We start from the raw sequence: 57,671 nt of genomic DNA, 5'->3' as shown, positions 1-57,671 counted from the left end.
TCGAATTGTTCATATCCCATTTTGTCGGCCGAATAGTTGAAAAGACTTCCTGTTTCAAAGCTGCTGATAGCCATGTCATTGAAATTACTCAAAACAGGGAAATGCTCATCGATCTTCTGATCAAGGTTTTGCAGCATGATATATTGATAAGAAAGTCCATAGCGGTCCAGAAGTTTTACTTTGGAGGCGTGGAATAACTTTAAAGGTTTTAGCCCAAAGATTCTGGTCTCGGGAAGCGTACCTAAAAGTTTTGTGTCGGCATAGAATTTTTTGAGGTACTGAATTTCCAGATAAGATTTTAAACCATTTTTAAACCAGTGATCTTTTTCTTTATCTGCAATAATACCTTCGTCAAGAATTTTTTTGGCAATGATTCCAAAGTAATCCATATCTGTTTTTTCCGTATCGGTAAACAGGCGGAATCTGAATTTCCAGAAAGTAATGTCATTATTCCCGAAAAAGTCTTCTTTAGCTCTGAATTTATCTGAGATAAAAATACTTTTCGGAAGATATCCGATGCGTTCTTTAATGAATTTTAATTGTAAAGGAAGATAAAACTCCAGATTTTGTTTTTCATCCGGTTTAAGGTTGTATCCAAATTTGATTTCGATTTCATCTCCGTCAACATTGGTTTTGATGGATTGAAATTCTGTTGGAGAAATCAAAAATTCAGGGTCTGAGTCAAGGTATCCCTTAAATGAGTTCATCTGAACCTGTGGGAGATTACCTTCAACAAAACTATTTACAGGAAGATCAAAATTGATGGTCCAGAAAGTATTAAAGCTTACCTGTTCCTCAATATCGTGGTAGTTTCTTTTGGAAATATTGTCCGGATCAAAATGATCCGGAACAATAAAGAAATATTTTAATACAGTATTCTGAGCGGATGTTCCGTATCCCGTAAAGTTTTTATCGGGTAGCTGCATCCTGTATTGCAACTGTAAAGTGACGCTTTCGCCAGGTTTCAATACATTTTTCAGAGGAATAAAAAGATTTTCATCTGAGAGTGTATTGACAGGAAGGACTTCATTGTAAGAATTTTTAATATTCAGTTCAAGAAGTTTTCCCAGTTGATCATTTTTTGCAAAATGCAAATCATTATTTCGGTCTTCCAGTTTTCTGTAGACTAAAGAAGTTCCCCGTTTATTGTACGCGGAAACCCAATTCAGGAGTTTTACAGTTTGAAGGTCTTTTCCGGAGTGATTGTAATAAACAATTTCCTGGCGGACCTCAAGGTTCTTCTTGTCTGGTGACAGTTTTGTTTCAATGTATATACTGTCTGTCTGTGCAGAAACCTGTACAACTCCACATAACAAAATAAGGCAAAGGCTGATCTTTTTCAAATATTCGTGATAAAGTCCAAATATAACTTATTTTGTATATATTTTATAGGATTTTAACCCTGAATTGCTTTTTTTTCCAAAGAATTAATATAAGCATTCCATCCCTCTGTTTTATAAGTGATTGCCGATGCTTCAGGATCATTGGATTTGTAGATTCCTCTTCCTACGATAATGAAATCTGTGTGAAGTGTTTTGAAAACATGCTCAGGGGTGTTGTACTGCTGTCCTTTACCATCTCCTGAATCTGCAAGATTTACTCCCGGAGTGAATAATAAAAGATCCTCAGGAATTTTATTCTGAGACACACCACCAATTACATTAGGATGAGATAAAGCTACTTTTAAAGCTTCTTCACGATAGCTGGCTGTTGTTAAAGCTCCTTTTGAAGACATTCCAACGATGGCTACCACTCCTACATTTTTGAAACAGTCTAATGATTCAAAACCTCCGATCACCTGAGAAGTTACGAAATCTGCCCAATCTGTAATTTTGAAAACTCCGCTTGTGAACTGAAGTTCCTGTGTATTTCCGATATCAGCAAATTTTCTGTCTTCCATTAGTAAGAACTGGTGTTTTGCCGCAATAGCTTTTAAAGGAGTGATTGTTTTTTCATAATCAAAATCAGAAATGATATCGATATGTGTTTTTAAAGCAATAACGTGTGGCCCTACTTTTTCAGCAAGTTCCAATAGCTCCTGTGTGGTTGTAACATCAGCAGAAGCAATAAGGTTTGATTTTTTTGCTAAAGCGGTTTCCAGTAATTTTTTCGAAACGGAATGCTGGGTTGACTGAAGTTTCTGCTCATAAGAAGATCTGATTTCTTCTTCAAACTGAATATGGTTCCCTTGAAGGAAATCATGGATTCTTTTTACTTCTTCATCTGACAACTCACCTGTTTCCTGAAGAATATTGCACACTTCCGAAATATTGAAAAGAGTGTGTACTCTATATCCCTTACCTTCCAGTAATTGTTTTCCTCCCTGTTCTCTGTCTAGTACCACCACAATATCAGAAACTTTAAGATCTTCCTGTTCTATTTCAGGAATGGTTTCCAGCAAAGATTTCCCTGAAGTGATCACATCTTCTACCAAAAGACAGTTCTGTCCTTTCTGATAAATTCCTTCAATCAGCTTCTTTGTACCATAGCTTTTCGCTTCTTTTCTTTTAATAATTAATGGAATATAGCTTTCCAGAGACATTGCAGTCGCCATAGGAAGAGCAGCATAAGGAACTCCACAGATTAAATCGAAATTATCTAACGGAAGCATTTCCAATAGATAATTAGCAAGATTTTTTAAAATTTTAGGATCTGAAGCCAAAGGTCTCAGGTCTACATAAAAAGGACTTTCAATACCACTTTTCAGGGTAAACCTTCCGAATTTAATGATTCCTAGTTTGTAGCACTCTAAGAAGAATTCTTTTTTACTTTCCATTATTTTTTATTAGATATTGCAAATTTAAGGAATTGAAATAAGGCTTAAAAATTTATCACCCATTTGTAAACAAAAAACCATCCCGGATGTACCAGGATGGTGTGAAAAATATAATAAACTATTATTTTACGATTTCAGCATCAATGACTTGAGCACCGCTATATTTTTGCTGGGCTTCCCACAATAAAAATTTGTCAACCTCTTTGATGAGCTTAGGGATGGTAAGTGACAATACTGCCAGGTCATCCATGACTCCCAGAACCGGTATGGCAAATTCAGGAAGGAGATCAATAGGAGAGAGTACATATAAAATTCCCAGTAAAGGAAGAATAATATCTATGGATTTCATTGGATAAATTCCTTTTCTCCACATTTTGACCATTCTGAAAATATCAGGAATCTTTTTGATAAAGCCCTTATGATTGATGGCTTCTTTTGCAAGATTTAATTTTGAATATTTCATTTTGTGTTTGGATTTAATAAATTTTTCAATGCTATAAATTTCGCAAATCCTGTACCAACAAATTATAAAATTTAGTTAAAATCTTATTTGATAATATTGTCAATGAACTGATGCACAGTCTCTGTGTTCCAGTCTTTTGTAGCATCCTCTTTAATAAGGATTCTTCCGTGCTTATCCAGTAGGAAAGTGGTAGGAAATACCTTTGGAAGAATTTTCTCAGAAATTGGACTTTGAGCAATATATACAGGAACGGTATAGTTATTTTCTTTCAAAAACTTTCTTACATCCTCTTCCTTATCATTCATAGCAATCAGCACAAAATCTACATGATCTTTTCTGGTATCATACAGTTTCTGAATAGAAGGCCATTCTTTTCTGCAGGGTGGGCACCATGTTCCCCAGAAGTTCAGGAAAACACCTTTGTCCTTAAAATTCTTAAGGTTGGTGCTTGGTGCATTAATTCCTTTAAGTTCTATATCATAATCCTCTTCACTGATGTGAACGGCATTTTCAATGGTGGCTACCGGAAAAAATGTATCCTTCAGGAAATTTCTTATTCCGGGTACAAAAGCAACAACGCCAATGATTGCTATGATTACAATATAAATGATATTTTTTTTCATATCTTTTTTTATAGAAGATCCAAAATTTCCTGAACAGCATCTTTGCCTCTGTTTTTGGCATAATATATCTGCAGATCATTATAAAAAGTATCTTTTGGGTAGGCTTCAGGATCAGCTTTATACTTCATCAGCAATTCATATCCATATTTGGGCCGTGGTCCCCAGGAATTTTTTACATTCAGGTCTTTGTCAAGAATAATTACTTTAGGAATAGATTCCGTACCATTGGTCAGAAACTGATTGATTAAGCTTTTATCACTATCTCTCAGGAAAACTCTTACTTCATTATGTCCTTCAAAAAATCTGAAAAGAGCAGGTACTGTTGCACTTGCATCTCCGCACCAAGCTTCGGAAATAATTAAAATCTTTCCGTCAAAATTTTTGGCAGCAAGTTCTTTCAGTTGATCTTCATCCGGAACGTATTTTTTTACCGTTCGGTCCATTCTTTGAAGCCCCAGCTCGTAATATTGTTTATAATCAAGTTCCTGTTGGTTGGCAGGATTCTCTAATCTTTCTTTTGCAATCTGAAGATATTCTTCAAACGAAATTCCTTTATCCCAGTAATTTTTCATTACTAAAAATATTTATGTTAAAAATTATTGATATTTCTTGTTTTGTTGATCAAAAACAGGTCTGCCAGTACAAATGCAGCCAGGCTTTCCACTACAGGAACTGCTCTTGGAACTACACAAGGGTCGTGACGCCCTTTTCCTTCTACAATGACAGGATTTCCGTCTTTATCAATACTATCCTGAGGTCTCAGAATAGTAGCTACAGGTTTAAAAGCCACACGGAAATAAATATCCATTCCGTTCGAAATTCCACCCTGGATTCCTCCGGAAAGGTTAGATTTTGTCGTGAAATCTGTATTGAAGGCATCATTGTGCTCTTTTCCTGTCATTTTAGCTCCGCAGAAACCGCTTCCATATTCAAAACCTTTGCAGGCATTGATATTCAGCATTGCTTTTGCCAGTTCAGCCTGAAGTTTTGAAAAGATAGGTTCGCCAATTCCCACAGGAACATTTTTAATCACACAGGTGATGGTTCCTCCGATGGTATTCCCTTCTTTTTTGATTTCTTTGATTCTCGCAATCATCTTTTCTGCTGTTTCAGCATCCGGACAACGCACATCATTACTTTCAGTTTGAGAGAAATCTAAAGCCTGGTAAGGTTTTTCACAGAAAATATCGCCTACGGAAGATACGTAAGCATTGATCTCAATATTGGGTAAAAGCTGCTTGGCAAGTGCCCCGGCAACTACCCAGTTCATGGTTTCTCTTGCAGAAGATTTTCCGCCACCACGGTGGTCTCTGAAACCAAATTTCTGGTCATAAGTAAAATCAGCATGACTTGGGCGATAAGCTCCTGCTATGTGATCATAATCTTTCGATTTCTGATTTTCGTTTTCAATAATAAAGCCAATAGGCGTACCTGTTGTTTTGCCATCAAAGATTCCTGAAAGAAACTTTACAGTGTCGCTTTCTTTTCTTTGTGTAACGATTGCTGACTGGCCGGGTTTTCTTCGGTTCAGTTCGTACTGAACTTTATCGAGATCTACCGCTAAACCTGCCGGAAAATTATTGATGATACCGCCATAAGCCACTCCGTGACTTTCTCCAAATGTTGTAAGACTAAGAAGATTACCTAATGTGTTGAACATAATACAAAATTACCTTTTTTTCTTCAGATAATAAAGTTTCTGGATTTGTTCTATTTATCAGTGTTTTTGATATTATTGATAACCTTTTGGGCTTCCTCATTTTCTTCTGAAGTCATTTTTTTCGGGATAAATCCTTTTTGAATATCATTTTTGTCTGCAAGCTGAGGGAAAATGCCTGCCTTCACATCATCAAAAAGATAAGCCGGAGTAATTGCCGGAAGTGGAGTATCAAAACTGTAGGGATAATGATGAGAAACATTAAACTTTAAATTCCCTACCTTAAAGGTATCAAACCGCTGATATTCATAGGTTGAAGGTTGATACATCTGTTCTTTCTCAAATCCGGTCATAAAACTTCCCACCCGGAAACTTGGAATGTATTTTTGAATAATTCCCGGAAAAGATAATATGGAAATAAAAAATAAGCTGAGCACTGAAAAAATTGCTATTGATCTTTTTTTATTTAAATATTCATGAAACAGCACAAAGACTATCACAAAAAATACATCTGTGAAAAATCTGTACTGAGCTGAAAAAGCAAGCACTACTATACTTTTTATCAACAATGAAATGAAGATCATGGTGATAATTTTTTTCTTTTTTATCCAGGTAAATAAGGAAAAAATGATCAGGCTAAGAATAAAAAGGATATTGATTTTGGATTTGATCCCTTCCAGAGAAAACCAGTTCTTGATATAATCTGCAGTCGAAAATTTTTGAATTTCCTCATAGGTATACTGCATATCATAGGTTTTCATGATGGCAAACTGTGAAGAAGTTTTTAAAACTTCGGGATTCGGTTTCCAGGATAATCCCAGGTCACCTATTGCTACCGGGAAAACTGGATATCCGAATGTCCAGATATTTTTAATGAAAAATAAAAATAGTATTGAACTCCCTAGAAGAAATTGCTTAAAGGTACTTTTAAAAATAAAAACAAAGTTTAAGAAAACCAATATAGGGAGCCATATCATCGTAGGTTTTATCGTAAAGACAAAAACTGAAAATGCAAAGAGGAGCGTGGCATTTCTGTTTCCGGCTATAATTTCATTTAAAATAATCAATGAAAAGATAATAACAGGAAGATCAGGGCTTGGGGACTGGGAAAACAGGAGTAATATGGGCAGAAAACAAAGATGGATCCAGTTTTTTCTTTCAATACTATATATGCTGTAGATGATAATCAGTAGCGTATTGATTCTGAGAAAAGGATCTGAGAAATTGGAAAATCCTGCCTGAAAAATATGCCAGACAGACATTTGTCCTAAGGTGAGGTCTACATTCGAGATGCCTTTTATAAGTCCATATTCTGTGAGCCATTTCAATGTAGGGATATAATATCCGAAATGATCCAATATATAAGGATAAAAAGAGCCTGCAAATAGGACAGTCAGAGAACTTACACTTAATAATATAAAATCTTTTTTTGAAAATTGATAGAATTCCTGGTAAAGTTTATTTTTAAAGAAAAAAAGCAGTCCCAATAGTATGGAAGGTATTTCCACATTTATATTTAAGGGAATGAAAAAAGAAATAACGGTCCATATCAGGCTTATCCCAAGAATACCTGATAAAATTTTTCCGGAGATTCCCTGAAATAAAAATCCTCCTATATTTTCCATGATTTTTCCCCAGCCCATCAGGACAGGGATGATGAAAATGCAGGAAAATAGAATCAATACCATAAAAAAAAGATTGCTTAAAAGTAAGCAATCTTTATATGTTATCATTAAAAATATTTATTAACGAGGTTGTACCCTTCCGTCTTTTCTATCCTGTGATCTACCAATAGTATATCCGGTGGCACCACCTACAACACCACCAATTACAGCTCCAAGGCCTCTGTTTTTCTTAGCAATAAGTGCTCCGGCAGCAGCCCCACCTACAGTACCAATGACGGTTCCTTTGGCAGCTTTACTCCATCCTTTTTTCTGGGTAGTTCCCTGTGAAGTACCACTTCCGTTATTAGCATAACTTCCGTTGCTGCTTCCTGATCCGGAATTCGAGCTTCTGTCTCTATATACTGTTCTGGTTTCTCTGATCACCTGTGGTTTTGAATTATTTTCAGCAGCAGCTCGCGCTTTTTTGCTTTCTGATACACTGTCTGCTTTTTTTTGAGCTTCATATACCATTTTTTCCTTTTCAATAGCCAGCTTTTGTTTTTCTATTTCAAGTTGTCTGGCCTGAAATTCAAGTTTCTGTGCTTCCAATGACTTTTCAGCGACGCTGTCATCTTTCTTGCAGGCCGTCATTAAAAAGACGGATAAAAAACCTGCTAATACTATCTTTCTCATAATTCAAATTTTAATACGATAAAGCCAAAAATGACTTTGATTTTAATTCTATTTTCAATTATGAAGCCAAATTTTAGTTAATAAGTGTTAAAAGTGATAATTAAAAAGTGAATTAATTGTATATAAAGACCAGTTTTATACTGTTAATGGTAGATTCCGAGGTCTAAGGAATAGTGATTGATTTTTTTTATTGTATGTTTTTCGCAGGAAAAAATAAAAATATAAACTTAATATTATCACTATGCTTCCAATTTTCTTTTTTTGCTTTTGAGAGTAGATGTAAATTTTATTTCATTGATAGTTTTTATTAAATTCATATAAGTTGAGTATTTTTGAATACCAAATTACTTTTTAATATGAAAAAATCAATTTTTACAGGAGCAGCATTGATCGGATTGCTGACTGTAGTAACCTCGTTTTCCACCAGGGAAATAGCAGAACCTCATAAAGGAAGTTCAGAAATAGCGGATAAAACACCCCAAACTCAGACCTATAGGATTCGTTATGGTCTTCTTTCAAAAAACGGAACAAAAATTCTTTCAGGAAATTATGATGTAGGAAGTTTTCTTGCTGAAAATATGACAACCGGAGAAGTATATGATACTTATTATGGGGGAGGATTTCAGTCTGTTCCACAATATTATGAAGGTCTTCCTGCGGGCACCTATACTTTCTCTGCAATGCAGGGACAGGGAGGCTGGGTAGGTTATGGAACAGTAGTTGCTACAGTTTCTGATGCACAGGTAGATTCCGATGGATTTATCACTGTATATATTCCCATTATTTGGGAAGAGTAAGCCTTGTGGGCAAACAAATATTTAGCTACATTTACCCATTCCAGAGATGAAGATGGTTTTCAATCATGACATAGTGGTATTGTGTTTTTAAATATGAACCTTTCGATCTATCTTCAGGATGCAGTGCAATTCTTATAGAAAATATTCATTCTTCTGTTCCGATACTGTATTATATTTTCTGCTTAGAAAATGTAAACTATATGGATAACGCTGAATGATTCTACAATATTCTGTTTGGATTTTTCTAAATAGATTTTTTTCATCATTTGTGTTTTTTAGGCCTCCTGACGGAGGCCGTTTCTTTTTGAAGTTTTTGTGCCTATAATAATTGTACCCTAACAGGTACTTTTATGATAAACATTTTCACTCCATATTTTTATAACAAATGCTGCTCAACCTGAGCAGCATTATTATTTTTATATATTGTGTAAAGTAACTTTTATTTTGCTAATAAGGCGGTGCATTCTTTGGGTCTGGTAATTCAGGAGATCAAAAATTTCATTTGAGCTGGTGAAAACCTCAGGAACAATTTTGCGATTAATTGTTTTTATTCCCCGTCTTTTCATACTGTCGTGGATTACTCTCGCAAAAGATTCTTTTGCACTTTGTTTGGCTTTATCCTGAGAAATTCCATTGGGATGAAGTCTATAAAGATATAGGGGCTCTTTGAGATATTTTACTTCGCCTTGTTCCAGTATTTTCAGATAAAGATCCTGATCGACCGCATTTTTAAGATTGGGATTTATTCCGGTAGTTCTTAAATAAGCCTCTCTTTTAAAAGTGAAAAAGTGGGCCAGCTGAATAGGATAGTTGAAGAAATAGCGATTGTTATAAATTTGTTTGGTACCGGTATAAATTTTTTCCTGAACAAGATTTTCATTACAAAGTTTCATTTGAGAATATACAGCGGCAAGACCTTCTCTGTTCATAAATTCCAGTGCTACCTTTTCCAGTGCCTCGGGATGAAGAGCATCATCAGGATCAAGATAGGCACATAAATCGCCCTGAGCATATTTCATGCATTTGGCTTTGGTAGATCCACAACCTTCGTTAATGGGATTATGATAAAGTTTAAAACGGGAATCATTTCTGATCAGAGATTTTATGATTTCTACCGAGTCGTCTGTAGAGGCATCATCAATAATAATCACTTCCCAGTTTTCGTAGGTTTGGTTAATTAATGAATGATAGCAATCCCTGAAATACTTTCCATTATTATAGTTTGCTATAAGTATAGAAAAATTTGTCACGTTTTTTAATTTATGAAGTAAAATTATCAAATAATATATGGGTGAAACATAATTTCAATCATTACATTTCTAGTATTTTTTTCTTATATTTTGCAAATTAGGGGTGTGCTATACTTTTTAATCATATATTATTTTACCAGATTTTTTATTATTGTCTTTTTTTGAGAAATAAAATAGATTAGCAGAAAATTCCGTATTTAAAAGAAATAAAAATTTTATGATTATACTCATAAAATAAAAAAAAAGACTGGTATATCTTTGGCCTAGAATTAATAGATAAAATAATTTTTATCTCTGATATAAAATTTTTTTTCATCATTTGTGTTTTTTGAGGCCTCCATTTCTGGGGGCTTTTTATGTAAAATACGTCTATGATATTTTATTTTGGTCTTCATGAAATTCTTTAAAATTTCATATGCCATTAATCATTGATGTTTTCCGGTGACTGATGATAAAGAGTGTGCCATTTTGTTTATTGAAAATTGCTTTTATGGCAAAACTGCTCTTTTTAATTTTTTTTATGTCATGAATGTAAATTTTATTTTATTAAAATGTAAATTGTATTTTTTTTAATACTTTTGCCGGAGCATTAGATTTATCTGAATTTATTAAAGATAATTATGAAGCGCTTTTTAAAGTATCGGTAAAATAGGTTTAAAATGCTGAATTGGTGAAAATGGTGCCGGATGAAGAAATTAACTTTTTTTCTCAAAATAGTTATTCTTGGCACGATTTTTCAATATAGAAATGTAACTCATGTTTAATTTGAGTTTTCATGGTTATTAGTTTTTATCCTCGGAATTTCCGGGGATTTTTTTTACCCTGATATGACGCTACTCATAAAAGTATGTGGGATCAATCCTTTATTTTTGATAGAGATAATTTTCTATCCATCATTACTTTTTACATTATTTATCAAGCTCTTCTTTGATCTGGAGGAGCTTTTTTTGTGAATAGTATATTACATTATAAATAAAAAGCCATAAAGATTGAATAGCCCGTGGAAAAGTGCTGTTAGAATAAAACTGTATTGATGGGCGTGCTTGTTGTAATAGATGTAAAGATTGTTTAAAATGATGCCTCCAAAAAATGTCATAACAATGTATAGGCCATTATAATAATGCATGGAGGCAAAAATAATGCTCATAATGATGATGCAGAGTATTCTATTCTTGATTCTCATCCATTTGCATAAAACGAGGTAAGGAATATATTGAAATAGAAAAGTCTCCAGAACAGGAGCGATAAATATCGCGATGAAGTTTAATTCTTCTTTTGAAATATTGTTGTGTCTATTTTGATTGATATCAAAATGAAAATAGGTATCATTAATGAAATTAAAAATATATCCATTCAAAAGAGCAAGAGAAAATGAAATGATGAAGAAGAGTAGTAATTTTTTCATGCGTAAATATTGATAATAAAAAAGAATGGAATATTAAAAAAGCTGTAAGTATAAATACAAAAAAACCTCTAAATTATTTAGAGGTTTTTTTTTGAGGTACCTAGCGGATTCGAACCGCTGTAGATGGTGTTGCAGACCACTGCCTAGCCGCTCGGCCAAAGTACCATTTTTACCATTTTTGAGGTGTGCAAATATAGTAAAATTTCTTTATGAACAAAAGTTTTTAAGCAATTTCTTTCCTTCCAAGATCTTCAATTTCTCTTTTTGCTTGAATTTCAGCCTGATAATTTTTGATGTTAATTACCCTTGTTTCGCTCCATTTGTCATGCCAGCCGTTTTCTCCGAAAAAGGAAAGCGTGTCAAAAGGAACAATTCTGGAAATATTGCGGATCAAATAATCATTGAAAGTAGGCTCGGTACCATCTGTACAAATAACTTTAGTTCCCGTTATATACTTGCCGATCGACCTTCCTTTGGTAAAATATTCTATCAGAAAAGTGTACAAGAAGTAGATAAGAGAGGTTATCAGTATATCAAGAAACCTATTCATTTCTGACATTTTATAAACAATCTTGATCAGAAAGTCAATATTGGCAAGGTTGTACAGTAAGGAGGCTGTAAAGCCCAAAGCAAGAAAAAAAACTGAGATTACAACTCTGTCAATAATAAAATTAGCAAATCTGGTCAGCTTTTCAGCTCTGTTTCGGTCTACAATTATTAAATATTTTCTCATGGTCGGTTATTAGTTTTTGGTTTAGTTTTTTAGTTTAAAATTTTAGAACCCATTGACAAGCAGTTTTAATGAAGCGTTCGTATCAATAACAGCCGTAATTCCTGTATTGCTGAGTAGAATTTTACTGGGTTTAAGATTGAAAACTTTCCCGTTCATTTTTAAACCTTTATAATATTCTTTATTAAAGGCTTCTTCAATACTTTTTCTTGAAGTTTCTTCCAGTTCCTGAGTAGGAATACCATATTCTTCTTCAATCATTTTTACGATTTTCCCCTGAAACAGGAGAGAAGCTGTTTTCTGTAGAATATTGGTAGTTTTCAGCTTGAATTTGGTTTCTGACAATACAATTTTTCTTTTTGTTTCGTCATACACCGGAATTCCTGAAATAATAGAAGTACCTTTTATATAGCCGTCAGTCTGAGCCTCAATAACGACTCTGTCATCAACACCGTATACTCTGATATCTGTTACTTTTACTTTGGAGTCGCGAATATCAAATTCCTTATTCAGGAAAGTTTTTCTCGCCATATTACTTGCTTCTGTAAAAGGAATATTGGCTGTAGTCTGAAGAATAAACTTGTCAGCAACGGTAGGTGTTGTATTAAAATTAGCAACACTGGTTACTGGTGAAGAAGCTGCAGGTTTATTCCCAGTAAAAGTTTCAGAAAAGATATCCACACCAAGGGTTGCATTGATCTGGTTTCCATAGAATTTCAAAGGAGTGATATTAACTCCCACAGGACTTACTTTCAGCCATGTATTATATTCCTCCGAAATATTGAAGGGCTGCAGGAAAGTATTCCAGGCCATTAAGGCATATTGCTGGAAATTCAACTGTGTAGCCATCTGCTGATCAATGGTTTTACAGAATTTTTCCTGTTGTTCTTTTAAACTTTTTTCAACAATGGAGGTAATAGGGATCTGTATTCTTCCATAGTCCAGAACAGGTTTTGTTACCCATCTGAAGCCATTGGGCCGGGTGTTTGTAGTAATGGTCCAGTTATTTTTAAAAGTAACGGTGGTATTGAAAGACATTACTGTTTCAAAGGTGGTATTCTGATAGGTATAAACTCCCAAAGTACCGATTCCTTTTTCTGCCCATATTTTTAAAGGAACTTCAATCAGTAGATTCTGGCTGGTTCCTCCTACAAGGCGGATGGGTCTTGTTTTCCATACTTTTACCTTAAACTGATCATTGTTATTGTCTGTATAAGAATCATCCTGATAAACAAGATCTTTCACGGAAGCATTGATCATATTGCTCAGCTCCGAAAGGGGAATGGTAACAGGCATTGTAATACTGGATCTGATCTTCGGAAAGTTATAAGCTGCCAACTGATTATCAACGCCGGCCTGGCCAAAAACGTTGATTCCTGCTACTAAAAATAATATTTTAACGAATTTCAATTTGTATGTTTTTTTAATGAAACGAAAATAAGGATTTTAATTTTCCGGTTTAAAGCTCTTTTCCAACTCAATACTTGCACCTTTCATTTCTCCCTGCATAGGTGGAGCTGTTTTGGTGATTTTTAATTTAATATAGTCGATCTGTGGAAAGCTGTCATGAATTTTTGTGATGATTCTTCCTGCTACATGTTCCAGTAATTTGGAATTTATTTTCATTTCACGGTGAAGGATATCATTGATGTCTGCATAACTTATCGTGTCATGCAAATCGTCGGATGTGGCTGCTTTCCACAGATCGGTATGAAGTTCTGCATTCAGAATATAATAGGTACCGATGATATTTTCTTCAGGAAGTACACCATGGTACGCGTATATTCTTACATCTTCAAGATATATTTTGCTCATTGCTTCAGATTTTATGAAGCAAAAATCGTCTTAATTCTTCAAAATCTGAATTTATTTCTACAGTTTTTTTCTCCTTTTTCATAAGCTCATTCAACGACCCCGGAATTTCAATATGGGTCTGAATCGCTTTTTCTACAGCATCAGGGAATTTTACCGGATGAGCAGTTCCCAGGATAAATCCTTTTTGATGGGGATTTTCTTTCAGATATTTTTCCATTGAAGCAAAGGCTACGGCACTGTGAGGTTCCAGAATATATCCGTATTTTTCATAAACTTCTGTGATGGTGCTCATGGTTTGGTCATCATCAATGGAATAAGCCGATATTTTATCTTTTACAGTTTCAAACTGATGCCCGAAAAGCTCCAGAACTCGTACAAAATTACTCGGATCTCCTACATCCATCGCATTGGATAGAGTTGCAATCGCTTTTTGCGGCTGGTAGTTCTGAGTTGTAAAATAATCCGGAATTACATGATTGGCATTACAGGCTGCAATAAAATGGCTGGCTGGCAACCCTCTGAAATGAGCCAGAAGTCCCGCACAGATATTTCCGAAATTACCACTGGGTACACAGATGGCAGGATGCTCCTTATATTGTTGAATCCATTGTTTCAAAGCTATTAAATAATAAATCTGCTGGGGAAGCCATCTTGCCACATTGATAGAATTGGCGGATGTCAGAAATAACTGACTGTTGATTTCTTCATCTGAAAAAGTCTGTTTGACAAGATTCTGACAATCATCAAAACTGCCATCTACTTCTAGTGCAGAAATATTTTCACCTAATGCCGTTAACTGTTTCTCCTGCACCGGACTGACTCTGTTTTTAGGATACAGAATGACTACATTAATTTGCGGAATTTTATAAAATCCATGGGCAACAGCTCCTCCGGTATCTCCGGAAGTGGCAACAAGAACAGTTACTTTTTTTTCCTCATCTTTTAGAAAATAAGACAGGCAGCGGCTCATAAATCTCGCACCAATATCTTTAAAAGCTAGAGTAGGACCATGAAACAGTTCTAATATGGATATCTGCTCATTAATTTTTACTAAAGGAATCTCAAAACTCACAGTTTCTGCTACAATTTCTTTGAGTATTTCCGAAGGAATTTCATCTCCCACAAAATCTTTCATACATTGGTAAGCAATGTCTTCATTGGAATACTGATGGAGATTTTGAATAAATTCTTTATTAAGCTGGGGAATGTTTTCAGGAAAGAATAACCCTTTTTCTTTTCCCTGACCTTTTATTGTTGCCTCTCTGAAATTGATTTTTTCCAGATGGTCTTTTAAATTATAATATTTCATTTCTGTTTTTTATGATTAAGCTTCTTTAATGATTTGAATACCAGCCGGATTTATTTTTGAAACGTATACAAAACTTTCTATTTCAATTTCATCATATACTGATTCCATCATCTGAGCGATTTTATCTGCAGTTTCTTTTTGCTCAGACAGCATAAAAATAGAAGGTCCGGAACCGGAAATTCCTCCTCCTAAAGCTCCTGATTGCAGACTTTTTTCTTTGATTTCGTTAAATTTTGGAATCAGAATACTGCGGACAGGTTCTATAATGACATCGGTTAGACTTCTGCCAATCAAGTCAAAGTCATTCTTCTGAATCCCGGCGACAAGTCCGGCTATATTTCCCCATTGTTCCACAGCGCTTTTTAAGGTGATATTTTTCTTTAAAACCTGTCTGGCATCTGAAGTTTTAACTTCCACCTGCGGATGTACAGCCGTTACAAATAAATCAGGACTGTTTAGAGGAATAATATCAATCGGGCTGGTAGATTTTACCAAGGTGATTCCACCATAGATGCATGGTGCGATATTGTCTGCATGTCGTACTCCTGAGGCAAGTTCTTCCCCAAACATGGCAAAATAAACCATTTCCTCTTTGGAAAGTTTGTTTCCTAATAATACACTGGCTCCGAAAGCGGCTCCGGCGGCACTTGCCGCACTGGAGCCGAGCCCGCTTCCGGGCTTTATATGTTTATGAATAATAACTTCAAAGCCGTTTTTCAGATTAAAGTGTTCCTGAATTTTTAAAAGAACAATCCCGGCAACATTGCTGGAAGGCTCTTCAGGAAGCCCAAAAGAATCTGTATGTTTTATAATAATTTCCGGGGTTTCCAATAATCTGAATTCCATCTCATCATAAGGATCATGGACTGCCATTCCTAAAATATCGAATCCGCAAACCAGATTGGCCACAGTGGCCGGGACTTTTAATTTTACTTTTTTCATAACTGTGTTTTTAAATAGAACGGATAATATCTGCAAAAACTCCGCTTGCCGTTACATCAGCTCCGGCACCGGCTCCTTTTACAACCAAAGGCTGCTCAGAATATCTCAGCGTTTTAAAAATAACAATATTGTCTTTTCCATATAAGTGAAACAGATCACTATCCGGAGCAATATGCTGTAAACCTACTTTGGCTTTTCCGTTTTCAAATTCTGCGACATATTTTAATACTTTGCCTTCAGTTTTAGCTTTATTTAATAAGTTTTTAAAGTGATCTTCATATACTGTAAGCTTTTCGTAAAAACTTTCAACGCTTCCCTGCATGCATTCTTCAGGCAGAAAACTTATGTTTTCAATTTCCTCAAACTGAAGCGGATATCCTGCCTCTCTTGCCAGAATTAAAATTTTTCTTGCTACATCTGTTCCGGACAGATCAAGTCTTGGATCCGGCTCTGTATATCCTTCCTTCTGAGCCTGAGCCACTACTTCAGAAAAAGTTCTGCTTCCGTCATATTCATTAAATACAAAATTCAATGTTCCACTCAGTACGGCCTGAATAGATTGAATCTGGTCTCCGCTTTTGATGAGGTCATTAATAGTTCCTATTACCGGAAGCCCTGCTCCAACGTTGGTTTCAAAGTAGAAATTACAGCTGTGGTTTCGTGCCGTATTTTTTAATGTTTTATACTTTTTGAAATCTGAAGAAGCTGCAATTTTATTACAGGCCACGATGTTTATACTCCTTTTTAATAAGCTTTCATACACTTCGGGAATGTCAGCGCTTGCCGTTACATCAATGAAGACAGAATTTCTAAGATTTCTGCGGATAATTTCATCAGCAAATTCTCTGGCAGAGACTTTTTCATTCTGCTGATTCCAGTTAAGGTAATCTTCCTGTGAAATTCCCTGGTCTGAAAATAGCATACAACGGCTGTTGGAAATTCCTGCAATTCTAAGGTTGATCAAAAAGTTTTCTTTTAGATAATCATTTTGGGTATAAATCTGCTGGATGAGTTTTGAACCTACATTTCCTGTTCCACAGATGTACAGATGGATTTGCTTTATTTCAGACTCAAAAAATTCTTCATGAAGTACATTGACGGCTTTTTTACTATCTTTTTCTGAAATAACGATACTTATATTTCTTTCCGAAGATCCCTGTGCAATTGCTCTTATATTGATCCCGTTATTTCCTAGACATCCAAACATTTTTGCACTCACACCGCTTCTGCTTTTCATACTTTCTCCTACTAAAGCGACAATAGAAAGCTCTGTTTCAATTTTTACGGCATACACTCTTTCCAGATTGATATCATCAGCAAAAGAAGAATTGATGGCGTTTTCAGCACGTAGAGCTTCTTTTTTCTCAATAGCAATGGTGATTGAATGTTCTGAAGATCCCTGTGTAATAAGAATGACATTTATTTTTTCATGACTTAAGCATTGAAATAGTTTTGCTGAAATTCCGGGTATTCCTACCATTCCACTGCCTTCAAGGGTAAGCAGGGCAATATTGTTCATGTTTGAAATTCCTACTGCAATCTGTTTTTCATCTTCTGAACATCTCAGTTGATGGGAGATTAAAGTTCCCCGTGCCTCCGGGTCAAAGGTGTTTTTGATGAGCAGGTTTATATTTTTTACCATCACAGGCTGAATGGAGGGCGGATAAAGGACTTTGGCTCCAAAATGAGACAGTTCCATCGCTTCATGATACGATATTTCTGAAATAGGTTTGGCATTGGAAACTAAACGTGGATCGGCAGTCATCATTCCGCTTACATCGGTCCAGATCTGAAGTTCTTCCGCATCAATAGAAGCCGCAACAATAGAAGCCGTATAATCTGATCCACCTCTTCCTAGTGTAGTGGCATTATTTTTTTTGTCCCTCGCAATAAAGCCTGGTCCTATGATAATACTGTTCTGATTTTCATTCAGAAAACAGGCGATATTATTTTCAGTAGAATCGAAATCTACTTTTGCGTTGGTAAAATTACTGTCTGTTCTGATAAGCTCTGCAGAATTCATCCATACGCAGTCTAGTCCTTCATGCTGTAATCTCGCCGCTATAATTTTTGACGACAGAAACTCTCCGTATGAGGCGATTTTATCTTTAATTCTATCTGTGAGTTCACCAAGTACGGCAATTCCATTGCAGAGGTCTTCGATATCATTAAAATGCTTTTTTACAAAACTTAACCATGAGCTTTGCTCTGCGATTGGGAAAAGTTCTTTCACCAGGCTGATATGTTTTTCTTCAAGATTCTGAACAATCCTGATATAACATTCATCCTTTACAGAGGCATATTCTGCTGCTTTGATCAGTTGATCCGTTACACCGTGAAGAGCGGATACAATAACAACAACTTTACTTTTTAAAGATTCACTTTTTATGATTTTTTCCACCAGTAATATATTCTGAGAATGGGCGACTGATGTTCCGCCGAATTTTAAAACTTTCATCAATTATTTTTTTGAAGTTGAATAAAAAGAAATGGATACTCTTTGAAAAAAGAGTACGGGTACCGGAAATAATATGTGAAAATTTACCCCGTTATGGGGTAGTTGTTGTAGTTGTGAATGTAGAAACAGAAGATACGCCTGAAATAGTAGCTTTCAGGGCAGAAATATCAGATATGCTTCTTAAAAAATTCATTGTAACAGAACAAATGTACAAATTATTTTGAAATGACCAAGTTTTTAACATAATAAAATATATTTCCATTTTAGGAGATATGTTTGGTGTAATTGATTAAAAATGTTACATTTATGATATTAACTAATAATAAAATAATCATGAAAAATTTAAAGAAATTAAACAGAGAAACTCTGAAATCAATCGGTGGAGGAGATGTGAATACCTGTTTTGAGAATTGTCCTGCCGGACCCTACGGACCTGGTGAACCAAGATCATGTGCCGATTATTATGCACTACCGGAGTGCTGTAAAGGAAGAGTATTAGTAAGCTTTGAATGCTTTGGTCCTTACTGATTTACATCATGAATTTATTGTTATTATAGAATACTAAAATTATTACAATATGAAAACAATCAAGAAATTATCAAGAGAAGATCAAAAAAATATCAAAGGTGGTTTCACTGATATTCAGATTGAAGCATGCGGAGGAGAGCAATTTGTCTGTTTCCGCGGAGGTGGAAAGTGGGGCTGCTGGCTGAAACCGGGAGGAACCTGTTATGCACCGATGCTATAGCATTGGATAAAGACTAGACCCGATTTGAAAAATAAAATACTATGAAAAATTCAAAAAAATTAAACAGAGAAAGCTTAAGAGCTATTATCGGAGGTATTGGAGACAGCTGTGCTGTAGATCTTGACTGCGGACCGAAAGGATGTGCGGTATGTACAGATTTTAAAGGACGTAAAGTTTGTCTTTACCTATTCCCTTATGATCCATCCATTCCAGGCAGCTGTATGGTTCTGGAAGGCTAGAAAAATATTGTTTAAAAACGATCAATTTATTATAAAAACAGACAATCAAAAATTAATTTAAAACTACTATGAAAAATCTAAAGAAATTAAACAGAAAAGAACTTCAAGCACTGCAAGGGGCAGGTTCAGCCACGTGTACAGGATGTCCTAAGAATACTACTTACGGAAATAATCCAGGCGATGCTCCATGTGAAGCTTTTCAAATGCTTCCTGACCGTTGTAAAATGTGTGTTATTGTGGATATGTCATGTATGAGCGGAGGAGTATCTTAAACATAATATCTGTCCTTAGAACAATAAAAAAGCACTGTGAAAACAGTGCTTTGATTTATTTTATACTTTTCGAAAGGTCCAGCATGGCTTCAATAGGTTTCAATGCTTTTAATCTTAATTCTTCGTCGATAAGAATTTCAGGAAGCTCATATTTCATACATAAATACAGCTTTTCCATGGTATTACGTTTCATATAGAAACATTCTGAACAGTTGCAGCTTTCATCAAAAACCAGTGCAGGAATCAGTTCCTTGTGAGGAGCACGTTTTCTCATTTCGTGAAGAATTCCTTCTTCTGTAGCGATGATGAATTTCTGACAGTCATCTTTTTCTACATAGTTCAACAGGGCAGAAGTGGAACCGATGAAGTGAGCCAGTTTTAATACTGCTTCTTCACTTTCAGGGTGTGCAATCAGTTTTGCATCCGGATTATCTGCCAATTGCTGGGCAATTCTTTCCATTGAAAATGCTTCGTGTACTACACAGCTTCCGTCCCAAAGGATCATATCACGACCTGTTTTCTTAGACAGATATCTTCCCAGGTTTTTATCCGGTGCGAAAATAATTGGTCTGTCTTTCGGAAGGGCTTCAATTACTGTTTCAGCATTGGAACTTGTTACGATGATGTCACTTTCTGCTTTGGTTTCTGCATTACAATTGATGTAAGTGGCAATTAAAGCATTCGGGTGCTGTTCGCGCATTTTTCTCAATCCTTCTCCGGAACAACCGTCTGCCAGTGAGCATCCGGCCATGGTATCAGGAAGAACTACTTTTTTAGTTGGATTCAGAATTTTAGCGGCTTCTGCCATGAAATGTACTCCACAGAATACAATCATGTCAGCATTGGTATCTTTAGCCTGTCTAGCCAGCTGTAAAGAATCTCCAAGGAAATCTGCGATATCCTGAATTTCTCCGGGCTGGTAGTAATGGGCAAGGATCACCGCATTTTTTTCTTCTTTCAGTTGAAGAATGGCTTTCACAAGCTCTTCTCCCTGAGGAATAGCAATATCTTTTATATCCAGAAATCCTCTGACAGGAATTGCAGATTTAGCTTTTTCTAATGTTTCGGTACTCATATCAACCTCAATTTTTTCTTTTATAGAAGTTAGAGATTAGAAACTAGAGGTTAGTATAAAATGAGGATAATTTTCCTGACACTAAAAAAACTAACTTCTAATTTCTAACTTCTAGTTTCTTTCTATAAAACTTTTTATTAAACTTTCTATTTCTATTTTAGCTGCATCAAGATCTTCATTAATCACGATCTTGTCAAACCCGCTGGCGTAGGTCATTTCTTCTTCTGCCTTTGCTACACGGGTTTTTATGGTTTCTGCATCATCTGTGTTTCTGGAGATCAATCTTCGTTCCAATTCTTCAATGGAAGGCGGTTCTATAAAAATAGACAACGCTTTATCACCGAAATATTTTTTTAACGAAATTCCTCCTTTTACATCTACATCAAAAATAACTACTTTTCCCTGATTCCAGATTTTCTCTACTTCAGACTTTAAAGTACCGTAATATTTGTCAGTATATACTTCTTCATATTCTACAAAAGCATCTTCAGAAATTTTCTGTCTGAACTCATCCGGTGTCAGAAAATGATAATCTACCGCATGAACTTCACTTCCTCTGGGCTGTCTCGTTGTACATGAGATTGAAAATTCCAGCTCAGGAAATGTTTCCAGTGAATGCTTTACCAATGTAGTTTTTCCGCTCCCTGATGGTGCTGAAAATATAATTACTTTATCCATTTTTTACAATTTCGGGTTACGAGGTCCGAGTTTTGGGTTTCTTTTTTAGAAATGACAACCACGCATCTCATACCTCGTACCTATCATTACAATACGTTTAACGTTTGTTCTTTAATTTTTTCAAGGTCATCTTTCATCATCACTACCAGTTTCTGGATTTCTGCGTGATTGGCTTTAGAACCCAGGGTATTGATTTCTCTTCCGATTTCCTGAGAAATAAAGCCCAGTTTTTTTCCATTGAAAGATTCATTGTCCATTACTTCTTTGTAATATTTCAGGTGCTGGGCAAGTCTTACCTTTTCTTCAGAAATATCAAGTTTTTCAGTGAAATAGGCCATTTCCTGGTAGAAACGGGTTTCATCAACGTTTTCGAATTCTTTCAAAGACTTCTGATAACGTTCTTTCACGCTTACAATTCTTTCTTCTTCAAAAGGAATCACTTCTCCAAGGTACTTGTCAATATTCTGGATATTTCTGTTGAGTTCCTCGTGTAAAATACCGCCTTCAGTTCTTCTGAATTCTTCGAATCTGTCTACGGCATTATTGACAATCTTAGCCAAAGCTTCCCATTCACCTTCTGTCAATTCGTCAGGTCTGGATGTGATGGCATCAGGAAGTCTTACTGCCATTTTAAGGTATTCGAAATTGGGACCGTCAGAAGCTATGTTTTTAAGTTCGTTGATATAAGAGTCAATTAAGTTTTTATTGATTTTTACATCATTGGACTCTTCAAGATTCTCAATATTAACGTAGCAGTCTACTTTTCCACGGATAATTCTATCGTTAAGAATTTTTCTGATTTCAAATTCTTTTTCTTTATAACGTAAAGGAATTTTAATATTTAAATCAAAGCTCTTGCTGTTCAGAGATTTAATATCTATAGTAATTTTTTTTCCTTCAAAAACATCTTCGGCTCTACCGAATCCGGTCATTGATAAAATCATAGTTTTTTATTGTTCTACAAAGATAAACATTTTAAGTCTATACTATAATACCATGAAACTTCGACATAAAATATATGATTATTCAATTTTTAAATTTATTTGAACCATTAAGAACATATAAGCTGTTAAGTTAATTAAGGAAAAAAATCAGGTAGATTTTTATAAGTGTCATGCTAAGAGCAAAGCTCATCTTAATATTCTCAACTTCTTCATTAAAACTTAATGGTTCAAAATAAACAGTAGCTTTATTTGTATTTAAAAATAAAAAATCAAATGAGTGCATTTTCGTAAATTAGCGCGGTGAAAAAGAAAAATTTAATTTCTGTAGTAGGACCCACCGGAATTGGAAAAACGAGATTGGCAATTGATTTGGCTCAGTATTTCAATACGGAAATTATTTCCTGTGATTCCCGCCAGTTTTTTAAAGAAATGAAAATAGGAACTGCAGCACCTTCGGAAGAAGAACTGGCCGGAGCACCTCATCATTTCATCGGAAATCTTTCAGTGAAAGACTATTATTCTATCGGGCAGTACGAAGAAGATGCCCTCCAAAAGCTTAATGAGCTTTTTACTATACATGACACTGTCATTCTTGTTGGCGGAAGCATGATGTATGAAAAAGCGGTGATAGAAGGTCTGCATGATCTTCCGGAAGCCAATGCTGAAAATCAGGAGAAGCTTCAAAATATCATGGAGCAGGAGGGAATTGAAAAACTTCAGGAGATTTTAAAAGAACTGGATCCTGAATATTTCAATGTAGTGGATATTCACAATCACCGCAGGCTGTTGAGAGCTATTGATATTATCTGGCAAACGGAAAAAAAATATTCTGAACATATTTCGGTTTCTCAAAATGGAAGGGATTTTAATGTAATCAGAATCGGAATTGAAGCGCCAAGAGAAGAATTATATGAAAGAATTAACCGCAGAGTGGATATCATGATGGAGAATGGACTGCTGGATGAGGTGAAAAGTCTTGAGAAATTCAAAGAACTGACGGCTTTGAATACGGTAGGTTACGCTGAGCTGTTCAGATATTTTGATGGAGAATGGGATCTGGATTTTGCGGTTTCAGAAATTAAAAAGAACAGCCGCAGGTATGCAAAACGCCAGCTGACGTGGTACAGAAAGGCGGATGATATTCATTATTTACAATTGGGGTATTCTGAAAAAGACTATGAAGATTTATTGAAATGGCTTGCGGAAGAGTTTGAAAAGTAATTGCTTCTAGCTTTTAAAATAGAGATTCCTATGGAATGACACAGTGTACATGAAAACTAAGCGCTTAGTTTGTCATTCTGAACGGAACAAAGTGGAGTGAAGAATCTCATTAACAACTAAAGAGATTCTTCCTTCGTCAGAATGACAAGCAGAATGTTTTTAACTTGGTTCTATGGAGTTTTATCTTCAAAATCTATTTGATTTTTCTTAAATTAAACTTAGCAACTTAAATGTTCTTAATGGTTCGATGATCATTCATTTCATCAATAAAGTCATAAAAAATGCGGCTCTTTTCAGAGCCGCATCTTAAAACAAATATAATTTAATTTACTACTTCCAACCGCCGCCTAAAGCTCTGTATAAATCTACAATGCTGCTTAATCTCTGTCTTTTAATGGAAGCCAGATTCAACTCTGCCTGTAGGGAGTTCCCTTGTGCTGTAATCACTTCCAGGTAATTGGCTGAACCTCCTTTGTAAAGAAGTTGTGCACTTTTAATTCCATCTTTTAACGTGGTAGATTGCTCTGTGGCTTTCTGTTCCTGAACTTTTAAGTTTTCATTGGAAACCAAAGCATCAGAAATTTCTCCCACAGCATTTAATACCGATTGACGGAATGCAAGAACATTTTTTTCTCTTTGAATTTTGGCTACTTCCAGATCTGTTTTTAATTGTCTTTTCTGGAAAATAGGCTGGGTAATTCCTCCTAAAACCGATCCGAATAACGAAGCCGGAATCTGGAACCAGTTGTCAAATTTGAATGAATTGACTCCTCCGTTAGCGGTAATCTTCAATGCCGGATACATATTCGCCTGAGCAATTCCTACCATCGCATTGGATTCTAATAAAACCAGTTCCTGCTGACGAACGTCTGGTCTTCTGCTTACCATCGCTGCCGGAAGTCCGGCTGTAATGTTTTGAGGTAGAGAGGTATCAGACATTTCAATGGTTCTGTTTACTTTATTAGGCAGTTCACCTGTCAGAATACTTAATGCATTTTCCTGAATAGCGATATTCTGCTCCAGCTGGGCAATCAGAAGTTCTGTTGCCTGTTTCTGTGCGGCTGCCTGCTGTACTCCTAAAGAAGTGTTATCACCACTTTCCCACATTTTTTGGGTCATTAACAGGGTATTGCTTGTGAGTTCCAGATTGGATTTTGCAATCGCTAATTGTCTGTCAAGCATCAACAAATTATAATACCCTTGGGCAATAGCTGCTACCACCTGAGTCTGAACAGCCTTTGAACCTTCATACGTCTGAAGATACTGCATTCTTGAAACTTCCTGCTGGTTTTTGATTTTTCCCCAGATATCCGCTTCCCATGAAAGGTTGAAGGCTGCATTATAGTCTTCAACATGGCTTGAACCTAAAAATAAATTTAAGCTTTGCCCGTTCATACTGTTTTTGGAAGGTCTTGAAATCTGTCCGCTTACTCCGAAACCAACGTCCGGATATTGCATATATTTTGCCTGTTTCAGTTTTTCCTGTGAAGCAGCTACCTGCTTCAGGGCAATCTGAAGGTCATAATTATTTTTAATTCCTTTTTCAATCAATTCCTGTAAAATAGGATCACTGAAAAACTGTTTCCACTCCAGATTGGCTATGCTGGCAGTGTCCGCAGTGGCGGTGTACTGGAACTTTTCCGGAAGAGGAAGCTCAGGCTCCGTGTATGCCAGTTTAGACACACACGAAACAGAGCCGATGGCCAGCACAAATGTTAGAATAATATTTTTAACTCTTTTCATAGTTTTTAAACTTTTAATTGAAAACAAAACTTAGAGAGGTTTCTGTTGAGGCAAAATTGTCTTTAGTAGGAGAAAATAGTTAGCTTTTGTAAACCATTAAGAACAGGCAGGTAAATAGGTAAACCTATGATCTTAAAATTTTCTCTAAGTTTTTGTCATTCATTTTTTATTAGTGACTAGCAGCTAAAAGCTCTTCCTCCATTTGTTTTTTCAGAAGTCTTTTCTTTTTTCTGCTTGGCATTTTTTCATGCAGGTACTGGAACACTACATACATTACCGGAATAATAAAGATCCCGAATATTACTCCTGTAAGCATTCCACCTACGGTACTGTAACCGATAGAGTGGTTTCCTTTTGAAGATGCACCTTGCGTCCATACCAGTGGAAGCATTCCGACGATGAAGGCAAAAGAGGTCATTAAGATCGGTCTTAAACGTAATCTTGATGCCTGAAGTGCAGATTCAATTAATGTCTTACCTGCTTTTCTTCTCTGTACAGCAAATTCTACAATCAGGATGGCATTTTTCGCCAATAGTCCCACAAGCATGATCAATCCTACCTGAACGTAAATATTGTTATCAATTCCAGCTAATCCTGTGAAAGCAAATACTCCGAAAATCCCTGTAGGAATGGTAAGAATAATAGCAAATGGAAGGATATAACTTTCATATTGAGCTGCCAGTAAGAAGTAAACGAATAGAATACTTAAGAAGAAAATAAAAGCAGTCTGTCCGCTAGTTTTAATTTCTTCACGGGTAATCCCTGTCCACTCATATCCATATCCTCTCGGAAGTGACTGTTGAGCAACTTCTTCTACCGCTTTGATGGCATCTCCGGTACTGTAACCAGGTTTCGGAGTTCCGTTAATCGTTACGGCGTTGAAAAGGTTGTTTCTTGTTACCGTTTCTGGGCCGAAAGATCTTTTTAACGTTACCAGAGTTTTGGCAGGAACCATTTCTCCTGATTTATTTTTTACATAAATTCCTTCCAGTGAATTAACATCCGTACGGTAAGGAATATCTGCCTGAGCCATTACTCTGTAATATTTCCCGAATCTGTTGAAATCCGATACAAAGCTACTTCCGAAGTAGATCTGCATGGTCTGCATCAATTCTGTTACGGAAACACCTAACTGATTGGCTTTATCCGTATCCACATCAATAGTATACTGAGGGTTTCCTGCCGCATAGGTTGTAAAGGCAAAAGCAATTTCAGGTCTTTTCATCAGCTCTCCAATGAATTGTTGAGTAGTTGTTCCCAACTGTTCAAAAGAACCGTTTGTTTTATCCTGAAGCATGAATTCAAATCCGGAAACGTTACCAAAACCTTGTACAGTAGGGAAGTTGAAGAAGAATGCGTTGGCATCTTTCACCTGGCTTACCTTACCTGTTAATGTTGCAGCGATCTGATCCGGGTCTTTCATCTCACCACGCTTGTCATAATCTTTAAGCTTGATGAAACCTGCAGAATAGGGAGAAGCGTTGGCATTACTGATGAAGTTCATCCCGTCTGCTACCCAAAGGTGATTAGTTGCTTTTTCACCGTTGATAATTTTATCAATTTGAGCCGTAGCTCTGTGTGTTCTTTCTAATGAACTTCCCGGAGGAGTATTCACTGCATACAATACGAATCCCTGGTCTTCCGTAGGAATAAATCCTGATGGAGCTTTTTTGATAAAAAATACACTTGCTGCTGTGATGACAACAAGACCTCCTATCGCAACCCATTTGTTTTTAATTAAAAACTTAAGGCTATAGATGTATTTTCTGGTCATGCTGTTGAAGCTCGCATTGAAAGCATTGAAGAATCTTGCTCCAAAACCTTTTTTATGACCGTGCTCTCCATGTTCTCCCTGAGGATCATTTAAGAACATTGCACATAATGCAGGACTCAATGTCAATGCATTCACTGCTGAGATTAAAATCGCAATCGCTAATGTGAAAGCAAACTGTCTGTAGAAAACCCCTGCAGGTCCCTGCATAAATCCAACCGGAATAAACACGGCACACATTACCAATGTAATGGAAATAATAGCTCCTGAAATTTCGCTCATCGAGTGCATCGTAGCATGTTCCACAGGCATTCCCGTTTGTTCCATTTTAGAATGGACGGCTTCTACCACCACAATGGCGTCATCCACTACAATACCAATGGCGAGTACCAATGCAAATAAGGTAAGCATGTTGATACTGAAACCAAATAACTGAAGGAAGAAGAAGGTTCCGATAATCGCTACCGGTACGGCAATAGCCGGAATTAAGGTAGATCTGAAATCCTGAAGGAAAATAAATACTACAATAAATACCAAGATGAAGGCGATAACAAGTGTTTCCACAACCTGATGGATAGAAGCATCCAGGAAGTCTTTGGAATTATACATGATAATAGGTTTCACTCCTTTTGGAAGAGTGGTTTCCATTACTTTTACCTGCTTTTCAATCTCGGTAAGGATTTCGTTGGCATTGGATCCGGCTGTCTGCAGAATAGCAAATCCGGCAACCGGTTTTCCGTCTACTCTGTTGGTTGCTGTATAAGTATAAGAACCAAATTCTACTCTTGCAACATCTTTTAATCTTAAGAAAGATCCATCACTGTTTGCTTTGATAGCGATATTTTCATAATCTTCATCCTTGTTCAGTTTTCCTTTATATTTAAGGATATACTCGTAAGTTTCCTTACTTCCCTGTCCAAGACGACCCGGAGCAGCTTCAAGGTTGTGATCTTTAATGGCTCCTAACACTTCCTGCGGAGAAAGATTATTAGCTGCCAGACGATCCGGTTTCAGCCAGATTCTCATGGAATAATCCCTTGTTCCGAATACCTGAGCCTGTGCTACACCCGGAATACGCTGTATCTGTGGAATAACATTAATTTTCAGATAGTTTTGAAGGAATAATTCATCATATTGTTTTTCATCTTCACTGGTTAATCCCATGAACATGATCATACTGTTCTGAACCTTCTGGGTTGAAATCCCGGCCTGTACTACTTCCTGAGGCAGCTGGCTCATCGCTTTCGATACACGGTTCTGTACGTTTACTGCTGCATTATCGGCATCAGCGCCCTGTTTGAAGAAAACACTCAGGGTCATAGTACCGTCGTTACTGGAGTTGGAAGTCATATAGGTCATATTCTCAACCCCGTTCACGGCTTCCTCAATAGGAGTGGCAACCGAACGTGCTACCACCTCAGCATTAGCTCCAGGATAGAATGCCGTTACCTGAACGCTCGGTGGAGCGATATCCGGGAAGAGGGCAATCGGTAAATTAAAGAGAGACAAAGCTCCCAATAATAAGAGTATTATGGAGATGACCGTTGAAAGGACCGGTCTTTCTATAAATTGTTTTAACATAAGAAGTTTATTTTTTTTAGTCTTCTGTATTCGGAAAGGACTATAATGGTTTCGCCTTTAATAAGCTGTCAGAAGAAATGTTTTTCGGCTTAACAGAAGCACCGTCTTTCAGGTTTCCAATTCCTGTGAATACAATTTTTTCTCCAGGCGCAAGCCCTTCAGAAATAAAATAATAGCTATCCGTTTTTCCTGATATTTTGATCGGTCTTCCGGTTACCTTCTGGTCTTTACCCATTACATAAACATAGGTTTTATCCTGAATCTCGAAGGTTGATTCCTGTGGAATAACCACTGCATTGGAGAGCAATTGAGGCATACGCACTCTTCCTGTATTTCCGGTTCTTAAAGTTCCGTTGGCATTAGGGAAAACGGCACGTACACTGATGGCTCCGGTAGTTTTATCAAACTGTCCGTCTACAATACTCAATCTTCCTTTTTCAGGGTAAGTACTGTTGTCGGCAATCACAAGATCTACCATCGGCATATTTTTAAGTTTTTCTTCAAGACTTGCTCCAGGATATTTGTTCTGGAAAGCAATGAAGTCAAGTTCACTTAAAGAAAAATAGGCGTAGATTTCACTGATATCAGATAATAAAGTCAATGGATTTACATCTGTTCTTGAAATCAGACTTCCTTTTTTATAAGGAATTCTTCCAATATAACCGCTTACAGGAGCTGTAATGGTTGTAAATCCTACGTTGATTCTTGCGCTTCCTACAGAGGCTCTCGCTTGTGCAGCTGCTGCTACAGCCGCTTCATAATTGGCTTTTGCAGTTTTAAGCTGTACATCAGAAACTACTTTGGCAGCAACCAGTGGCTGAAGTCTGTCTACTTCCACTCTTGCTTTTTGGATATTGGCATTGGCAGCCTGAAGATTAGCCTGAGCCATATTCATCTGTTCGCCATAACTTCTTGAATCTATTTTAAATAACGGTTGTCCTGCTCTTACATAAGCTCCTTCTTCTACATAGATTCTATCCAGGTAACCATCTACCTGAGATCTGATTTCTACGTTGTTTTTCCCTTCCAAAGCAGTTGGGAATTCCTGATATGTAGTAGCGGGTGAAGTGATAACGGTATAAACCGGAAGTTCTGGAGCTGGAGGTGCGGCATTGGTTCCTTCTGCGGCTTTTGTGCAGCTCTGTAAAAGAATTATACTTGCAATAAGTACAATAAACCTTGTTTTTCCAGGTAATTTCATTGTTGGTTTAATTTTTTTAATGAAGTGTTAGAGGTAAGTAAAGTGTTTTGATAAATGCTGTATTTTTTCCTAACAGTGTTAATAATTAGTTCAAAAAAAATTACAGAATTTTTAATGTCCGATAAAGTCGATTGTTTCCATAATTGAAAATTGTTTTTAAGGTATTGAAGTGTATAATGTTGGTGTAAGGTGTGTTAATTTTACTAACAGTGTTAATTTATAAGCAAAAAATGATTAATTTTAACAACTGAAAACGATGAATGGTTTCATAAAAGCTTGAGTTTTTAATCAGGAATAACAGAAACATTTATATTAATTCAGTGTTAAGTTTCCTAACGGTGTTAATTTTTAATTCAAAAAAAAATTACAAAGACTTAATAAAAGCCGAAACAGTTTCGTCCAATGTAGTCTTATTCATTGTTGAAGGGATATCAGCTGTACGCATCATCATAATAGAGATCATACCGTGTACGGCAGAAAACAGAGCGTGAGACATATGACAGGCATTGTCCGGATTGGATCCGTTTTTCTTTATTATCTCATAAGTACATTCATAGATAAGCTCCTGAAATGATGAGAATTCCTTTTTCATCTGACCTTTTCCGCAACACTGCATTCCAAGACCAAACATCAGCTGGTAATATTCCTTGTTTTTAAAAGCAAAGTTCCAGTACGCATCCACAATGGCAACAAGTTGCTCTTCCGGAGTATCGTGTTTCTGCTGAGCTTTTAAAAGTTCTATATGTAACTTGTGGAAGCCATCTAAAGAAATTTCAAATAGAATAGCTTCTTTATTTTCAAAATAATCATATACAACGGGAGCACTATACTCAATAGCATCTGCTATCTTACGCATAGAAAGCGAACCCCAGCCTTCAGTTTTCGCCAACGTAAAAGCAGCCTGCAAAATATTTGCACGGATGGATTCTTTTTCTCGTTGACGGCGTTCATGTAGACCCATGATATTTATTTACTAACAGCGTTAGCAAAACTACAAACTTTTTACTATAACTTCCAAAGGATATTATAAGTTTTATAAATCTGTCGACTATTTAAAGAAAAATAAACTAAAGGCTGGATGCTGGAAGAATGGGAGCTGGAAGTTATTTTTAAGGCTGAATAATGCAATAATAGAATTTGGCTATAACTATTTTTGAGGGCTGAAAATCTTCCCTCCTCCAGCTTCCAGCTTCCTTACTTTATTAAAAATGAAAATGTCTTCTTCCTAATTAACAAAAGAAATAATTATCTTTGCCGGTAAAGAAGTAAGGATATGAATACTCCCTCAAATATGTTGGCATTAGGAACAAAAGCTCCGTTTTTTGAACTTCCTAACCCGTCAAAAACGAATGAACTTCAGTCTTTGGAAGAACTGAAAGGAGAAAAAGGTACTTTGGTAATCTTTATGTGTAACCACTGTCCGTTTGTTCTTCATGTAATTGACAAGATCAATGAACTATACGAAGATTATAACGAGCGCGGAATTGAATTCATCGCCATCAATGCTAATGATATCGAAAAATATCCGGCAGATTCTCCGGAAAAAATGATCGAATTCCAGATTGAAAGAAGATTTGATTTCCCTTATCTGTTTGATGAAAGCCAGGCGGTAGCAAAAGCTTATGATGCAGCCTGTACACCGGATTTTTATTTCTTTGATGATAAGCTTGATCTTGTATACAGAGGTCAGATGGATGATTCAAGACCGGGAAATAATAAAGATGTAACTGGTGAAGACCTGATTATTGCTTTTGAAAATCTTTTGGCTGGAGAACCTCAGGAAGAAATTCAGAGACCTAGCATGGGATGCAATATTAAATGGAAATAATTGCTGGTTTATTTAGTTACTGGTTTTTTCTCAATAATACAGAGCTGCTCTTTTGGAGTGGCTTTTTTGTTTTTTGTTGATTCATAGATTGGGGCTTTCTCTCGCAGATGACGCAGATTTTTAATTCTTAGTAAATTTCTTCACTCACTTTGTCACTCCGTAGGAGTCTCAGCACAGCTTGTATTCTTTTATTGTAAACCTCTGAAAAGTAAGCCTAGATTCCTACGGAATGGACAATACAACGTTTAGCATAACCACACGAATTGTTGACAAGAATCGAGTAAATTATTAAAAACTTACTTTGGCTTTGACCTCTTTTTCAACCTTCAGATCCACATTCACTTTATTATGAGAGTAATTCCTGATAAATTCCGAAGGAGTTTTCCCCGTATATTTTTTAAACATCCTGTTAAAATACGTCACATTATTAAAACCACATTGATAACTGCATTCTGAAATAGACCTGTCCTGAGCCATCAGCAGACATGCTTTATTGATTCTATATCGGTTCACAAATTCTGTAAACGTAATCTGAGTTGCTTTTTTAAAGAAATTACAGAAAGCGGGTAGAGTGAGATTAGCTAGTTTTGCTACTTCTTCAATATCAATTTCCTTGTCGTAATTATGCTCTACATAGGTGAAGATATTCTCAAGACGGGTTTTATTTTTAGAAATAATGGTATAAGGCATGATTTCCTTATTTAAAAGATCATAATCCTCACATTTCGAAAGCTCAAAAAGAATTTCCAACAGCAATAAGTATCTTTTGTAGCCTTCTGATTCCAGGATCAGCTTCAGTTTGGGGAGCATTACTTTTTTTACTTTTTGATGAAAATGAATCCCATATTTGGAACGTTCCAACAGATTTTTGATGGATCTTGATTCTACTTCCTGCTCTGGAAACTGGAGGATTTCCTCTTTGAACTGAAGTACAATTTCTTCATGCGGATCTATAGAGTTGAGTCCAAATCCGGAGTGGGGAATATTAGATCCGATTAACACCAGATCACCATTCGTATAATTACTTTTATGGTATCCTACGTGGCGGGTTCCGCTCCCGGAAATCACACATACCAGCTCAATTTCGGGATGATAATGGTATTCCCATTTGAATTCTGAAATGGGAGAATTATTGTGTATGGTACGGAATGAACTCTTTTCATTAGGGATCACCCTTTCAAAAGTAACTTTCATTTAATTAATCATATTTAATTACTAAAAATACTAAATATATTAATATAGTTCAAATATTGATTTACTGTGTTAAATTATCGTTAACAGAAATGCTTCTATCTTAGCCGACAAGAAATCACCTGAATGAAAAATCTTAACATCAAGGCCGTTTTATTTTTAAACTATTTTGTCTTCGCCATTCTTCTAAATTCTGTAGGAACAGTCATTCTACAGGTACAGCAGAATTTTGGGATTTCAAAATCGTCGGCCAGTGTTTTGGAAGGCTTCAAAGATCTTCCGATTGCCATATGTTCTTTCATTCTGGCTTCATTTCTTCCGAAGATAGGAATCAAAAAATCAATGCTGATTGCTTTATTGCTGGTAAGCTGTATGTGTTTTGTAATGCCGTTTACCAATGCCTTCTGGGTATTCAAGTTATTATTTGCAACCGTAGGAGTTTCATTTGCGTTAATCAAAATATCGGTTTTTACTTCTATCGGGCTGGTAACGGAAACAGATAAAGAACACTCCAGCTTTATGGGATTTCTGGAAGGGTTTTTCATGATTGGAGTACTGGCGGGAAATGTTTTATTCAGCTTATATATAGATGATCATAATCCGAAATCTACAGAATGGCTGAATGTGTATTGGGTATTGGGAGGACTTTCAACGCTATCTTTTTTATTCTTATTCTTTTCAAAACTGAATGAGCAGGAAGCTAAAAGTGATAAAACAGATTTATTGGGAGATTTAAGAAACAGTGCAAGTTTGTTCAGTTATAAAAAAGTGTTGTGCTTCTTATTGTGTGCATTCCTTTTTGTATTGGTAGAGCAGAGTTTTCAGACATGGACGCCCACATTTTATAAAGAGATTTTAAAAGTGCCTACCTCTATGAGTATCCAGGCAGGAGCGGTTTTGGCAGGAGCTTTTGCGTTGGGAAGATTTTTATCGGGATTCTTCTCCAAAAAATTCAGTTGGATCTATGTAGTTTCTTTTTGTGTAGTCGGTTTTGCTATCAGTTTATTGTTGGTTTTACCATTGACTCATAATATTCATATTGATACAAATACAAACTGGATGAATGCCCCTTTGGTCGTTTATTTATTTCCTTTGATGGGAGGTTTGCTGGCACCGATTTATCCAAGTATCAATTCTGTGATTCTGGCATCAATCCCTAAATATCTGCACAGTGCGATGTCAGGGCTTATTGTTGTGTTCTCAGCAATCGGAGGAACGATAGGTTCTATTATTACCGGTTTTGTGTTTCAGGAATTCAGCGGTCAGCAGGCATTTTATCTTTCCCTGATTCCGCTTTCATTATTGATCACTTCTGCGGTTTTCATGAATAAATTAAAAATTAATCCTAAAAAATAACAATGAGTAATCAGCTTTACATAAACGAAATTCAAAGTCTGTTTGATGAGGTACAGAGATCTGAAATTTTTGAAGATCAGAAAATGATGACGGATGCAGTTCCTCTGTTTCCAATTGCAAAGATCAATGAGGATTATGAACAATCCAAAAATACGGAAGGTTTTGATCTGAAAGATTTTGTGATGACTCATTTTGACTTTTTAGGAGCAAGAGTTTCTATTCAGAGAGAAGATCAGCTCCCCATTGGAGAGCATATTGAAAAATTATGGGATGAATTGACCCGTACAGCGTATGAAGAAAAAGGTACCCTTTTAAAATTACCCAAACCCTACATCGTTCCCGGAGGTCGTTTCAATGAATTTTTCTATTGGGACAGCTATTTTATTATGCTTGGATTGCAGGTTTCCGGAAGAGTAGAAATGATGGAGAATATTATTGAAAACTGTTCTTATCTGATCCAGAATGTAGGATTTGTTCCGAATGCCAGCAGAACTCACTTCCTGAGCAGATCGCAGCCTCCTTATTTTTCACTGATGCTGGACCTTCTTTTTGAAACGACAGAAGACAAGGCGATTTATACGAAATACCACGAAACACTGGAGAAAGAATATGCTTTCTGGATGGATGGCGAAGAAGGGCTTGAAAACAATTCCAGCGTAAAAAGAATAGTGAAAACAATAAACGGAGATATCCTGAACCGTTATTACGATGCAGAAAATGCACCACGCCCCGAAAGTTATCTGATCGATATTGAAGATCATGAGACCGCTTCAGGCGATGAATTTTACAGAAATATAAGAAGCGCCTGCGAATCCGGCTGGGATTTTTCCAGCAGATGGTTTGCAGACGGAGAAAATATACAGACGATAGAAACGCTGAACCTGGCACAGGTTGATCTGAACTGCCTTTTGTGGCATTTGGAAAAGACTTTAGCGAAATCTTCAGCACTTCAAAATCTGAGTGAAAAAGAAAATTATTTTTCAGAAAGAGCAGCAAGCCGAAGACAGATGATCAATAACTATTTCTGGGATGGAAATACTAACAATTATAAAGATTATCACACAAAAAAAAACACAAAAACACCGTCTGAACATATTGCTGCTCTTTACCCTTTATTCCTTGAAATTGCAGATCAGAAGCAGGCTGAGGCAGTTGCTAAAGCTGTTGCTGAAAAGTTTCTTTACCAGGGAGGGCTTGTTACGACAACCAAAAACTCAGGCCAGCAGTGGGATCTTCCCAATGCATGGGCTCCTTATCAATGGTTAGGATTTAGAGCAATGAAAAATTACGGCTTTGACGAGCTGGCAGAAAAAATTAAAAACAACTGGTGTTCCAATGTAGAGAGGGTCTACAAAAACACCGGGAAACTGATGGAAAAATACAATGCATTAGACACAGAAACAATAGCAGGCGGCGGAGAATACCCTAATCAGGACGGATTCGGTTGGACCAATGGAGTGTATTTACAATTACAACAAAACTGAAACTAACAATAAAAAATATGGCTATGAAAAAAAAATCAATCTTTTTAATCGCCGCAACAGCTACGTTATATTTTAATAATGCTTATGCCCAGGAAACACCGCAGGATTCTGCAAAAGTTTCTTCCATCGATCAGATTGTCATAACAGGAAACTCAAATCCAAAGAAAAAAATAGAATCCAGTACAGCGATTTCCACATTTAGTTCCAAAGAAATTCAGAAACAGAACCCGATCAGTGCGGCTGCTTTATTGCAAAGAGTTCCGGGATTTGCGGTGGAAACTTCAGGAGGTGAGGTAGGAAATAACCTTTTTGCAAGAGGAATTCCTTCTGCAGGAGCTTATGAATTTGTACAGGTACAGGAAGATGGCCTTCCGGTTTTTGAAGACGGAGCACTTCAGTTTGCTAACGCTGACAACTTTTTCCGTGTAGACAATTCTGTCAACCGTATGGAGGCGTTGAGAGGAGGTTCAGGTTCTATTTTTGCAACCAATTCTCCCGGAGGGTTGATCAACTTTATTACCAGAGAAGGAACCAATGATTTCAGAGGTACAGCAAAGCTGGAAACAAGTACTTATGGATTGATGCGTACTGATGTTAATGTAGGAGGCGCATTGGTTCAGGATAAATTGTTTTTCAATGTCGGTGGTTTTTACAGAACAGATGACGGGATAAGAAAAACAGGTTTCAAAGCCAATAATGGAGGGCAGATCAGAATGAATCTGAAATATGTTTTTGATAAAGGCTATGTAAAAGTATATTATAAAAAACTGGACGACAGAAATACATTCTTCCTTCCCATTCCTTTGATCCAGAATGGAAACAAGCTTAAAGGATTCCAGGGCTTTGATCCTAATTACGGAACATACAGCTACAGAGCCATCAGTCAGCTGAATATTCCTCAGGCGGGAGGTGGATTTTTCAACAGAAATCTTGAAGATGGTATCCACCCGAAAGTGGATGTATTAGGGGCTGAGTTTAAATATGATCTTGGAAATAATTTCACGGTTTTAAACAAAACCAGATACACCAATATCAATATGAATTATACGGGCATTTTCCCGGCCGGCGGACCGCAGACGGCAGCCGATTTTGCTAAGAGTAACGGAATTACCGGAAATAACTATCAGTACTCATTGGTAGGCAGTGGAGGTGTTGTTGATCCTCAATATGTACAAAAGCTTGGCTTCTGGGCAATCGACAAGCAGATGAATAATTTTGTGAACGATTTACAATTCAACTATAAATTTGATAAAGGAAATGTTACCGCAGGTTTCTATAAATCCAACTGGAAATCACACCAATACTGGAACTGGAGTAATATTCTGACTACAGCAACAGACAGACCCGAACTACTGAATCTGGTAGATACTTCTTTAAGTCCTTCAGATATTGGATATTCCAAAACATATAACGGAGTAACCAATATGACGTTCTTACAGAGAGATACCCAGACTCAGGGAAGTTTGAATGATCTGTATGTGAACTTAGATTATAACATTACCGATGCTTTAAGCGTAAATGGAGGGCTTCGTTACAGCCATGATTATTACAAAGGAAATTTTGTCAATACAACAACTGCCAATTTAAATAATTCAGGCTTAACCACTGATGGAACTTATGGTTTCAACACGACTACTGCTGATGATAATATGAGTGTATTAGGAAACAAATACACCTACTGGAACTTTAATGTGGATAAAGTATCTTTTACATTAGCTGCGAATTATAAAATCAATAGAGAAAATGCGGTGTATGCCCGTTTCTCCAATGGTTTCAGATCTCCGAATGAAGAAGCTTATTACAATTATTTCTCCAACCCGACTCCTGATAAACCATTAAAATCAGTTACAACGAACCAATTGGAGGTAGGATATAAATATTACTCGCGTACTTTTGATGTAGCAGTAATTCCATTCTATTCTACATTAAAGAACCTGTCATTTACAGATATCTTCTCGGATGGAAAGTCTGAAAATACTTTTGCCAATACAGAAAATTATGGAGTTGAAGTGGAAGGTTTCGCCCGCTTATTCAATAATATCTTGGAAGTTACCTTTAATGGAACCATTCAGAGTCCGAAATATAAAAACCTTGAAGCCGGAAGTGTACTTGAAGGAAATGTGGTAAGAAGAATGCCGAAGTTTTATTTTAATATCTCACCGGCTGTGAATATTACCAAGTCATGGAGAGCCTATGTAAGTATGAATTACTATGGAAAACGTTTCCAGGATGAGAAAAATGTACAGACGTTGCCATCTTTCACAGAATTTGGAGCGGGAATGTCTTACCAGTTAGGGAGAATACGTTTTGCCGTTGACGGTACCAATATCTTTAACACCATTGGGATTACAGAAGGCGATCCAAGAGCAGGATCACCTAATGGAGACGGAATTATCATGGCCAGACCTATTATGGGAGCGGCTGCCAGAGCCTCAATCACCCTGGATTTCTAAACTCTATTTCTTTATAACAGCAAAACCGTCAGAATTTCTGGCGGTTTTGTATTTTTTATTATTACGTTTCGATAAAAAGTATAAATACATTGAGAATGTCAATATTTGCGGGGTGAATTAACAGGTCGCTCCTCCGGAGCTTTATTTTACGGCGATTTTATTTTTTCTACTAACAGTAGATCCCGATGGGATCAAATTTAGCTCCAATAGGAGCTAACTGTTAATAGAACGTATTGGTTTTAAAATTATAGCTCCGGAGGAGCGACCTGTTAATTATGTTTAAATTTTATCGAACAAGAATACTTTTTATATAAAGTATCAGATCTGAGGTTGATTCAAGATATTTATATGACTCTCAAACCCTCCGACTCTTTTACTTCAAAAACGGATTATACTGTTTCTCAAAACCAATCGATGTAGGATTTCCATGCCCTGAGAAAACCTGAGTATCATTATCCAGAATGAAAAGTTTTGATTTAATACCCTCAATCAGCTGATCATAATTTCCTTTATACAGATCTGTTCTTCCGATACTTCCTTCAAAAAGAACGTCACCGGAAATCATGAATTTCTGATTGTCATTATGATAAACAACACTTCCCGGAGAATGTCCCGGAACATGATATATTTTGAACTTTTCTCCATCCAGATCAAGTTCATCGCCTTCTTTCACATACTCTACATTCACTTTTACTGGATTGATCTGCATTCCGAATCTCATCCCGCTTGCCTGAAGCATATCCAGAACTTCCTGGTCTTCCTGATGCATATTCACAGGAACATTGAATTTGTCAAAAGCCCACTGAAGTCCCAATACATGATCAATATGAGCGTGGGTCAATAGAATTTTCTGAATTTTCAGCCCTTTTTCAGCAATGAAGTTTTCAATAGCCTGAGTTTCCTGAGCATTCATATTTCCCGGATCAATTAACCAGGCGTTTTTATTTTCGTTATAAAGGATATAAGTATTTTCACTCGCAAAGTTGAATACGAAACCTTGAATCTGAAGCATATCTGAATATTTTTTATTCAAAAATACGATATTATTAAGAAAATGGCTATTTTTCGTTATCTTCGTCATAATGAAAACTTTGCGAATACTCTTACTTTCTTTGAGCGGACTGGTTTTTGGACAAAATATCCAAAGTGTTCAGCTGTTCAATCCTCAGACCAATGATGAAACCCCTGTAATTAAGATAGGTGAACAGCTGGTTCTGGGCTTTGATGATCTTACCAACGGCAGCCAGATCTATAGGTATACCTTCAAACATTACGACAGAAACTGGAATGAAGATAATCTGTTTTTTACAGAATTTGCTACCGGAAGTATGAATGCTCTTCTGGATCAGTTTCAATATTCTTTCAATACACTACAAGCCTACACTCACTATAAACTGGTTTTTCCGAATGATAAAATCCAGCTGAAAGTTTCAGGGAATTATGAGCTGATTGTCTACAAAGATTCGGCAGACCAACCTTTGTTCAAAAAGAGATTTTATCTGGTAGAAGATGTAACGTCTGTGGGGTTAAATATTTCAAGATTTGCGGATGCAAAAAATCCCAACGTTAATCAGAGGGTGGAAGTGAATGTTTCTCCGAAAGGAGGAGATATTTCTTCCAATGTTAATTCAATCACGATGAATGTGATGCAGAATAACAACCCGAATATGGTGATTTCCAATCTTAAACCGAGCAGTGTTTTAGGAAATCAGGTATTGTTCCAGCAGATGAATCTTGTTTTTCCGGGAGATAATGAGTTTTATTATTTCGATAATAAAAATATGAATATGGCCGCAGATATGGTGCGTGCTACCGAAATAAAAGATGATGTGAACCAGACGTATCTTCATCCGGTATGGGCGTTTCCTTTAAACTATCAGTATCAGCCCGATGTGAATGGAGCATGGTATTACAGAAGAAATGATCTGGGTAGAGAAAGAGATGCTGAAAGAGAAGCTGACTATTCATGGGTACATTTCTACCTGGATTCCGATCCTGTGGATAAAGAAATTTATGTACTGGGAGGATTTAATAATTTTAAACCCAGCAAAGAAAATCAGATGCAGTATGATGCATCTGCCAAACAATATGTAGCGAAAATATTCCTGAAACAAGGGTTTTATAACTATGTTTTAGCAACAAAAGAAGGAAATGGTTCCCTGAACTTTGGGGAAGTAAATGGTAATTTCTGGCAGACAGAAAATCTTTATCAGGCATTTCTTTATTATGCACCATTTGGAAGAAATTATGATGGGTTGATGGGATATGGAGAATTCAGAACACCGATTGCCAATAAACGGTAAGTAATTATAATTTAAAATATACATATAAAATAGGGCTGTCTCTTAAGATAGTCCTATTTTTTTGCTCGTATTGGAAATAATTAATCACTCAAATCTTAGATTACTATTAATTTTCTACAATATAATGCACTGCATAGTGAAAAAAAATAATTCACAAAATTTTGATTTTAATTAAATATTTTAACATAAAATTCACATTGTTGAAAAATTATATTTAAATAATTTTCTTTTTTTTAAAATCATTATTGTGTTTTATTTATTGATTTATAATATCAATTGAATTTTATTCATTGTTTTTGTTGTTTTATTGTGAAAAGTTTATAAATTCGTCACCGCAATCAACCAATATTAATATGAAAACGAAATTTATCTTAGTGGCAAGTGTTGCCGCCTGCTCCTTTGTGTTTGGACAAAACACTCCATCGAAATTAGTTCCGGGTAAAAGCGGACTCCATGCTGAATTTATGAGATTTGAAAAAAATGCACCTGCGTATCAGGGAACTCCTGTTTTATTTGACGAAGCTTCTCAGAGACTTTCTCCGGGACAAGCTCGTAAACTGGGGCTGGAAAAAGATGCATTAGGTTTTGAAACTCAAAGATTTCAACAGACCGTTAATGATATTCCCGTAGAATACGGAATGATGGCGGTACAGACAAAAGGCGGTAAAATTGTAGGACAATCAGGAAAATGGGTTGTTAAAATTCCGAAAGGGCTTGACAAAACTGCCAGTCTTGCTGAAAATGTTGCTTTACAGAGTGCTTTGTCATTTGTAGGCGCAGAATCCTATAAATGGAAAAATAAAGAAGAAGAAGATTTTCTTAAAAAAGAAACCGGCGATCCCAATGCAAGCTATGCTCCAAAAGGTGAACTGGTGTATTATTCAAATCCTGATGATGATAAACTGAATGATTTAAGGCTGGCCTATAAATTTGATATCTATGCCGAAAAACCATTAAGCAGACAATATGTTTTTGTAGATGCTAAAAATGGAAAAGTATTAGGAGTAGATGCTATCATTCACGAAGTGAACACACCAGGTACAGCCGTTACAGGATATAGCGGAACCCGCAGCATCACTGCAGATTCTTATAACGGAAGTTACCGTTTAAGAGAAACAGGAAGAAATGGAGGAACAGCAGTAGAAACTTACAACCTGAAAAAAGGAACCAGCTATGCTTCTGCGGTAGATTTTACCGATACAGACAATAACTGGAATAATGTCAATACCAATAAAGACCAATACGCTACCGATGCGCATTGGGGAGCAGAAATGACAGTGGATTATTTCTACACAAAATACGGACGTAAGAGTATTGATAACAATAACTTCGCTATTAAATCGTATGTTCATTATTCTACCAATTATTTTAATGCATTTTGGGATGGTTCAAGAATGACTTATGGGGATGGAAGTTCTACCACAAACGGTGGAAAACCTTTAACAGCCATAGATGTATGCGGCCACGAAATTACACACGGGCTAACTTCTAAAACAGCTAATCTTGCTTATCAGAGAGAATCCGGAGCTTTAAATGAAGGATTCTCAGATATCTTCGGAAATACCATTGAGCGTTGGGCAAGACCTACACAGGCAAGCTGGACATTGGGAGAAGATTTCAACTACGTGATCAGAAATATGGCGAATCCTAATGCATACAGCCAGCCGGATACTTATATGGGAACCTATTGGAAAACGACCACAACTTCAGGTTGTGTTACTCCAAGTCAATCTAATGATTATTGCGGGGTTCATACCAATTCAGGTGTCCTTAACTTCTGGTATTATCTGTTAGTTACAGGAGGTTCTGGTACGAATGACAAGGGCTTTGCTTATAATGTTTCTGGCATTGGACTGGATAAAGCGGGAGCAATTGCTTACAGAACATTAACGACTTATCTTACTTCTTCTTCTACGTATGCGAATGCGAGAACTTATTCTCTTCAGGCAGCAGCAGATTTGTATGGAGCAGGCAGTAATGAAGTAACTCAGGTTACCAATGCATGGAATGCTGTAGGTGTAGGAGGAGGAACTTCAGCAGCAGGAAAAACAGCAATAGCAGAAACACCGCTTTATACGATAAGCCCAAATCCAGCAACAGACAGATTTACCATCAACTTTGAAGGGAAAGCTGGAAAAGGAATTGTAGAACTGGTAAGTCTTACTGGTAAAAAAGAAATTTCTGAGAAAGTAGAAATAACTGACGGAGCCAATAAACTGAACATCCAACTGCCTTCCAATATTCTTCCGGGAGTATATATTGTATTGGTAAACGGAGAAAAAGCAGGAAACCTGATTAAAAAATAACCAAATCAAATCTTTAATATATTTAACGAAAAGACCGCAAGTGAATTCTTGCGGCCTTTTGTATATTTTGAGTAAAGTACATTATACTAAATAAAAATCATTCAGTTTTTCTTCACAAAGCGTTTTTACCACTTCAATCCATCGGTCTTCATCATTCAGACATGGAATATAATGGAAATTTTCACCACCACCATGCATGAACTGCTCTTTTCCTTCTACAGAAATTTCTTCCAGAGTCTCAAGACAGTCGGAAACGAATGCCGGACATACAACAGCCAGGTTTTTTATTCCCTTTTTGCCAATGGTCTCCAGAGTTTCGTCGGTATAAGGCTCAATCCACTTGTCTTTTCCTAATCTTGACTGGAAAGAAACAATCGTTTTCTCTTTAGGTAAATTCAATTTATCAATGACAAGCTGCGTTGTTTTATAACATTGGTGACGGTAGCAGAACTGATGACTTGGATTGTCCTCTCTGGAACAACAGTCATTAAGATTACAGGTCTTCGTAGGATCTGTCTTATAAATATGTCTTTCCGGAACACCATGGTAAGAGAACTGCAATGCATCGAAATTTTCAGGAAGCTTCTCTTTAATACTTTCCGCAAGACAGTTAATATAAATATCCCTGTTGTAGAAAGGCTGAATATAATTAATTTTTATACCGGGAAACTTCTTTTTTCTCACTTCTTCCGCCTTTTCAATCACGGTTTCCGTGGTACTCATCGCATATTGAGGATATAGTGGAAAAAGAACAATTTCAGTGACTCCCTGATCAACAAGTTTCTGGATACCAGCTTCAATGCTTGGTTGTGCATATCTCATCCCGATTTCCACAGGAACATCTACTACTTTCTGAAGCTTTTTCTGGATTTGTTCAGTAATAACGATCAGCGGAGAACCTTCATCCGTCCAAACCGTTTTATAGGCTTCAGCAGATTTTGCAGGTCTTGTTTTCAGGATAATTCCCTGTACAAGAAGGGCACGAAAGATCCAACGGTAATCAATCACCCTTTCATCCATCAGAAATTCATCAAGATATTCCTTTACGTCGTTTACAGCTGTTGATCTCGGTGATCCGAGGTTGACTAGTAAAATTCCTTTCTTATTCAATATTCTAAATTTTAATTATGAAACAGAACTTGTAAAATCTGTTACTAATTTTAATACTTTGGCAAAGGTATTACTTTCCAGTAAGCCATTGCCGTCAAATTTGCCTTTTATCCCTTTTATTAATGCCTGATGTTTATCATCTGTTACAGCTCCAAGAGTTTTTAAAATTAATAATAACTCTTCGTGACCTCTTTCTCCACTGGCAGAAGCGGTAATCACAGCAACTGGTTTTTCAGAAAATACCGTTGTGGAAACACACCACTCCAACAGATTTTTTACTCTTCCCGGGATACTGAAAATATATTCCGGTGTGGAAAATATTACCCCTGAAGCATTTTTAATATCTTCTCTGATTTTCAGAACTTCTTCAGGAGTATGATTATCCGTTAATGCTGTATCAAAATGGGGAAGGAAAGCCAGATCAGTATACATCTGACAGTCTGTATTGTCCATATTTTCCAGCACCTGTTCCATCAGTTTCTGATTGCTGGAATTTGCCGAAGCACTTCCAATGATCACCAAAATTTTCTTTCCGGGAGGCATTTTAACTGTTTTATCCGTTTACGGCTTCCACTCTTTCTACCAGGTCCGGAACGAATTGTTTTAAGATATTTTCAATTCCGTTTTTCAAAGTAGCAGTAGAGCTTGGGCAGCCAGAGCATGCACCCTGTAGAAGCATTTTTGCTGTTTTGCTTTCCTGATCATATTCCATCAGAGAAATTTTTCCACCATCATTTTCTACGGCAGGAGCTACATATTCATTTAAAATGTCAGAAATTTTCTGCTCATCTTCAGTATAATCTCTGTTGATAATTTTCTCAACTGGGTTTTCGTGTTTCTGAGGTTCGATTTTTGAAATTTCACCTCCGTTCTGGAGATATTCGGCGATAAGCGCACGAACAGTCATCATCACCTGGTGCCATTCTACAGAATTATCTCTTGTAACGGCTACAAAATTGTCTGAAATGAAAACTTCCGTAGCAAAATCAAACTCTTTAAAAATAGCCAGCGCCAAAGGAACTTCCTCAGCAGCTTCTTTCGATTTTACTTCTACAAAACCATCCATCAGCAGTTTGCTTGATACAAACTTCATTACATTCGGATTCGGAGTCATTTCAGCATAAATCTGATACATTTCTTTTTTCTTCTGAAGATAAATTCTCGGGTTGGCCAGTAATTCATCCTCAATTACATTTTTCAGACTTTCAGCTACATGTTCCCATTCTATGGTATCCTGTTTTGCCACAGCTACAAAATTAGCGGTAATGAAAACTCTTTCCACAAAAGGATAATTGAAAAGTTCCTGTGCCATAGGAATTTCCGAAATATCTGAATTTCTGTCCAGTTCTAAAGACCCTGGGATGAGATTGTAATCTGCTACAAATTTCATCACTTTTGGGTTTTCAGTTGGTTCTATAAGTACGGTACGCATTTTTTCGTTAAATTTGAGATACAAAAATACGCATTAGAAGTTAGAAGCTGAAAATTGAGAGTTAGATTTTTGCTATCACTGTAATTTAGAAGTTAGATATCAGAAAAGATAGTATATTTTAATTTTCAATTGGGCACATTTTCACATTTTCAAATTAATATTATGGCACTAATAAAACAGCTTTTAGGAAAAGCACCACAGATCGGAGAGAATACTTTTTTAGCAGAAACGGCAACTATTATTGGCGATGTTACAATGGGAAAAGACTGCAGTGTCTGGTATAATGCAGTGATCAGAGGTGATGTTCACTATATCAAGATGGGTGACAAGGTGAATGTTCAGGATAATGCAATGCTGCACTGTACGTATCAGAAATATCCTTTGAATATAGGGAACAATGTTTCTATAGGACATAATGCCATTGTTCATGGATGTACCATTAAAGACAATGTACTGATCGGGATGGGAGCTATTGTGATGGACGACTGTCTGGTAGAAGAAAACTCCATTGTAGGAGCAGGTTCTGTAGTGACTCAGGGAACTCACATTAAATCCGGAGAAGTCTGGGGAGGAGTTCCTGCAAGAAAAATCAAAGATATCAATGCCCAGTTACTGGAAGGAGAAGTGAACAGAATTGCAGATAACTATGTGAAATATTCATCATGGTATAAGGAGAATGTGAAGGATCATCAATTTTAGGAGGTCAAGTGAATAGTCAATTCGCTGCGCTTGTCAATTATTTTGCGATCAGAATTCACTATTCACTTGCGAAGCAAAATTCACTTATTGATCTAGTTAAAATAAATATAAAAGCTCTGTTCTGAAACAGAGCTTTTTCGATTTGATATAGAACCTTTGCTTTATTGTTAATTATTATCCGGCGTGATAAGTCTGATCTTACCATTGACACATTTGAGTGATGTAGGCGGCTCGATCATCATACAGTCAGACGTAATATTATACTTTTCATTAAAAGCTTTCACTTTATCCGTATACTCATTCACCCTTGGTAAGAAAGTCGCTTCTATTTTCTTGGGATAGGCAATGTATTGCTGAGGTCCGCCGCAGGCTTTTGATCCCATAGGAGCAAACGCCCAGTCGCTGGCATCCGTACATTTTTCTCCTGATACTTCAGATTCAATAGAAGCTTTTAATCTATCCAGCTGTGCCTGTTCATATTTCTGACTGTCTTCGTCAGCAGGCCTGTCAGCAATATCAATAGGAAGATTGGTATTGGCATTCTTTGATGTATTACACGAAACTAAAGTTAATGTAGTACACAATACTATTGCCGGGATATGAAAGAATAATTTTTTCACAATAAACTTTTTTCTTTTTAAGAATTTTCAAAACTTATGCCAAGGTAAGAAATTCAAATTCATTTCCGTATTTTTGACGAAGATGAATAATCATTTTTTTGACTTAATAGAATATACAAACAGAAGCGTTTTTTTAACCGGGAAAGCTGGAACAGGAAAGACGACATTTCTTAATGATTTTGTAAGGCGTACCAAGAAAAAGCATATTGTAGTGGCTCCCACGGGGATTGCTGCCATTAATGCAGGAGGAGTAACCATCCATTCCATGTTTGGACTGCCGCTAAGAACCTTTCTTCCTACTACAGAAAGGATAGATACCAGTTTGGCCAATAATATTGCCGATCTGATGCCTCATTTCAAATACCGTAAAGACAAACTGAAACTTCTGCGAGAAGTTGAAATCATTATCATTGATGAGGTTTCAATGCTGAGGGCTGATGTTCTGGATATGATGGATTTTTCTTTGAGATTCATCAGAAGGAATAACCAGAGATTTGGAGGGGTACAAATGTTTTTTATCGGGGATTTGTATCAGCTTCCTCCGGTAGTGAGGGATGAGCACATTTTGAAAATGTATTACAACTCGCCCTTCTTTTTTGACAGCCATGCCATTAAAGAAATTCCTATCGTCACCATTGAACTGACAAAAGTGTACAGGCAATCTGACGAAGAGTTTCTGGAAATTCTGAATGCGATCCGTGACGGCGATGTGGATAATATAGACTTTGATCATCTCAATGAAAGGTATGATCCTGACTTTGATATGGGAAAAGAGTCTTATGTATATCTGTGTTCTCACAACAAAATGGCAGACGAGATCAATCAGGAGAAACTGACAGAAATAAAAGTTGATCCTCAGGTGTATGAAGCTAAATTGGTCGGTGATTTCAAAGAAAACCAATTTCCGAATGAACAATTTTTAGAACTGAAAATTGGAGCGCAGATCATGTTTATCCGAAATGATATTTCTGGTGAAAAGAAATATTTTAACGGAAAACTGGGTGAAATCATTGGATTGGATGAAAATGAAATCCGTGTTGTACTGGATGAAAGTGAAAGAGAAATTGTTGTCAAAAGAGAAACCTGGGAACAGAAAAAATATTTCCTTGACACGGATAAAAATATCAAAGAGGAAGTGTTGGGAAGTTTCGAGCAGTTTCCCATCAAATTAGCATGGGCGGTTACGATTCATAAAAGTCAGGGATTAACGTTTGATAAAGTGATTATTGATGCCGGAAAGAGTTTTACTGCCGGTCAGGTCTATGTAGCTTTATCCCGTTGCAGAACATTGGAGGGAATTGTTTTAAAATCAAAAATTACTCCTGAAGTTATTTTTAAAGATAACAGGATTTTGCATTTCCACACAGATACGATTGCCAATGATCATGTTGAAGCGATCCTTAATCAGGAAAAATATGATTACAGCATCAGAAAAGTATTGCGAACATTAGACTGTACATGGTTTTTGAAAGAAGTGGAAGAGTGGAATAACCTTTCCATTGTTACCAAGAATATTGACCATGTTAAAACCAAGCAGCTTTATCTTCAGTTGAAGCATGAAGCGGTAAATCTTGGAAAAATATTTGAAAAACTGGAACGAATCATTTTTCAGAAGGTTAATAATTTTATTGAGCAGAAAGAAGAATGGTCCGAAATTGAGAGCAAATCAAAAGGCGCTGTTAATTTCTTCTTTACAGAAACCAGAAATAAAATTTTTGATCCTTTAAAAGAATTTTATGCCGAAATAAAAGGTGCAAAAGGCTTAAAACAATATAATGAAGAATTTAAAAGCTGGCTGGAAGACATTGAAGAATATCTGAACAGTCTCAGAGATATTCATTTGCTTGAAACGAAACTTTTAGATGAAAAAAATGACAAGGAAATCAATCTGAAAATTGCTAAAGTTCCGTCACAGGTTTTAACTTTCCAGCTGTTTGAACAGGGAAAAACGATCGGTGAAATTGCCTTGGAAAGAGGGCTGGTGAAAGAAACTGTTATTGGGCATCTTGCCAAATTTGCCGAACAGGGATTGCTGGACATCGCCAGAGTCATTACTTCGGATAAAATCAAAGCTTTTGAAGATGAATTCTATAAAAATCCACACGAAACTTTAACCGAGTGGAAGAATGCACTGCCAAGCCATTTTGAATTTAACGAAATCAGGATTTTAATTAATCATTATAATTATAAAAAAGAAAAGAACTCATAAGAGTTCTTTTTTTATGGATAGGAGATTCTTAAAAATTTAAGGATACATCGCATTGATGGTATTGATATCACCGGTAGTAAACCCGGTTCTGTTATAAGTAAAATTACTGTTATCAGCTCTGGTAATCGTTGGTAAGCCATTTTTAGAATAAGAGGTCGGCCAATACATCATCACCGAATTAATATTGAAAGGTCCGATGTCTGTTCCGGAATTATAAATATTGAAATTATAAGACTGTCCGTTTTGAATATTGTTCCACAGGATTTTTACATATTGATCTCGGTCTTTACGGGTATGTTCATGGTAAAGTCCCACAGTATGTCCCATTTCATGAATGACTGATCCTACAGAAATATATTGATCCAAAGAAACAGTCTGTTTTCCACCCTGATATCCGATATGCGCCCAGCCATCAGATCCTGATGAACTTCCGAAAATAAATTCCACATAATTAGACTGATTGGTGCGGTAGATCCACTGAGTATTGGTTTTATTATTATACTCGCTGATGGCAGAATTGATTTTATTGACATTGATGGAACCCATATTGCTGGCAATAGTATAATAAATTTTACCATTGGGCCATCTTGAATAGCTGGTACCGCCTTTATTAACTTCATTCCCTTCTGACAGTTGTTTGTCAGTAAGAACAATATCTCCCTGGAAAAAATTCATTCCGTTTTTTCTTTCATAGATAATTTCCTGGCCGTTCAATTGTCCTTTTTTTACATTGTCTGCGTTGAATGCATTGGTTTGAGCTTCAGAAGTAATTTCTTCATTGTTCTTACTGCAAGAGGAAAATGTAGCAGCAATAAGAAAACTCATAAAGACAGTTTTTCCTGTCAGCATCTGCTTATAAAACAGGCTGTTTGTTTTTTTGTTCATATTAAAGTTTTTAAAAATTTGGTATACGAATATAATGAATATGTCTCTTTTTATTGAATTATTTTTGTTAAAATATTATTTTTTACTAGTATTATTTAATTTAAATGTCGCATAGACAAAATCAAGTAAAAAAAAATTTTATTCCAATAGTTTTTCCCTGAACTGATCAATTGTTTTTATTAATTACAAAAAGTAACTAATGCAGTTTTTAAGTTTTAAATTTGTCTTGTTTTTCAGATTAAAGAAAAATTAACATCATAACATGAAAAATTTTGAAATTTCTGTTTTAGATCTTGCACCGGTAAAGCAAGATAAAAGCATTCATGATACTTTTCAGGACAGCTTATCACTAGCCAATCACGCTGAAAATTTAAATTATAAAAGATTCTGGCTGGCAGAACACCACAATATGGAAAGTATTGCAAGCTCTGCAACTTCTGTTTTAATAGGTTTCATCGCCAATGGAACAAAAACTATAAGAGTAGGCTCAGGAGGAATTATGCTTCCCAACCATAGCTCTCTTATCATTGCAGAACAATTCGGAACTTTAGAGTCTTTATTTCCGGGAAGAATTGACCTTGGATTAGGAAGAGCTCCGGGAACAGATGGGCTCACAGCTCAGGCTTTAGGAAGAAATCCTGCGATTATCAACGAACAGTTTCCAAGACAAATCCTCGAACTTCAAAGATATTTCTCAAAAGAAAATTCAGATGCGATGGTTCGTGCCATTCCGGGAGAAGGGCTGGATATTCCCCTTTATATTCTGGGATCAAGTACAGATAGTGCATGGCTGGCTGCTGAACTAGGTTTGCCCTATGCATTTGCAGGACATTTTGCTCCTGAACAGATGGAAATGGCTTTTAAAATTTACAGAGAACATTTCGAGCCGTCAAAATATTCGGACAAGCCTTATATCATTGCGTGTGTTAATGGGGTAGCGGCTGAAACTTCCGAGGAAGCTCATAAAATTTCTACCACTTTATTCCAGGCATTCATCAATATTGTAAGAAACGACAGAAAACCTTTTGCTCCACCCGTGGATGATATGGATGAAATCTGGTCGCCCATGGAAAAATCTATGGTTTTGCAGAAACTGAGATATACTTTTATCGGAGATCAGGCCGAAGTTCAGGAAAAGCTTAAAGATTTTCAGGAAAGGTTCCAGGTAGATGAACTGATGATTAATTCACATATTTACGACCATCAGAAAAGATTGAGATCTTACGAGATTTTCAGAGAGGCGGCAAACTCTTTATCCAAAGCGTAATAAACCATACATAATTAATTGGCAGATGCTTATTTTTATGAGTATCTTTGCACAAATAAAAAGTAAACATGTCCGATATTAAATTAAATACTATTCCAGAGGCTATTGAAGACCTTAAAAATGGTAAAATAATCATAGTAGTAGATGATGAAGACAGAGAGAATGAAGGTGATTTTCTATGCGCAGCAGAACTGACAACGCCGGAAATTATCAATTTTATGGCGCTTCACGGAAGAGGTCTGATCTGTATGCCGCTTCCTGAAAAAAGATGTGATGAGCTTGGTCTTGAAGTAATGGTAAGCAGAAGCAGCGATCCTAAAGAAACTGCTTTCACCGTATCGGTTGACCTTTTGGGTAACGGAACATCTACCGGAATTTCTGCAGGTGACAGAGCAAAAACTATTTTAGCATTGATGGATGAAAAATCCAAGCCTACAGACTTCATGAGACCTGGTCACATTTTCCCGCTTCGTGCAAGAAAAGGTGGAGTATTGAAAAGAGCCGGACATACTGAAGCTGCAATTGATCTTACACATTTAGCAGGTTTGAAAGAAGGAGGAGTAATCTGTGAGATCATGAATGAAGACGGAACAATGTCTCGTCTGCCTGAACTTCATGCTTTTGCTCAAAAGCATGATATGAAGATCGTTTCTATTGAAGATCTGATCCACTATCAGCTTAAAAAAGGAAATCTGGTAGAAAGACTTGAAGAGAAAAAAGTGAAAACGCACTACGGTGATTTTGATTTTTATGCTTTCAGAGAAACTTCTAACGACCAGATCCACTTTGCATTGACAAAAGGAGCTTGGACAGTAGATGAGCCTGTTTTGGTAAGAGTACAGTCTTCAGATTCTTATTTTGATGTATTGACAAGACTGAATAATGGTGAAAAGCCATTGCTGGAAAAAGTAACAGGGATGGTGAATGAAGCTGGAAAAGGAGCTATTATTTTTATCAACAACGTTTCCAATTCTGAAAATACATTGAGAAAACTTCAGCAGTTCCTGAACTATCAGGATGGTCAGGAGCAGCATCCTACCTTAGCGTACAATTACAGAGATTATGGAATTGGAACGCAGATCTTAAAGAATTTAGGAATCAACAAGTTTAAAGTAATCACTCAAAACCCTAATATCAAACCTCAGGTTGGAGGATATGATGTAGAGGTGACTGAGATGGTACAGCTATAGAAATTGAACGGTCAATAGTGAATTGTTTTCACAATAAATGACTGTTTGCAATACAAAATTATAAGGTTTAGGATTTTTCTAAACCTTTTTTTATTTTTAAACCATGACTGAGTCTTTAAAAAAACACATCCGGGGATATATTGATATTTCAGACGAAAAGCTGGAGAAATACTGCAGTGCCTTTAGTCTTCAGAAAATAAAGAAAAAAGAATTCCTCTTAAAAGAAGGAGAGATTTGTGAATTCGAAGGATTTGTGGTCAGTGGCTGCTTTAAAGTTTTTCATACCCATCATAATGCCGCCGAACAGATATTGTATTTCGGAATTGAAAACTGGTGGATCTCCGATATTGATAGTTTTGTCAACCGTATTCCTTCAAAGCTCAATATTCAGGCGCTGGAGGATAGTGAGATTCTTCTTATTCCCAAAAAGGAAAAAGAAAAATTGTATGCCGAAATGCCGGAGATTGAAAGATTAATGAGACTGAAGTTTCAACAATCTATTATAGCGTTGCAGCGTAGAATTATTGATAATTTAAGCAAACCTTCAGATGAACGTTATGTGGAATTTTTAAAAGATTATCCGCAGACAGCAAACCGCCTTACCAATATTCAGATTGCTGCCTATCTGGGAGTAACGCCTGAGTTTATCAGCCGAATCCGAAAGAAAATTGTCAGTAAAAGCTGATAGTAGTAAAATAAAAAGTCCCGAAAGTTTGTCTATAAATACTTTCGGGACTTTTCTATAGGAGATAAAGATCTATTGTTAGGCTAATGCAATTCCGTCAAAATTTCGGAAGCCATTCAGAAAATCTTTTACCATCATTCTTTTTTTACCTTCCAATTGAAGTTCCAAAGGATAGTAAATTCCGTCCTGGGTATAGATTTTAAATTCATTCTTAGAAATATCGAGACTTCCTGCTGGTTTTCCGTGATCAGAAAGTTCAAATTTACCTCCGAATATTTTTAATCCCTTTTCTTCGTTGTCAATCTTTAAAGTGGTGAAAGCTGCAGGATAAGGAGACATTCCCAGAATAAACTGATGAACGGTTTTTGAAGGCTGTTCCCAATTGATCCTCGTATCTTCCTTGAAAATTTTATAAGCATTTTTAGGATGCTCAACGTGTGGCTGAGGTTTTTCTTCAATAGCATTTTCAGCAAGACCGTCTAATGTTTTAACAACAAGTTCTGAACCCATTTCCATCAGTCTGTCGTGAAGACTTCCTGCATTTTCATCAGGTAAAATTTCCATTTCCTGCTGCAGAAGAATATTACCTTCATCTATTTTTTCATTGATAAAGAAGGTAGTTGCTCCGGATTTTTCTTCTCCGTTGATCACGGCGTAATTGATAGGGGCAGCACCTCTGTAATCTGGAAGTAATGAAGCATGAAGATTGAAAGTTCCCATTTTAGGCATTTCAAAAAGCACTTTAGGCATCATTCTGAATGCTACCACTACAAAAACATCAGCATCCAGTTTTCTAAGTTCTTCAAGAAACTCAGGGTTTCTCAATTTTTCCGGCTGAAAAACAGGAATATTATTTTCTTCTGCATAGATTTTTACCGGTGACTGGTGAATCTTCTGTCCACGTCCGCTTGCTTTATCAGCAACAGTTACAACACCTACTACCTGATGGTGAGATTGGTGGATGGCCTCCAAAGAGGTTTTTGCAAACTCAGGAGTTCCTAAAAAAACGACTTTCAATGATTTCATACTGCAAAGATAAGTTTTTGACACGAGAGTCGGAAGGTATTAGCGTGGGAGAGTAGGAGTGTTTTAGGGGGTGAGTTTGAGAGTAGTGGATTTAGGCAGGTTGAGGTCATAATGATGACATCATACTCTCTTTCTACACAATTTTTACCATTACTAATAATCCATTACCTATTACCTATTATCTATTACCCATTACTCATTACTCATTACTCATGATTAAGCGCATACGTCCTGAAGTTAAGCATTCTTACTTTTCCTGAATCCAGAAGGAAGATCAGATTTTCCAGGATATTTTCTTTGGAATGATAGCTGAGCTGGATAGACAGTTCTTCAATGGTGGCGGATTTTTTAGCTAATAAATTAATGATTTGCTGAGAAATATTTTTTCCGAAAATAGACTGCTTATTTTTTTCACAGACAGAACACTGACCACAATTTTTTGAATTTTTTTCACCAAAGTAAGCAAGAATTAGTTTCATTTTACAGTAGTCATTATTTTCTGCGTAAAACTTCATCTCTTCCCATTTCTGAATTTTATTTCTCTGAATATGTTCAAATAATTTCCAGTAAGCACTATTTACAGCTCTTTCATCACGGGGTTTCAGGAATTTAATACTGGCTAATGCCCCATCGATATATTCAAGATAATTCTTTTGCTGAAGTTCTTTCAACCGTTCTTTGATCAAAGGAGCACTGATATTGATTTTGTTGCTTACCTGTTGTTCACTGAACATTACTTTGTGGGTTGTAATTCCTGATATGCTGCGGAAAAGAAGTTCTATGAAATGAGCATCTTTTTGTGGAAGCTGGTCTATCTCATCAGCTTTGATAAAAAGCTCGAGTGAGGAAAGGCTTTTATAATCGTTGTAGTAAATAATTTCCTGGTTGTGCAGAAAATTGAGTACATTGTTGATCTTTGCTTTCGACAGTTTTGTGAAATTCTGTATACTGAGATTATTCAGCTGAAATGTTTTTTCCGGAAGTTCAAATTCTGCAACCTGAAAAATAGAGTACAGGTAGCTAACGATCTTCAAAAACTCAGCCTTGTTGGGAGTCTGATTTTTTAAAACCTGATCAAAATTCAATAGTTCCTGTTTGTTCCAAAGCATGAAGGCAAAACTGTCTTTTCCATCTCTTCCGGCTCTCCCGATTTCCTGATAATAGTTTTCCAGAGAGGCAGCAGGAGAGTAGTGGATGACAAATCGCACATTGTCTTTGTCGATACCCATTCCAAATGCATTGGTAGAAATAAGAACATGATTATCACTGTTATTCCAAAGATTTTGTCTTTCATTTTTTTCCCTGGTGGTAAGGCCTGCATGAAAATAATCTACATTTTTTACTTGGTTTTTCTTCAGAAATTCTGCCAGCAGTTCAGCTTCTTTTCTTGTTCTTACGTAGACAATTCCCGAATCATTGCTGTATTTTAAAATATCAAAAACACGTTGGAATTTGTCAGAAACTTCATCGGTAAAAATTTTAATATTTTCTCTTTTGAAACTCTTTTGAAAAACAAAAGGATTTTTCAGCTCCAGTTTATTTTTGATTTCTTCAAGCACTTTTGGGGTCGCTGTTGCAGTCAGAGCAAGACAAGGAATTTCAGGATTATTGCTTCTGAATCCTTTTATATTCTGGTAACTGGGTCTGAAATCCTGCCCCCATTCCGAAATACAGTGAGCTTCATCCACAGCAATGAAGGATAATTGAATTTCCTCCATATTTTGAATAAACTGACTATTGGTAAGTCTTTCAGGAGAAACATAGAGTAGTTTGGTAATCCCTTCTTTACAACGGTCATAAACTGCTTCCGCATCATATTCATCCAGTTCGGAGGACAGATATTCTGCTTCTATCCCACGCGATTTAAGCTGATTAACCTGATCTTTCATCAGTGCCAGCAAAGGAGAGACCACAAGGCAGGTTCCTTCTTTCAATAAGGCGGGGAGTTGATAGCATAAAGATTTTCCTGCTCCTGTGGGTAGCAGAACCAGGGTATCTTTTTCGTTGATGACAGCATTGATAATTTCTTCCTGAGAATCTCTGAAGTCGGTATAACCCCAGAAATACTTAAGAGTATCATATTTTAGCTTTTGAAAATCCTGCGGAGAAATCATGTTGTAAAAATAAGGAAAGAATTAGGACAAAAAAAGTCACGCAGGGCGTGACTTTTATATGATGTATCAATATATTTATTATTTAGCTTCGAAGTATACTCTTCTATTGGCTCTGTTTTTCCATTCAGGGCACTTCGTTGCTGGTTCACATTCAGGATATTTAAGGTCTTTTTCACCTTTTCCTATTGCCTGTAGTTTACCTGTCTGAACTCCGTTTTTGATCAGATAGTTCTTAACGTTGTTTGCTCTTCTTTCTGATAGTTTTTGGTTGTAAGCATCCGTACCTCTTGTATCCGTAGCTCCGATTACATTATAAGAACCAGTTGAAGAATTGATGTAGTTTACAGCATTATTTAAGATCGGAGTATTGGATGGTAAAATTCTGTCAGAATTTAAATCAAACTCAATTCCCTCCAACTTAGTTTCTGTTTCTACTACAGGTCCTGTTGTAGCTACAGGGCATCCGTTATTTTCAACAGGTCCTGGAACGGTTACACACTTATCGTAAAGGTCAATTACACCATCTAAGTCTGTATCAAGCGCAACTCCGGCACCATCCACTCTTGCACCTGCAGGAGTATCAAGCTGTCTGTCCCAATCGTCACATACGCCATCGTTATCAGCATCTCCTTTTTTACATACTTCGATATCCTGGTTTTTATTAGCCAATACATCCAGTTTGTAATAGATTTCCTGAAGCGGGTCATGCCACATTAAATGAGATTCATGTTTTCCAAGTTTAACAGAAAGACCTAAAGTAGCATTGAAGAAGTTGTCGGAAACCTGCTCAGAACGCTTATTGATAGCGCTGTATTTATCTCCTCCACCGTCAAATTCATCATCACCGGTTACCACATACATTAATCTACCTTCAATATCGATTCTTCTGTTCACTTTGAATTTAAGACCTGTACCAGCCTGGAAGAACATAGAACCTAATTGGAAAGGTTTGATTTCAGTCATTAATGTCTGCTTGTTACTTCCATCTTTTTGATAAGCTCTGTACGCAATGGTACCGATACCTGCATATCCGTGAAGTGCCCATCTGTAAGGAGAGTGGTTATCCACTCTTCTTAAAAGGTTTGAGAAGTTAATATCTCCTAAGATAGAGATTGCGTCATACTGAGTTCTTGCTCCTACTGCTGATGCATCTGGTGCTGCATTTTTAGTATTGAACCATCCTTGTCTGGTTTCACCTCTGTCATACTGTAAATTGATCCCAAAAGCATGAGTAATAGCTTTATCAATACTTACATACGCTGAATATCCAAAAAGGTTTTTACCATTACCATTTTTGATCGAGGTTAAATCTGCTGACTGAAGAAGTGGAACACCTGCTCCTACGGAAATAGACCAATCGTTAAATCTTTTAGATTGATTGGTGAATGGGGAAACATTAGCAGATCCCGAAGAAAATGTATTAGGATACTCTCCTTTTGAAACTGCCGTTGAGTCTTGTGCATAAGTGGCAGAAGGAATTGCCAAAGCTAATGCAACAATTGCTAAACTTAATTTCAT

At 36.5% G+C, this 57,671-nt stretch carries 50 protein-coding genes and 1 tRNA gene (1 of these 51 running past the window's edge); 17 read left to right on the top strand and 34 right to left on the bottom strand.

Going from position 1 to position 57,671, the window contains the following annotated elements; all coding sequences use genetic code 11:
- The 8 genes from DDF69_RS01905 to DDF69_RS01870 all read right to left on the bottom strand — a co-directional run.
- Window positions 1–1,343, bottom strand: partial view of an aminopeptidase gene (locus tag DDF69_RS01905; protein WP_228411907.1) — the 5' portion only. 1,480 nt of this gene lie to the left of the window's left edge; 1,343 of the gene's 2,823 nt are visible here — the first part of the coding sequence; it begins with the start codon at window positions 1,341–1,343; its stop codon lies beyond the left edge, outside the window.
- Window positions 1,344–1,396: 53 nt separating this feature from the next.
- Window positions 1,397–2,776, bottom strand: coding sequence for an orotidine-5'-phosphate decarboxylase (gene pyrF, locus DDF69_RS01900; RefSeq protein ID WP_114819295.1), 1,380 nt, complete (start codon window positions 2,774–2,776; stop codon window positions 1,397–1,399).
- A gap of 121 nt (window positions 2,777–2,897) precedes the next feature.
- Window positions 2,898–3,239: a YkvA family protein gene (locus DDF69_RS01895; RefSeq protein WP_114819294.1), complete on the bottom strand. Its 342-nt coding sequence runs from the start codon at window positions 3,237–3,239 to the stop codon at window positions 2,898–2,900.
- An 83-nt stretch (window positions 3,240–3,322) separates the two neighbouring features.
- The gene (locus DDF69_RS01890; protein WP_114819293.1) at window positions 3,323–3,862 is read right to left on the bottom strand and encodes a TlpA family protein disulfide reductase; all 540 of its coding nucleotides are present in this window, start codon (window positions 3,860–3,862) and stop codon (window positions 3,323–3,325) included.
- Window positions 3,863–3,870: 8 nt separating this feature from the next.
- Window positions 3,871–4,434 carry a thioredoxin family protein gene (locus DDF69_RS01885; protein ID WP_079243120.1) on the bottom strand — a complete coding sequence of 188 codons (564 nt, stop codon included), beginning with the start codon at window positions 4,432–4,434 and terminating at the stop codon, window positions 3,871–3,873.
- 17 nt (window positions 4,435–4,451) lie between these two features.
- Window positions 4,452–5,522, bottom strand: coding sequence for a chorismate synthase (aroC, locus tag DDF69_RS01880; protein WP_089689769.1), 1,071 nt, complete (start codon window positions 5,520–5,522; stop codon window positions 4,452–4,454).
- Window positions 5,523–5,572: 50 nt separating this feature from the next.
- Window positions 5,573–7,144, bottom strand: a complete 1,572-nt coding sequence (locus DDF69_RS01875; protein ID WP_228411906.1) for an LIC_10190 family membrane protein — start codon at window positions 7,142–7,144, stop codon at window positions 5,573–5,575.
- Between the two features lie 120 nt (window positions 7,145–7,264).
- Window positions 7,265–7,816, bottom strand: a complete 552-nt coding sequence (locus DDF69_RS01870) for a YMGG-like glycine zipper-containing protein (protein WP_114819291.1) — start codon at window positions 7,814–7,816, stop codon at window positions 7,265–7,267.
- Between the two features lie 356 nt (window positions 7,817–8,172).
- Between DDF69_RS01870 and DDF69_RS01865 the strand changes: the two genes are divergently transcribed.
- Window positions 8,173–8,613, top strand: coding sequence for a hypothetical protein (locus tag DDF69_RS01865; RefSeq protein ID WP_114819290.1), 441 nt, complete (start codon window positions 8,173–8,175; stop codon window positions 8,611–8,613).
- Between the two features lie 416 nt (window positions 8,614–9,029).
- On the opposite strand, the gene DDF69_RS01860 is transcribed toward DDF69_RS01865, so the two are convergent.
- The 9 genes from DDF69_RS01860 to thrA form a co-directional block, all read right to left on the bottom strand.
- Window positions 9,030–9,863, bottom strand: coding sequence for a glycosyltransferase family 2 protein (locus tag DDF69_RS01860; protein ID WP_114819289.1), 834 nt, complete (start codon window positions 9,861–9,863; stop codon window positions 9,030–9,032).
- 961 nt (window positions 9,864–10,824) lie between these two features.
- Window positions 10,825–11,268: a type II CAAX prenyl endopeptidase Rce1 family protein gene (locus DDF69_RS01855; RefSeq protein WP_114819288.1), complete on the bottom strand. Its 444-nt coding sequence runs from the start codon at window positions 11,266–11,268 to the stop codon at window positions 10,825–10,827.
- A gap of 94 nt (window positions 11,269–11,362) precedes the next feature.
- Window positions 11,363–11,433 (bottom strand) — tRNA-Cys (locus tag DDF69_RS01850).
- Between the two features lie 58 nt (window positions 11,434–11,491).
- Complete coding sequence (locus tag DDF69_RS01845) at window positions 11,492–12,001, bottom strand: RDD family protein (RefSeq protein ID WP_114819287.1); 510 nt, start codon at window positions 11,999–12,001, stop codon at window positions 11,492–11,494.
- 42 nt (window positions 12,002–12,043) lie between these two features.
- Window positions 12,044–13,408, bottom strand: coding sequence for a DUF4403 family protein (locus tag DDF69_RS01840; RefSeq protein ID WP_114819286.1), 1,365 nt, complete (start codon window positions 13,406–13,408; stop codon window positions 12,044–12,046).
- A gap of 36 nt (window positions 13,409–13,444) precedes the next feature.
- The gene (gene folB / locus DDF69_RS01835; protein WP_114819285.1) at window positions 13,445–13,813 is read right to left on the bottom strand and encodes a dihydroneopterin aldolase; all 369 of its coding nucleotides are present in this window, start codon (window positions 13,811–13,813) and stop codon (window positions 13,445–13,447) included.
- 4 nt (window positions 13,814–13,817) lie between these two features.
- Window positions 13,818–15,122 (bottom strand): threonine synthase, encoded by a 1,305-nt coding sequence (thrC, locus tag DDF69_RS01830; RefSeq protein WP_114819284.1) that lies wholly within the window; start codon window positions 15,120–15,122, stop codon window positions 13,818–13,820.
- A gap of 15 nt (window positions 15,123–15,137) precedes the next feature.
- The gene (locus DDF69_RS01825) at window positions 15,138–16,064 is read right to left on the bottom strand and encodes a homoserine kinase (protein WP_114819283.1); all 927 of its coding nucleotides are present in this window, start codon (window positions 16,062–16,064) and stop codon (window positions 15,138–15,140) included.
- Window positions 16,065–16,074: 10 nt separating this feature from the next.
- Window positions 16,075–18,522: a bifunctional aspartate kinase/homoserine dehydrogenase I gene (thrA, locus tag DDF69_RS01820; protein WP_114819282.1), complete on the bottom strand. Its 2,448-nt coding sequence runs from the start codon at window positions 18,520–18,522 to the stop codon at window positions 16,075–16,077.
- 333 nt (window positions 18,523–18,855) lie between these two features.
- Between thrA and DDF69_RS01810 the strand changes: the two genes are divergently transcribed.
- The 4 genes from DDF69_RS01810 (at window position 18,856) to DDF69_RS01800 (ending at window position 19,781) form a co-directional block, all read left to right on the top strand.
- Window positions 18,856–19,050: a bacteriocin-like protein gene (locus tag DDF69_RS01810; protein WP_114819280.1), complete on the top strand. Its 195-nt coding sequence runs from the start codon at window positions 18,856–18,858 to the stop codon at window positions 19,048–19,050.
- 49 nt (window positions 19,051–19,099) lie between these two features.
- Window positions 19,100–19,270 carry a bacteriocin-like protein gene (locus tag DDF69_RS21975; RefSeq protein WP_156106417.1) on the top strand — a complete coding sequence of 57 codons (171 nt, stop codon included), beginning with the start codon at window positions 19,100–19,102 and terminating at the stop codon, window positions 19,268–19,270.
- A 41-nt stretch (window positions 19,271–19,311) separates the two neighbouring features.
- Window positions 19,312–19,509, top strand: coding sequence for a hypothetical protein (locus DDF69_RS01805; RefSeq protein ID WP_114819279.1), 198 nt, complete (start codon window positions 19,312–19,314; stop codon window positions 19,507–19,509).
- A gap of 68 nt (window positions 19,510–19,577) precedes the next feature.
- Window positions 19,578–19,781 carry a bacteriocin-like protein gene (locus DDF69_RS01800; RefSeq protein ID WP_114819278.1) on the top strand — a complete coding sequence of 68 codons (204 nt, stop codon included), beginning with the start codon at window positions 19,578–19,580 and terminating at the stop codon, window positions 19,779–19,781.
- A 55-nt stretch (window positions 19,782–19,836) separates the two neighbouring features.
- Here the strand turns inward: DDF69_RS01800 and nadA are convergent, their stop codons facing one another.
- From nadA to DDF69_RS01785, 3 genes are all read right to left on the bottom strand, one after another.
- Complete coding sequence (gene nadA / locus DDF69_RS01795; protein ID WP_114819277.1) at window positions 19,837–20,856, bottom strand: quinolinate synthase NadA; 1,020 nt, start codon at window positions 20,854–20,856, stop codon at window positions 19,837–19,839.
- Window positions 20,857–20,967: 111 nt separating this feature from the next.
- Complete coding sequence (gene gmk / locus DDF69_RS01790; protein WP_114819276.1) at window positions 20,968–21,534, bottom strand: guanylate kinase; 567 nt, start codon at window positions 21,532–21,534, stop codon at window positions 20,968–20,970.
- Window positions 21,535–21,620: 86 nt separating this feature from the next.
- Complete coding sequence (locus DDF69_RS01785) at window positions 21,621–22,478, bottom strand: YicC family protein (RefSeq protein ID WP_114819275.1); 858 nt, start codon at window positions 22,476–22,478, stop codon at window positions 21,621–21,623.
- A 300-nt stretch (window positions 22,479–22,778) separates the two neighbouring features.
- On the opposite strand from DDF69_RS01785, the gene miaA reads away from it, so the two are divergent.
- Window positions 22,779–23,699 (top strand): tRNA (adenosine(37)-N6)-dimethylallyltransferase MiaA, encoded by a 921-nt coding sequence (gene miaA, locus DDF69_RS01780; RefSeq protein ID WP_114819274.1) that lies wholly within the window; start codon window positions 22,779–22,781, stop codon window positions 23,697–23,699.
- Between the two features lie 330 nt (window positions 23,700–24,029).
- On the opposite strand, the gene DDF69_RS01775 is transcribed toward miaA, so the two are convergent.
- The 4 genes from DDF69_RS01775 to DDF69_RS01760 all read right to left on the bottom strand — a co-directional run bounded on the left by DDF69_RS01775 (window position 24,030) and on the right by DDF69_RS01760 (window position 30,956).
- Window positions 24,030–25,442, bottom strand: a complete 1,413-nt coding sequence (locus tag DDF69_RS01775; RefSeq protein WP_114819273.1) for an efflux transporter outer membrane subunit — start codon at window positions 25,440–25,442, stop codon at window positions 24,030–24,032.
- Window positions 25,443–25,611: 169 nt separating this feature from the next.
- Window positions 25,612–28,794, bottom strand: a complete 3,183-nt coding sequence (locus DDF69_RS01770) for an efflux RND transporter permease subunit (protein ID WP_114819272.1) — start codon at window positions 28,792–28,794, stop codon at window positions 25,612–25,614.
- 40 nt (window positions 28,795–28,834) lie between these two features.
- Window positions 28,835–29,995 carry an efflux RND transporter periplasmic adaptor subunit gene (locus tag DDF69_RS01765; protein ID WP_114819271.1) on the bottom strand — a complete coding sequence of 387 codons (1,161 nt, stop codon included), beginning with the start codon at window positions 29,993–29,995 and terminating at the stop codon, window positions 28,835–28,837.
- 364 nt (window positions 29,996–30,359) lie between these two features.
- Complete coding sequence (locus DDF69_RS01760) at window positions 30,360–30,956, bottom strand: TetR/AcrR family transcriptional regulator (RefSeq protein ID WP_034694942.1); 597 nt, start codon at window positions 30,954–30,956, stop codon at window positions 30,360–30,362.
- 312 nt (window positions 30,957–31,268) lie between these two features.
- Between DDF69_RS01760 and DDF69_RS01755 the strand changes: the two genes are divergently transcribed.
- Entirely contained in the window at window positions 31,269–31,823 is a 555-nt protein-coding gene (locus DDF69_RS01755) for a thioredoxin family protein (RefSeq protein WP_002976725.1), read from the top strand.
- A gap of 288 nt (window positions 31,824–32,111) precedes the next feature.
- Here the strand turns inward: DDF69_RS01755 and DDF69_RS01750 are convergent, their stop codons facing one another.
- Entirely contained in the window at window positions 32,112–33,017 is a 906-nt protein-coding gene (locus DDF69_RS01750) for an AraC family transcriptional regulator (protein ID WP_114819270.1), read from the bottom strand.
- A gap of 123 nt (window positions 33,018–33,140) precedes the next feature.
- On the opposite strand from DDF69_RS01750, the gene DDF69_RS01745 reads away from it, so the two are divergent.
- From DDF69_RS01745 to DDF69_RS01735, 3 genes are read left to right on the top strand one after another with little or no spacing between them, the layout of a single operon-like run.
- The gene (locus tag DDF69_RS01745; protein WP_114819269.1) at window positions 33,141–34,370 is read left to right on the top strand and encodes an MFS transporter; all 1,230 of its coding nucleotides are present in this window, start codon (window positions 33,141–33,143) and stop codon (window positions 34,368–34,370) included.
- Window positions 34,371–34,372: 2 nt separating this feature from the next.
- Window positions 34,373–35,854: a trehalase family glycosidase gene (locus DDF69_RS01740; protein WP_114819268.1), complete on the top strand. Its 1,482-nt coding sequence runs from the start codon at window positions 34,373–34,375 to the stop codon at window positions 35,852–35,854.
- A gap of 23 nt (window positions 35,855–35,877) precedes the next feature.
- Complete coding sequence (locus tag DDF69_RS01735; protein WP_114819508.1) at window positions 35,878–38,307, top strand: TonB-dependent receptor; 2,430 nt, start codon at window positions 35,878–35,880, stop codon at window positions 38,305–38,307.
- Window positions 38,308–38,680: 373 nt separating this feature from the next.
- Here DDF69_RS01735 and DDF69_RS01730 read toward each other — a convergent pair whose 3' ends face one another.
- Window positions 38,681–39,319 carry an MBL fold metallo-hydrolase gene (locus DDF69_RS01730; RefSeq protein ID WP_114819507.1) on the bottom strand — a complete coding sequence of 213 codons (639 nt, stop codon included), beginning with the start codon at window positions 39,317–39,319 and terminating at the stop codon, window positions 38,681–38,683.
- A 70-nt stretch (window positions 39,320–39,389) separates the two neighbouring features.
- Here DDF69_RS01730 and DDF69_RS01725 point away from each other — a divergent pair, with 70 nt between their 5' ends.
- Window positions 39,390–40,610: a DUF5103 domain-containing protein gene (locus DDF69_RS01725; protein WP_114819267.1), complete on the top strand. Its 1,221-nt coding sequence runs from the start codon at window positions 39,390–39,392 to the stop codon at window positions 40,608–40,610.
- Between the two features lie 353 nt (window positions 40,611–40,963).
- Window positions 40,964–42,916 carry a M4 family metallopeptidase gene (locus DDF69_RS01720; RefSeq protein ID WP_114819266.1) on the top strand — a complete coding sequence of 651 codons (1,953 nt, stop codon included), beginning with the start codon at window positions 40,964–40,966 and terminating at the stop codon, window positions 42,914–42,916.
- Between the two features lie 81 nt (window positions 42,917–42,997).
- On the opposite strand, the gene hemH is transcribed toward DDF69_RS01720, so the two are convergent.
- Genes hemH through DDF69_RS01705 form a run of 3 tightly spaced genes read right to left on the bottom strand, consistent with a single transcriptional unit; the run spans window position 42,998 to window position 45,458 of the window.
- Window positions 42,998–44,026 carry a ferrochelatase gene (hemH, locus tag DDF69_RS01715; RefSeq protein WP_114819265.1) on the bottom strand — a complete coding sequence of 343 codons (1,029 nt, stop codon included), beginning with the start codon at window positions 44,024–44,026 and terminating at the stop codon, window positions 42,998–43,000.
- A 15-nt stretch (window positions 44,027–44,041) separates the two neighbouring features.
- A complete protein-coding gene (locus DDF69_RS01710; protein ID WP_114819264.1) occupies window positions 44,042–44,569 on the bottom strand; it encodes an NADPH-dependent FMN reductase in 528 nt (175 codons plus the stop codon).
- Window positions 44,570–44,579: 10 nt separating this feature from the next.
- Window positions 44,580–45,458 carry a NifU family protein gene (locus DDF69_RS01705; protein WP_114819263.1) on the bottom strand — a complete coding sequence of 293 codons (879 nt, stop codon included), beginning with the start codon at window positions 45,456–45,458 and terminating at the stop codon, window positions 44,580–44,582.
- A 162-nt stretch (window positions 45,459–45,620) separates the two neighbouring features.
- On the opposite strand from DDF69_RS01705, the gene DDF69_RS01700 reads away from it, so the two are divergent.
- Window positions 45,621–46,157 carry a gamma carbonic anhydrase family protein gene (locus tag DDF69_RS01700; RefSeq protein ID WP_034694954.1) on the top strand — a complete coding sequence of 179 codons (537 nt, stop codon included), beginning with the start codon at window positions 45,621–45,623 and terminating at the stop codon, window positions 46,155–46,157.
- A 167-nt stretch (window positions 46,158–46,324) separates the two neighbouring features.
- Here the strand turns inward: DDF69_RS01700 and DDF69_RS01695 are convergent, their stop codons facing one another.
- A complete protein-coding gene (locus DDF69_RS01695) occupies window positions 46,325–46,777 on the bottom strand; it encodes a hypothetical protein (protein ID WP_114819262.1) in 453 nt (150 codons plus the stop codon).
- 82 nt (window positions 46,778–46,859) lie between these two features.
- On the opposite strand from DDF69_RS01695, the gene DDF69_RS01690 reads away from it, so the two are divergent.
- Window positions 46,860–48,986, top strand: coding sequence for a helix-turn-helix domain-containing protein (locus DDF69_RS01690; protein ID WP_114819261.1), 2,127 nt, complete (start codon window positions 46,860–46,862; stop codon window positions 48,984–48,986).
- Between the two features lie 36 nt (window positions 48,987–49,022).
- On the opposite strand, the gene DDF69_RS01685 is transcribed toward DDF69_RS01690, so the two are convergent.
- The gene (locus DDF69_RS01685) at window positions 49,023–49,871 is read right to left on the bottom strand and encodes a M12 family metallopeptidase (RefSeq protein ID WP_114819260.1); all 849 of its coding nucleotides are present in this window, start codon (window positions 49,869–49,871) and stop codon (window positions 49,023–49,025) included.
- 262 nt (window positions 49,872–50,133) lie between these two features.
- Between DDF69_RS01685 and DDF69_RS01680 the strand changes: the two genes are divergently transcribed.
- The 3 genes from DDF69_RS01680 (at window position 50,134) to DDF69_RS01670 (ending at window position 53,013) form a co-directional block, all read left to right on the top strand.
- Complete coding sequence (locus DDF69_RS01680; protein ID WP_114819259.1) at window positions 50,134–51,138, top strand: LLM class flavin-dependent oxidoreductase; 1,005 nt, start codon at window positions 50,134–50,136, stop codon at window positions 51,136–51,138.
- Window positions 51,139–51,206: 68 nt separating this feature from the next.
- Window positions 51,207–52,328: a 3,4-dihydroxy-2-butanone-4-phosphate synthase gene (gene ribB / locus DDF69_RS01675; protein WP_034694964.1), complete on the top strand. Its 1,122-nt coding sequence runs from the start codon at window positions 51,207–51,209 to the stop codon at window positions 52,326–52,328.
- A 103-nt stretch (window positions 52,329–52,431) separates the two neighbouring features.
- The gene (locus DDF69_RS01670) at window positions 52,432–53,013 is read left to right on the top strand and encodes a Crp/Fnr family transcriptional regulator (RefSeq protein WP_114819258.1); all 582 of its coding nucleotides are present in this window, start codon (window positions 52,432–52,434) and stop codon (window positions 53,011–53,013) included.
- 78 nt (window positions 53,014–53,091) lie between these two features.
- Here the strand turns inward: DDF69_RS01670 and fmt are convergent, their stop codons facing one another.
- The 3 genes from fmt to DDF69_RS01655 all read right to left on the bottom strand — a co-directional run.
- Entirely contained in the window at window positions 53,092–54,039 is a 948-nt protein-coding gene (gene fmt / locus DDF69_RS01665; protein ID WP_114819257.1) for a methionyl-tRNA formyltransferase, read from the bottom strand.
- 206 nt (window positions 54,040–54,245) lie between these two features.
- The gene (locus DDF69_RS01660) at window positions 54,246–56,153 is read right to left on the bottom strand and encodes an ATP-dependent DNA helicase RecQ (protein ID WP_114819256.1); all 1,908 of its coding nucleotides are present in this window, start codon (window positions 56,151–56,153) and stop codon (window positions 54,246–54,248) included.
- 78 nt (window positions 56,154–56,231) lie between these two features.
- Window positions 56,232–57,671 (bottom strand): OmpA family protein (locus DDF69_RS01655; protein WP_114819255.1); only part of this gene is annotated, 1,440 nt, incomplete at its 5' end.

The organism is Chryseobacterium sp. KLBC 52 (genome assembly GCF_003347605.1).
Taxonomy (GTDB): domain Bacteria; phylum Bacteroidota; class Bacteroidia; order Flavobacteriales; family Weeksellaceae; genus Chryseobacterium.
The sequence above is the reverse complement of the archived record's forward strand: the minus strand, read 5'-3'. Positions and strand labels throughout refer to the sequence as shown.

Bases quoted from the DNA above. Each gene is read 5' to 3' on its own strand.
- fmt (WP_114819257.1), bottom strand. From the start codon at position 54,039: ATGAAATCATTGAAAGTCGTTTTTTTAGGAACTCCTGAGTTTGCAAAA.
- DDF69_RS01775 (WP_114819273.1), bottom strand. From the start codon at position 25,442: ATGAAAAGAGTTAAAAATATTATTCTAACATTTGTGCTGGCCATCGGC.
- DDF69_RS01770 (WP_114819272.1), bottom strand. From the start codon at position 28,794: ATGTTAAAACAATTTATAGAAAGACCGGTCCTTTCAACGGTCATCTCC.
- DDF69_RS01855 (WP_114819288.1), bottom strand. From the start codon at position 11,268: ATGAAAAAATTACTACTCTTCTTCATCATTTCATTTTCTCTTGCTCTT.
- DDF69_RS01680 (WP_114819259.1), top strand. From the start codon at position 50,134: ATGAAAAATTTTGAAATTTCTGTTTTAGATCTTGCACCGGTAAAGCAA.
- DDF69_RS01800 (WP_114819278.1), top strand. From the start codon at position 19,578: ATGAAAAATCTAAAGAAATTAAACAGAAAAGAACTTCAAGCACTGCAA.
- folB (WP_114819285.1), bottom strand. From the start codon at position 13,813: ATGAGCAAAATATATCTTGAAGATGTAAGAATATACGCGTACCATGGT.
- DDF69_RS01690 (WP_114819261.1), top strand. From the start codon at position 46,860: ATGAATAATCATTTTTTTGACTTAATAGAATATACAAACAGAAGCGTT.
- DDF69_RS01700 (WP_034694954.1), top strand. From the start codon at position 45,621: ATGGCACTAATAAAACAGCTTTTAGGAAAAGCACCACAGATCGGAGAG.
- DDF69_RS01720 (WP_114819266.1), top strand. From the start codon at position 40,964: ATGAAAACGAAATTTATCTTAGTGGCAAGTGTTGCCGCCTGCTCCTTT.
- DDF69_RS01685 (WP_114819260.1), bottom strand. From the start codon at position 49,871: ATGAACAAAAAAACAAACAGCCTGTTTTATAAGCAGATGCTGACAGGA.
- thrA (WP_114819282.1), bottom strand. From the start codon at position 18,522: ATGAAAGTTTTAAAATTCGGCGGAACATCAGTCGCCCATTCTCAGAAT.
- DDF69_RS01890 (WP_114819293.1), bottom strand. From the start codon at position 3,862: ATGAAAAAAAATATCATTTATATTGTAATCATAGCAATCATTGGCGTT.
- DDF69_RS01740 (WP_114819268.1), top strand. From the start codon at position 34,373: ATGAGTAATCAGCTTTACATAAACGAAATTCAAAGTCTGTTTGATGAG.
- DDF69_RS01825 (WP_114819283.1), bottom strand. From the start codon at position 16,064: ATGAAAAAAGTAAAATTAAAAGTCCCGGCCACTGTGGCCAATCTGGTT.
- DDF69_RS01725 (WP_114819267.1), top strand. From the start codon at position 39,390: ATGAAAACTTTGCGAATACTCTTACTTTCTTTGAGCGGACTGGTTTTT.
- DDF69_RS01670 (WP_114819258.1), top strand. From the start codon at position 52,432: ATGACTGAGTCTTTAAAAAAACACATCCGGGGATATATTGATATTTCA.
- DDF69_RS21975 (WP_156106417.1), top strand. From the start codon at position 19,100: ATGAAAACAATCAAGAAATTATCAAGAGAAGATCAAAAAAATATCAAA.
- DDF69_RS01730 (WP_114819507.1), bottom strand. From the start codon at position 39,319: ATGCTTCAGATTCAAGGTTTCGTATTCAACTTTGCGAGTGAAAATACT.
- DDF69_RS01810 (WP_114819280.1), top strand. From the start codon at position 18,856: ATGAAAAATTTAAAGAAATTAAACAGAGAAACTCTGAAATCAATCGGT.
- DDF69_RS01750 (WP_114819270.1), bottom strand. From the start codon at position 33,017: ATGAAAGTTACTTTTGAAAGGGTGATCCCTAATGAAAAGAGTTCATTC.
- DDF69_RS01865 (WP_114819290.1), top strand. From the start codon at position 8,173: ATGAAAAAATCAATTTTTACAGGAGCAGCATTGATCGGATTGCTGACT.
- thrC (WP_114819284.1), bottom strand. From the start codon at position 15,122: ATGAAATATTATAATTTAAAAGACCATCTGGAAAAAATCAATTTCAGA.
- DDF69_RS01870 (WP_114819291.1), bottom strand. From the start codon at position 7,816: ATGAGAAAGATAGTATTAGCAGGTTTTTTATCCGTCTTTTTAATGACG.
- DDF69_RS01895 (WP_114819294.1), bottom strand. From the start codon at position 3,239: ATGAAATATTCAAAATTAAATCTTGCAAAAGAAGCCATCAATCATAAG.
- DDF69_RS01805 (WP_114819279.1), top strand. From the start codon at position 19,312: ATGAAAAATTCAAAAAAATTAAACAGAGAAAGCTTAAGAGCTATTATC.
- DDF69_RS01845 (WP_114819287.1), bottom strand. From the start codon at position 12,001: ATGAGAAAATATTTAATAATTGTAGACCGAAACAGAGCTGAAAAGCTG.
- DDF69_RS01710 (WP_114819264.1), bottom strand. From the start codon at position 44,569: ATGCCTCCCGGAAAGAAAATTTTGGTGATCATTGGAAGTGCTTCGGCA.
- pyrF (WP_114819295.1), bottom strand. From the start codon at position 2,776: ATGGAAAGTAAAAAAGAATTCTTCTTAGAGTGCTACAAACTAGGAATC.
- DDF69_RS01705 (WP_114819263.1), bottom strand. From the start codon at position 45,458: ATGCGTACCGTACTTATAGAACCAACTGAAAACCCAAAAGTGATGAAA.
- DDF69_RS01785 (WP_114819275.1), bottom strand. From the start codon at position 22,478: ATGATTTTATCAATGACCGGATTCGGTAGAGCCGAAGATGTTTTTGAA.
- DDF69_RS01735 (WP_114819508.1), top strand. From the start codon at position 35,878: ATGAAAAAAAAATCAATCTTTTTAATCGCCGCAACAGCTACGTTATAT.
- DDF69_RS01760 (WP_034694942.1), bottom strand. From the start codon at position 30,956: ATGGGTCTACATGAACGCCGTCAACGAGAAAAAGAATCCATCCGTGCA.
- DDF69_RS01875 (WP_228411906.1), bottom strand. From the start codon at position 7,144: ATGGAAAATATAGGAGGATTTTTATTTCAGGGAATCTCCGGAAAAATT.
- ribB (WP_034694964.1), top strand. From the start codon at position 51,207: ATGTCCGATATTAAATTAAATACTATTCCAGAGGCTATTGAAGACCTT.
- DDF69_RS01660 (WP_114819256.1), bottom strand. From the start codon at position 56,153: ATGATTTCTCCGCAGGATTTTCAAAAGCTAAAATATGATACTCTTAAG.
- nadA (WP_114819277.1), bottom strand. From the start codon at position 20,856: ATGAGTACCGAAACATTAGAAAAAGCTAAATCTGCAATTCCTGTCAGA.
- gmk (WP_114819276.1), bottom strand. From the start codon at position 21,534: ATGGATAAAGTAATTATATTTTCAGCACCATCAGGGAGCGGAAAAACT.
- aroC (WP_089689769.1), bottom strand. From the start codon at position 5,522: ATGTTCAACACATTAGGTAATCTTCTTAGTCTTACAACATTTGGAGAA.
- DDF69_RS01885 (WP_079243120.1), bottom strand. From the start codon at position 4,434: ATGAAAAATTACTGGGATAAAGGAATTTCGTTTGAAGAATATCTTCAG.
- DDF69_RS01765 (WP_114819271.1), bottom strand. From the start codon at position 29,995: ATGAAATTACCTGGAAAAACAAGGTTTATTGTACTTATTGCAAGTATA.
- DDF69_RS01755 (WP_002976725.1), top strand. From the start codon at position 31,269: ATGAATACTCCCTCAAATATGTTGGCATTAGGAACAAAAGCTCCGTTT.
- DDF69_RS01745 (WP_114819269.1), top strand. From the start codon at position 33,141: ATGAAAAATCTTAACATCAAGGCCGTTTTATTTTTAAACTATTTTGTC.